Here is a 57,671-nt window from a genome sequence, read left to right on the forward strand (position 1 = left end):
CATCGGCGAAGTGGCGTTTGTGCATGACTACCCGGCGGACAATGCCACGCTGGCAGAACGATTGGGCCAGTACCAGGTGATCTGCGTGATGCGCGAGCGCACGCGTTTCGATCAGGACCTGTTGCAGCGCCTGCCCAATCTCAAGCTGCTGGTCACCGGTGGCATGCGTAACGCGGCGCTGGACATGCAGGCGGCCGCTGGCCTCGGGATCAAGGTCTGCGGCACCGACAGCTACAAACACGCGGCGCCGGAACTGACCTGGGCGCTGATCATGGCCGCCACGCGCAATCTGCTGAACGAAGCCAACTCCCTGCGCGCCGGTGGCTGGCAGCAAGGGCTGGGCGGTGATTTGCACGGCAAGACCCTGGGCATTCTCGGTCTGGGCAGCATCGGCCAGAAGGTCGCGCAATTCGGTCAGGTGTTTGGCATGCGCGTGATTGCCTGGAGCGAAAACCTCACCGCTGAACGCGCTGAAGCAGCCGGCGTGACCTGGGTCAGCAAGCAGCAACTGTTCGAACAGGCCGATGTGCTGTCAGTGCATCTGGTGCTCAGCGAACGCAGTCGCGGGCTGGTCGATGAGCAGGCACTGGACTGGATGAAACCCACCGCACTGCTGGTCAACACCGCCCGCGGTCCGATCGTCGATGAAGCGGCGCTGATCAAGGCGTTGCAGAAACAGAAGATCGCCGGCGCGGCGCTGGATGTGTTCGATCAGGAGCCGCTGCCTGCACTGCACCCGTTTCGTACATTGGACAATGTGCTGGCCACGCCGCACGTGGGATATGTCAGCCGCAAGAACTACGAACAGTTCTTTTCGCAGATGATCGACGATATTCAGGGTTGGGCGGCCGGCAACCCACTCCGTTTATTAAATTAACCCCTCACCCTGTAGGAGCTGCCGAAGGCTGCGATCTTTTGATCTTGTTTTTGAAAATCAAGATCAAAAGATCGCAGCCTTCGGCAGCTCCTACAGGTGCATCAGTGTTCAGCAAAGCAACAAATTGCCCGCACCACAACAGTGCACCCGCTCTCCCCGCTAGCACAGAATCGTGACCGCTCAGTCACCGTTTTAGCCCCTCCAAACAAAAAAACCTGCACTTCGTCGGTGCGTTCCGCCCTGCACACCACGTCTTTCGCCGCCTGCAAACCGATTGTCGAACAATTTACCCATTTGCCCTCGCCCGCTCTAGGATCTGGCCTAGACTGATTTTCGCGGGGTCAGACCAGTCGGTCACCGCACGCAAAAAAAGTCGAAACTTTTGCGTGAAGCGACGGGTCATCAGAAAGGCAGGGGCAACGCGACTGGTGTAATCCTTGCAACGGCCATTTCACCCATTCTGCTTGCGTGTTGGGTAGCGTTTGCTCACCGATGCGTGGCGCGTTTGCGCCCGGCCACAGGATTTGGCCATGGATATGGCTTGTTCCAGACAAGAAACAGATCAACGACACGGGAGATTCACATGATCAGTGCGGCATTGGATATTCAGGGAGAGCGTGCTCAGCAGTCAGTTGGCGAAGCGAGCACATTGAGTCTTCCCGGCAGCCGGTCGATCAACGTCCCGGGCACCAAAACGCTGACGCCGGTCGCCAGCCAGAATCCCAACAAGAAGAAAGTGTTGTTCGTGACTTCGGAAATCGCCGATCTGGTGAAGACCGGTGGTCTGGGCGACGTCTCCGCCGCCCTGCCCCGCGCCATGGCGCACCTGCACGATGTGCGCGTGTTGATCCCCGGTTACCCGCAGGTGATGCACAGCGAAAACCCGATCCACATCATCGGAGAACTTGGCGGCCATGCCGCATTGCCTCCGTGCAAGATCGGGCGCATGGACATGCCGGACGGGCTGGTGATCTACGTGCTGATCTGCCCCGAGCTGTATGAGCGTGAAGGCTCGCCGTACGGTGCCAACAACGGTCGCGACTGGCCGGACAACCATATTCGTTTCGCCCGCCTGGGCCTGGCCGCTGCCGACATCGCCGCCAACCTCGCACAAATTCACTGGTGCCCGGATCTGGTGCACGCCCATGACTGGCCGGCCGGTCTGGCCCCTGCTTATATGCACTGGCGCGGGCAGCGCACGCCGACCCTGTTCACCATTCACAACCTCGCCTATCAAGGCGTGACCAGCCTCGGCTCGTGCCCGGAACTCGGCATCCCGACCCATGCCCTGCAACAGGAAGGCATGGAGTTCTACGGCAAGATGTCGTTCCTCAAGGCCGGCATGGCCTATTCGAGCCACATCACCACGGTCAGCGCGACGTATGCACAGGAAATCACCACCCCGGATTTCGGCTGCGGTCTCGACGGCTTTCTCGCCGCCAAGACCCAGCAAGGCTTGCTCAGCGGCATCCCCAACGGCATCGACGAGAGCTGGGACGCCGCCACTGATCCGCATCTGTTCGCGCCATTCGCCATCGGCGACTGGGAAGGCAAAGCGGTCAACGCCGCCCATGTGCGTGAACTGTTTGGCTTGAAAGACTCCAGCGGCCCGCTGTTCGCCGTGGTCTCGCGTCTGGTTTATCAGAAAGGTCTGGATCTGACCGAAGCTGTCTCCGAATACATCGTGCAGAACGGCGGCCAGATCGCAATCATCGGCCGTGGCGAGCCGGAAGAAGAACAGGCCATGCGTGAACTGGCGCTGCGCTTTCCTGGGCAGATCGGCGTGCGCATCGGCTTCAATGAAACCGATGCCCGGCGCATGTTTGCCGGCAGCGATTTCCTGTTGATGCCGTCGCGTTATGAACCCTGCGGCCTGAGCCAGATGTACGCCCAGCGCTTCGGCTCGTTGCCGGTGGCGCGCAATACCGGCGGTCTGGCCGACACCATCGAGAACGGCGTCACCGGGTTTCTCTTCGACGAATCCACTGTCGAGAGTTACCGCGAAGCCCTGAGCCGCGCGTTCAAGGTATTCGCTTTCCCCGAACTGCTCAACGCCATGCGCTGCCGAGCGATGGCCGCGCCGTTCAACTGGTGCAAAGCGGTCGAACCGTATGCCGAACTCTACGAACAACTGGTCGCCAAGGCGCTGGGTAAAGCCGGCCACAAATAACTCAGGGAGCTTTTCACAATGCCGTTACGGACCCAAGAAAACTGGCCCCACGGCGCGATCATGCAGGACGCCGAACATACTCAGTTTGCGCTGTGGGCACCGGATGCGTTTTACGTCAGTGTCGAACTTGAAGACGGTCAGTCCTTGCCGATGTTACCGCAGGCCGATGGCTGGTTCGTGATCAAGACCCGGTGCCCGGCGGGCACCCGCTACCGCTTCAACATCGATGGTGAACTGGAGGTGCCCGATCCGGCCTCCCGCGCTCAGGATGGCGACCTTGACCGCCACAGCGTGGTGGTCGATCCGCTGGCCTACCAGTGGCGAAACACCACCTGGCATGGCCGGCCGTGGAGCGAAGCGGTGATTTACGAGTTGCACGTCGGCGCACTCGGCGGCTTTGCCGAAGTCGAGCAGCACTTGGCGCGCCTCGCCGAACTGGGCATCACCGCGATCGAACTGATGCCGCTCGCGCAGTTCCCCGGCACGCGCAACTGGGGCTACGACGGCGTGCTGCCCTACGCCCCGCAAGCCTCCTATGGCACCCCGGAACAACTCAAGCACCTGATCGACAGCGCCCACGGCCATGGTCTGGCGGTGATTCTCGACGTGGTCTACAACCACTTCGGCCCCGACGGCAATTACCTCGGACGCTACGCCAAAGGCTTTTTCCGCGAAGACAAGCACACGCCTTGGGGCGCGGCGATCGACTTCCGTCGGCGTGAAGTGCGGGACTTTTTCATCGAAAACGCGCTGATGTGGCTGTTCGAATACCGCTTCGACGGTCTGCGCCTGGACGCGGTGCACGCGATCGAAAGCCCGGATTTCCTGCCCGAACTGGCGCAGCGTATTCGGCAGCAGGTCGATCCGACGCGCCATGTCTGGCTGACCGTGGAAAACGAGCTCAACCAGTCGAGCCTGCTTGAAGAGGATTACGACGCGCAGTGGAACGACGACGGCCATAACGCGCTGCATGTGCTGCTGACCGGCGAAACTGACGCCTATTACGCTGACTATGCGCTGCAACCCACCGAACAACTGACCCGTTGTCTGAGTCAGGGCTTCGTGTTTCAGGGCCACATCACTCGCCACGGCGAACCGCGCGGTGAGCCCAGCGAACACCTGCCCTCGACCGCTTTCGTGCTGTTCCTGCAGAACCACGACCAGATCGGCAACCGGGCCTTCGGCGAGCGTTTGCACCACCTGGCCGATCCACGGGCACTGCAGGCCGCCACCGTGCTGTTGCTGTTGTCGCCGATGATTCCGCTGATGTTCATGGGCGACGAATTCGCCGCCGAGCAACCGTTTCTGTTCTTCACCAGCCACCACGGTGAACTGGCAGACCTGGTACGCGAAGGTCGGCGCAATGAATTCGCCGGGTTCAGCGCCTTCACCGATCCGCACAAACGCGAAAAAATTCCTGATCCGAATGCCGAGCAGACCTTCCACGCCTCGCAGCCTCGCCTGATTGGCAGCGGCACTGAGAAACAGCAGGAAACCCTCGCGCTGTACCGGCAACTGCTGCAATTGCGCCACCAATACATCATTCCCAATCTGTCCGGCACCCAGGCCCTCGGCGCGCACATGCTCGGCCGTGGCGCGGTCAGCGCGCGCTGGCGCCTGGGCGATGGCAGTGAGCTGCGAATTGACCTGAACCTCAGCGATACGCCAGTGGTCAACCCTCCACAGACCGACGCCGTGTGGCTGTTTCAACAGCCGCCCGCCGTTGCCCTGTCGGAACCGGGCCAACTGCCCGCGTATTGCGCGCTTGTCAGCCTCACGGCCGCAACCCCCTTGCAACCTCTGGATGGAGAGCGCCTATGAGCGATGCGCAACTGGAAATACTCGCAAGCCGCGCCGGCCTCGCCGTCGACTGGATCGACGCCAATGGCCGCCCGCAGAAAGTCGCCCCGGCGGTGCTGCGCAATGTCCTCACCGGGCTGGGTCATCCGGCCAATACCGCGCAGGAAATCGACGCCAGCCTGCTGCAACTGCAACAGGTGCAACAGGATCGCCACCTGCCGCCGCTGTTGACCGCAGATGTCGGGGTCAGCGTTGATCTGGCCCGCTATTTCGAACCGGAAACCCCGTGCGAAATCCAGCTTGAAGACGGTTCACGGCTTAACCTCAAGCTCGATGCCGAAGCGAAACTGCCAGGGTTGATTCCGGTCGGCTATCAGCAAGTACACATCGCCGATCAGTATTTCACCCTCGCCGTGGCGCCGGAGCGCTGCTTCAGCGTCGGCGATGCGGTGGACAATCCGATCCCGCGCGTGTGGGGCCTGAGCGCGCAACTGTACAGTCTGCGCCGCCCCGGCGATGGCGGTTTTGGTGACACCCAGGCGCTGGAAGAGCTGGCCCGAGTGGCCGGCGAACGCGGCGCCGAGGCGCTGGCGATCAGTCCGTTGCATGCGATGTTCAGCGCCGACACCGGGCGCTACAGCCCGTACTCACCGTCCAGCCGGCTGTTCCTCAACTCCCTGTATGCCGCTCCAGGCGCGATCCTTGGCGAACGGGCGTTGCGTGATGCGATCGACGCCAGCGGTCTGGCCGAGCAATTCAAGCAACTGGAAGACCTCAAACTGATCGATTGGCCCAGCGCCGCCGAGGCCAAGTACAAACTGCTGCAAGCCCTGTACGACGGTTTCGTCGCCGGCGAACATCCGTTGCACGCCGACTTCGCCAGTTTCCGCCACGCCGGTGGCGAAGCCCTGGAAAATCACTGCCGCTTCGAAGCCATTCAGGAAATGCGCGCCGCCCGTGGTGAAAGCCTCGACTGGCGGCACTGGCCGGAACACTGGCACGAGCCGCGCGGCGCCGCCCTCGAAGCGTTTGCCGAGGAATACGCCGAGCGCATCGGCTACTTCGCCTTTTGCCAATGGCTGATCCACCGTTGCCTGGAGCGCGCGCAAGCGGCTGCACGCGGCGCCGGCATGGGCATCGGCCTGATCGCTGATCTTGCGGTCGGTGCCGATGGCGCCGGCAGCCAGGCCTGGAGTTTTCAGGACGAGTTGCTCGCCTCGCTCACCGTGGGTGCGCCACCAGACATTCTCAACCGCACCGGGCAGGGCTGGGGGATTTCCGCGTTTTCCCCCGAAGGCCTGATCCGCAACGGCTTTCGCGCTTTCATCGACATGCTGCGCGCCAACTTCGCGCATGCCGGCGGGCTGCGTATCGACCATGTAATGGGCCTGCAACGTCTGTGGGTGATCCCCAACGGCGCGGCTCCGGCGGACGGTGCGTACCTGTATTACCCGGTGGATGATCTGCTGCGCCTGCTGACCCTCGAATCCCATCGACACCAGGCCATCGTCCTCGGCGAAGACCTCGGTACCGTGCCCGACGGGCTGCGGGAAAAACTCAGTGCGCGGGCGATCCTCGGCATGCGCGTGCTGCTGTTCGAACAGGACAACAGCCGTTTCAAACCGATACTCGACTGGCCGGACAATGCGCTGGCGACCACCACCACCCACGACCTGCCCACGCTCAACGGCTGGTGGCATGGCCGCGACATCGACTGGAATGCGCGCCTGGACTTTGTCGATGCCAACGGTGAAATCGAATGGCGCCGGCATCGCCAGCGTGAGCGCCAAGGCCTGCGCGATGCGCTGAGTCAGGACCCGCAAAACTTCCGCGAAGAGTCCCACGAGGCCGATCAAGTGGTCGATGCCAGTGTGCGTTTCCTCGGCCACACCCGCGCACCGCTGGTGCTGTTGCCACTGGAAGACGCGCTGGGTATCGATGAGCAGGCCAACCTGCCGGGTACCATCGACAGCCATCCGAACTGGTCGCGGCGCCTGCCCGGCAACAGCGAGGCCTTGCTCGATGGCGCCGATGCCGCGCGCCGCCTGGAACTACTGGCCTGTGCCCGCCTGCAAGCTGCCGAGCGTGACCAATGAATTCATCGTTCAACCAACCGTTGCGCGCCACTCTGCGCCTGCAATTTCACAAGGGTTTCACTCTGGAACAGGCGGTGCCGCTGGTGCCGTACTTCGCCCGCCTCGGCATCAGCCACATTTATGCCTCACCGCTGCTCGCGGCCCGCGCCGGTTCGATGCACGGCTACGACGTGGTCGATCCGACGCAAGTCAATCCGGAACTCGGTGGCGAACCGGCGCTGCGGCGTCTGGTCAGCACCCTGCGCGAACACGGCATGGGCCTGATCCTCGACATCGTCTCCAACCACATGGCCGTCGGTGGCGGTGACAATCCGTGGTGGCTCGACCTGCTGGAATGGGGCCGCCTGAGTCCGTACGGCGAGTTCTTCGACATCCAGTGGCACTCCCCCGACCCGCTGATGGAAGGCCAATTGTTGCTGCCGTTTCTTGGCAGCGATTACGGTGTCGCGCTGCAGGAAGGCACGCTGAAACTGCATTTCGATGCGCAGCAGGGACGCTTCCATGTCGAGCATTACGAGCACCACTTCCCGATCTGCCCGAACGACTATGGCGAGCTGCTCAAACCGGTCGAAGCGCTGAAATCCCTGGCCGATCGTTTCAGTACCCTCAGCTACCAGACCGACGCGCATGCGCTGGCGATGCCGCTCAAGGCTGAACTGAAAGAGCTGGCCAGCGATCCGCAGATTCTCGCCGCCATCGAGGAAAGTCTCGCGCATTACGACTCCACGACTGCAGAAGGCTTCGACAAGCTGCACCAATTGCTCGAACGCCAGAGCTACCGCCTGGCCAGTTGGCGCACCGCCGCCGACGACATCAACTGGCGGCGCTTTTTCGACATCAACGAACTCGGTGGCCTGCGCGTCGAACGCCCGGCCGTGTTTGAAGCGACCCATGGCAAGATTTTCCAGTTGATCGCCGAAGGACTGGTCGACGGGCTGCGTATCGACCACATCGACGGCCTCGCCGACCCGCGTGGCTATTGCCGCAAGCTGCGGCGGCGCCTCGACTTGCTTGCGCCGGATCGGCACTTGCCGATCTATGTCGAAAAGATTCTCGGTGCCGGCGAAACCCTGCGCACCGACTGGGCGGTGGATGGCAGCACCGGTTACGAGTTCATGAATCAACTGTCGTTGCTGCAACACGACCCGGATGGCGAACACGTTCTCGGCGACCTGTGGCAACGGCGTACCGAGCGTCCGGCGGCGTTCATCGAAGAAGCGCAACTGGCGCGCCAACAGATCCTCAACGGCTCGCTGGCCAGCGATTTTGAAAGCGTCGCCCAGGCGCTGCTGCAAGTGGCGCGCGACGACCTGATGACCCGCGACCTGACCCTCGGCGCGATTCGCCGGGTGTTGCAGGCGCTGATCGTGCATTTCCCGGTGTATCGCACTTACATCAATGCACTGGGTCGCGCGGCGCAGGATGAACAATTCTTCCAGCAGGCCATGGACGGCGCCCGCCAGACCTTGGGCGAAGGCGACTGGCCGGTGCTCGACTGCGTCGCGGCCTGGCTTGGTGGCACGCCATGGCGGCACAAGCCGCGCGGGCGCTCGCGCAAGATCCTCAAGCACGCTTGCGTACGTTTCCAGCAACTGACTTCGCCGGCAGCGGCCAAAGCCGTCGAAGACACCGCGTTGTATCGCTCGGCGGTGCTGCTGTCGCGCAATGACGTCGGCTACAACACCGAGCAGTTCAGCGCACCGGTCAGCGACTTCCATGCGGTCAATCAGCAACGTCTGGGCGCGTTCCCCGACAACTTGCTGGCCACCGCCACCCACGACCACAAACGCGGCGAAGACACCCGCGCGCGACTGGCGGTGCTCAGCGAACGCAGCCACTGGTACGCCGAGCAGGTCGAGTTGTGGCGCGCCCTCGCCCGGCCGCTGCGCGACGATGATCAAGTGCCGTCGTCCGGTGATGAACTGATCCTTTATCAGGCGCTGCTCGGCAGTTGGCCGCTGCAATTGCGTGATGACGATCAGGCAGGTTTCAGCGACTACGCCGAACGCATCTGGCAGTGGCAACAGAAAGCCCTGCGTGAAGCCAAGCTGCAAAGCAGCTGGAGCGCGCCGAATGAAACCTACGAAAACGCTGCACAGACGTTTACCCAGCGCCTGCTCACCGGTGATGAAGGCGAGCTGCTGCGTGCCGCGCTGAGCAAGACCGTCAACAGCATCGCGGCAGCCGGCGCCCTCAACAGTCTGGCGCAAACCTTGCTGCGCATGACCGTGCCGGGGGTGCCGGATCTGTATCAGGGCAACGAGTTCTGGGACTTCAGCCTGGTTGATCCGGACAACCGCCGGCCGGTGGATTACGCCGCGCGCGCGCAGGCCCTGGACGGACACGCGCCGCTGCCGGAGCTGCTGGCGGACTGGCGTGACGGGCGCATCAAGCAAGCGTTGATCGCGCAGGTGTTGAACCTGCGCGCCGGACACGCCGAGCTGTTTCGCCGGGGCACGTATCAGGCTCTGGAGGTGCTGGGCGAGCAGGCGCACAACGTGCTCGCATTCGCCCGTGAGCACGAGGGCCGCTACGCCATCGTGATCGTGCCGATCCGCTGTGCGACGTTGCTGGAAAACAGTGCCGTGCCACAAGTGGATGCGCTGCGCTGGGGCGACACTCGGGTGGTTTTACCGTTCGCCGCCTCTGACACAAACCTGAAGGGACTTTTTCACAGCAGCGCAGTCACAAAAAACAGGGAGCTGAACGTCAGCGCCGCGCTGGGGGATTTCCCGGTCAATCTGTTTATCCAACTCTTTACGTAACGACGAGTTCAGTTCAGGAGCATTGCGATGAGTACCGACGATAAACGCATCCGCGAGTTCGCCTATCAGATCTGGGAATCGGAGGGCAAACCTGAAGGGCATGAAGCACGTCATTGGGAAATGGCGCGCAAACTGGCCGAAGCCGAGGCCCTGGCGCCGAAGAAGTCGCCGAAGGCCGCTGGCAGCAAAACTGCCGGCAAGACTGCGAACGGCAAAGCCAGCGATAGCAAGACGCCGGCAACCAAGCCCAAGGCGCCAGCGGACGCCAAAGCCAAGCCCTCCAGCGCCGCCAAAGTGATTCCACCGGGCGAAAAGGCCGCCGAGAAAAAGCCGCGCGCCCCGCGCAAGCCCCCGGCCAACTGATACACCCGCATTTATTGAACTGAATGACCGTGTGGCGAGTTCGCTCGCCACTGAGGACTCACTCGTCCTCAAAAAACATACAACCTTCCTGTAGGAGTGAGCCTGCTCGCGATAGCGATGTATCAGGCGAAATCGCGATTGAATGTCAGACCGCTATCGCGAGCAGGCTCACTCCTACAAGGTTTTGTATCAGCCGAGAATTTCCCCGTTTTGCAGGAGCAATCATGTCCAGTCCAAAAAAAGCCGAGCCCGCACCGCACGCCGAGCCGTCCAGAATCCGTGAAGGGCTGCCCTTCCCGCTCGGCGCCACCTGGGATGGTCTGGGGGTGAACTTTGCGCTGTTTTCCGCCAACGCCACCAAGGTCGAGCTGTGCATCTTCGACGATGCCGGCGAAGTCGAACTCGAACGCATCGAACTGCCGGAATACACCGACGAGATTTTCCACGGCTATCTGCCCGACGCCCATCCGGGGCTGATCTACGGCTACCGTGTGTATGGCCCGTATGACCCGGAGAACGGCCATCGCTTCAACCACAACAAACTGTTGATCGACCCCTACGCCAAACAGCTGGTCGGCGAGTTGAAATGGTCCGAAGCGCTGTTCGGCTACACCATCGGCCACCCCGACGCCGACCTCAGTTTCGATGAACGCGACAGCGCGCCGTTCGTGCCCAAGTGCAAGGTCATCGACCCAGCGCACACCTGGGGCAACGACCACCGCGTCAGCGTGCCGTGGGACAAGACGATCATTTATGAGACCCACGTACGCGGCATCAGCATGCGTCACCCGTCGGTGCCGGAGAACGTGCGCGGTACCTTTGCCGGTCTGATGGTCGACGACGTGCTCGAGCACATCCGCAAACTCGGCGTCTCGAGCGTGGAATTGCTGCCGATCCACGCCTTCGTCAACGACCAGCACCTGCTGCACAAGGGCATGACCAACTACTGGGGCTACAACAGCATCGCCTTCTTCGCCCCGGACCCGCGCTACCTGGCCAGCGGCAAGATCGCCGAGTTCAAGGAGATGGTCGCGCACCTGCACGAAGCCAATCTGGAAGTGATCCTCGACGTGGTCTACAACCACACCGCCGAGGGCAACGAACAAGGCCCGACCCTGTCGATGCGCGGCATCGACAACGCCTCCTACTATCGCCTGATGCCGGACGACAAGCGCTACTACATCAACGACTCCGGTACCGGCAACACCCTCGACCTCAGTCACCCGTGCGTGCTGCAAATGGTCACCGACTCGCTGCGCTACTGGGCCAGCGAGATGCATGTCGACGGTTTCCGCTTCGACCTGGCGACCATTCTCGGGCGCTATCACGACGGTTTCGACGAGCGTCACAGCTTCCTCGTCGCCTGCCGTCAGGACCCGGTGCTGCGCCAGGTGAAAATGATCGCCGAGCCTTGGGACTGCGGCCCCGGTGGCTATCAGGTCGGCAACTTTCCGCCGGGTTGGGTCGAGTGGAACGACAAATTCCGCGACACCGTGCGCGCGTTCTGGAAAGGCGACGACGGCCAGGTTGCCGACTTCGCCAGCCGCATGACCGCGTCCGGCGAGATGTTCAACCAGCGCGGGCGGCGGCCGTACTCGTCGGTGAACTTCATCACCGCCCACGACGGTTTTACCCTCAACGATCTGGTGTCGTACAACGACAAGCACAACGAGGCCAACGACGAGAACAACCAGGACGGCAGCAACAACAACCTGTCGTGGAACCACGGGGTCGAAGGCCCGACCGATGATCCGGAGATCAATGCACTGCGCCATCGGCAGATGCGCAATTTCTTCGCCACGCTGCTGCTGTCGCAAGGCACGCCGATGATCGTTGCCGGCGACGAATTCGCCCGCACCCAGGACGGCAACAACAACGCCTATTGTCAGGACAGCGAGATCGGCTGGGTCAACTGGGACCTGAGCGAAGACGGCAAGGCGCTGCTCAAGTTCGTCAAACGCTTGATCAAGTTGCGTATGGCTTACCCGATCCTGCGTCGCGGGCGTTTCCTGGTCGGCGAGTACAACGAGGACATCGGCGTCAAGGACGTCACCTGGCTGGCGCCGGACGGCACCGAGATGACCACCGAACATTGGCATGACGCGCACAACCGCTGCCTGGGCATGCTGCTCGACGGCCGCGCGCAGGAAACCGGGATTCGCCGCAAAGGTGCCGACGCGACCCTGCTGCTGGTGGTCAACGCCCACCACGACATCGTCAACTTCAGCCTGCCGGAAGTGCCGGAAGGCAGTTTCTGGACCTGCATGATCGACACCAATCAGCCATCGATTCGCGGTCAGGAACGCTTCGAGTTCGGCCATGAGTATTCCGTCACCGGCCGTTCGCTGCTGCTGTTCGAACTGCAACGCGAAGAAGAAGACTGATATGGACCTGCACAGTTATCTGGCGCGCCGCCCGCCGGACTATCGCGACACTGCGGCACTCGGCCATTGCCTGCGGGCGCTGGTCGAGGCCGGTCTGGATCAGTTGCCGTTACCGGGCAGCGGCCGCACGCTGGAGCGTTTTCAGCGCCTGGCTGAAGTCGGCGGGCACGATCTGGGCTTGTGCAAACTCTACGAGGGCCATACCGACGCCCTGGCGATCATCGAGCAGCTCGGTGGTTCGCCCACGCCGGGCAGCACCTGGGGCATGTGGGCCGCTGAACCGCCGCAGGCTCGGGTGCAGGTGCGCCCGGCCGGGCACATGGTGCGCCTTGACGGGCGCAAGGCCTGGTGCTCGGGGGCAGCGGTGCTCAGCCATGCGCTGCTCACCGCGTGGGACGCCGACGACCGCCAACAACTGGTCGCGGTGGCGCTGGATCAACCGGGCGTGACCATCACCGATCAGGGCTGGCAAGCGGTCGGCATGGGCGCCACCGGCAGCGTCGAAGTGTTGTTCGACGGCGCTGAAGCCCAGGCCATCGGCGAACCCGGCGACTACCTGAATCGTCCGGGGTTCTGGCAAGGCGGGATCGGCATCGCGGCGTGCTGGTACGGCGCGGCGCGGCAGATCGCCGAGGCGCTACGGCAACACTGCGCACAACGCGAGGAGCCGCACGCCCTCGCCCACCTCGGTGCGGTCGACTCAGCGCTGTACGCGGCAGCCAATGTGCTGCGATTCAGTGCCCTGCATATTGATGCGCACCCCGAAGCCGATGCCGCACTGTTGGCCCGGCGTGCCCGTGCAGTGGTCGAGCAATCGGCTGAGCAGGTGATGCGCGACGTCGGGCGCGCGCTGGGTGCCGGGCCGTTCTGCAAGGATCGGCACTTCGCCCGGTTGAGCGCCGATCTGCCGGTGTTCCTGCGCCAGAGCCATGCCGAGCGTGATCTGGCGGCCCTTGGCCAAGCGCTGGCTGAACACTCCGAGGAGGTCTGGACGCTATGAATGCCGTGAACAAACCTGATCCGATCATCGGCCATCAGGGCACTTCGCTGCTGCAATGGCAACATTCCCGGCACCTGGCGGCACTGGACAGCGTCGATGTCCTCAGTCTGGTGCCACCGGGCGCGCGGGCGGTGATAGTCGCTCCACACCCGGACGACGAAGTGCTCGGTTGCGGCGGGATGTTGCAGTTGCTGGCCGCCGCCGGGCGTCAGTTGCAACTGATCTCGGTCACCGATGGCAGCGCCAGTCACCCCGGCTCCGAACGCTGGCCGGTGGAACGCCTGAGCGTGGTGCGGCCGCAGGAATCGGCCGAAGCCCTGCGCCGCCTCGGCGTGCCGTTGCACCGGATGAAATGGCTGCGCGGCGGTTTCAGCGATAGCCAGGTCGCCGCGGATGAGCCGTCGCTGGTCGCGTTCATCGAGCGTCACCTGCGCCCCGGCGATGTGGTGTTCAGCACCTGGTGCGAAGACGGCCACTGCGATCACGAAGCTGCCGGCCGCGCCAGTATCGAAGCTGCGCGGCGGGTCGGCGCCACCTGCCACGAATTGCCGGTCTGGACCTGGCACTGGGCCTCTCCGGAAGACGCCGCGGTGCCGTGGCAGCGCGCGCGCAAGATTCTGTTGTCCCCCGAGCAAGTGGCGCGCAAACGCCACGCGGTGCATGCCTTTGCCAGCCAGCTGGAAGGCGACCCGCAAGCCGGGCTGCAACCGGTATTGGCGCCGTATGTGCTGGATCGTCTGCTGCAACCGTTCGAAGTGGTGTTCCTATGAGTGTCGATGATCGTTACTTCGACGGATTATTCAGCGCCAACGATGATCCCTGGGCCTTCCGCGAGCGCTGGTACGAACAGCGCAAACGCGCGATCACCCTCGCCGCCCTGCCCCGCGCACATTATCGGGCGATCTTCGAACCCGGTTGCGCCAATGGCGAACTCAGTGCCGAGCTCGCCGAGCGCTGCGATCGCCTGCTGTGTTGCGACACCGCCAGTGCGGCGGTGAACCTGGCGCGTACCCGTTTGAGCCTTTTCGACCACGCCGAGGTGCGCCAAAGTCGCCTGCCCGGCGACTGGCCGGAAGAAAAATTCGACCTGATTGTATTTAGCGAAATCGGCTACTACCTCGATGCCCAAGATCTGACAGAAGTGATCCGCCGCATCAGTGAATCCCTGACCGCGGACGGGCAATTGCTCGCTTGCCACTGGCGCCCGCCCATCGACGGCTGCCCGCTGAACGCGCGGCAGGTGCATGACCTGATCCACGAGCAACTGCCGCTGCCGCGTCTGGCATTGCATCAGGAAGCGGACTTCCTTCTTGAAGTCTGGAGCCGCGAGCCGCGCTCGGTAGCCGCACTGGAGGGCCTGCGATGATCGGCATTCTGATTCCGGCGCATAACGAGGAAGACCTGCTCGAGCAATGCCTCAGCGCGGCACTGCGCGCCAGTAAACACGGGCTGTTGGCCGGCGAGCCGGTCGAAGTGCTGGTGGTGCTCGACAGTTGCACCGACCGCTCGGCGCAGATCGTCAAGCGCTTTCCGGTGCAGAGCCTGCACATCGACGCGCGTAATGTCGGCCAGGCCCGGGCCGCCGGCGCGCAGGTCCTGCTGGAGCGCGGCGCACGCTGGATTTCCTGCTCCGACGCCGACAGCCGCGTAGCCGATGACTGGCTGGTGGCGCAACTGGGGCTGGGTGCCGACGCGGTATGCGGCACGGTGACCGTCGAACATTGGGATCAGTCGTTCGATGAAGCCGCGCAGATTCGCTATCACAGTCACTATCAGGCCCGTGACGGGCATCGCCACATCCACGGCGCCAACCTCGGGGTCAGTGCCGACGCCTATCGCTGGGCCGGTGGTTTTCCGCCGCTGGCCTGTGACGAAGATGTGCAACTGGTGCGGCGACTGGAACAGTGCGGTGCCGACATCGCCTGGAGTCATCGCCCGCAGGTACGCACCAGTGCCCGACTGGACAGCCGGGCACGAGGCGGATTCGGTGACTATCTGCGAAATCTGGCACAGCTTGGTTAAAAAAAAGCGGATCAGATTGATCTGTGACGCGACGAATCAAGTTTCATGAGCAATACTCTGCTGCGCGGCAATCCAGGGTTCGGAGCGTCGCACGGCAATCCATTCGCCTTCACGGGTCGCGCGCGCCTGATTTTTCACGGTGTCTGCACGACTGAGGGCCAGAGACAACAAGGACGTAATACCATGAAACCGTTAACCCTCAGCGACAATCCGCTGCCGGCGCAGATATGGAACAGCGCCCGGCAACTCGACAACATCCCCGTCATCAATACCCACAGTCTGGTGCCACCCGGTGCCCGAGCCGTCGTCGTCGCCCCGCATCCGGGTGATGAGGTGGTGACCTGTGGCGGCCTCCTGCAATTGCTCGCCAGCCTCGGCCATCCGTTGCAACTGCTGTCGATCACTGACGGCAGCGCCAGCCATCCCGGCTCGCGGCAATGGTCGGAAAAACGCCTGAGCGTGTTCCGGCCCCAGGAAAGTGTCGAAGCGCTGCGCCGTCTCGGCTTGCCGATGCACAGCCTGAAATGGGTGCGTGGCGGGTTCACTGACAACGCCCTGCTCGATCGCGAGGCCGACCTCACCGAGTTCATCGCCCGTTATCTGCGCCCCGGCGACGTGGTGTTCAGCACCTGGCGCGAGGATCGTAATGACGATCACGAGGCGGTTGGCCGGGCGAGTGCCAAAGCGGCAGCGCAAGTCGGCGCGACCTTCCATGACGTGCCGGTCTGGGCCTGGCACTGGCCGGAACGCGACCAGAACCTGATCCCCTGGGAACGCGCACGCAAACTGCGCCTCGACACCTGGACTGTGGCGCGCAAAAGCCACGCCACCCACGCCTACGCCAGCCAGCTCAAAGGCGAACCGGCGATCGGCATCGCACCGATGCTGCCGCCGGTGATTCTGGAGCGGATGCGCCTGCCGTACGAAATTGTCTTTATCTAAACACACTCACTTCTGCCCACTCTATGTGGGAGCTGCCGAAGGACGCGATCTTTTAATCTTCACGTTCTCCCTAATGGCCACTCGTCGGAAACCCTAGCGCACCTGTCAGATCTGACAGGTGCGCAAACTCTCATTTAGTGCGCTCATTACTCCTGAGTATCGCCTTTGCGCAGGAGCTTATCCATGACCACGTCAACAACGCCCGTCAACAGCATCCTCGACAATCCCCATCAATTTTCCGCACCCTCCTGGGATGAAGTACAAAAAATCGCCAGAAGCACAACCAGTACGAAGACTCAATATTTTTCCTTTGTAGTGCATGAAGTTTTTCATGGAGTTAACGCTATTTCGATTTCAGGGTTCGAAGTAAGAGAGATTAACGGAAAGTTTATTGACAAGTCTGCATGGCGCATACATTCGGTATCCAATGAGCTTCAATCACACCCCGCCAGCAACTTGCTGGATGGAAATCCAGAAACAGTATGGCATACGGAAGAAATAGCTCCTGCCGGGCACTATGTCGTCATAGACATGGGAAAAATTTATGAAATCGGTTCAATTTGCTATATTCCTCGACAAGCGCTAAAAAGCAGCGTAAACGGTCGAGTTAAAAAATACTCATTATCAATTTACACTGAAACATCAGAATGGGTATCTGTAAAGTCCGGCACATTTAATCCGGGCAGATCGCCCCAAGACATAGTACTAAGCGAAGGTAATGAGCGACGCGACTTCATATTCATATCAAGAAAACACTCACACATCGACGACATGTCTGACAAAGGATTTTCAATGGCACGTGCGGACTTCGAGTGCACAGGCTTATATTGTATTTCAGGTCAGCAGTTTTACATTTATCTTGAAAATGACGTTCCTGCCGGGGTTACCCTCGAGCTGTTAGTAGGTGCTATGCACTTAGGTGAGAACCCTGCTCCTTCAAGATTCCCAATAAAACAGGGCGAAAACACGATAATTCCGGATCGCGACGGATTACTATTTCTTTATGTGATTCATCCAGAAAAAAAATACATTATTCCAGTTTCCTTCAGAAACGTATTAACCGCGCCCTACTACGTTTTGGGCAACACAACAAAGGACCAATGGGCGTCGATGCTCAAGAATGCAGCGATGATTACCTCAGCTCAATTATTCAGCGGCAAAGCGATGATCGCCGTTAGTGTTTCAAAGGCAATGGAATATATGGAGGAAGATATTGACCAACTGCTCAACGAATACAATAGAATCATCGACAAGGCAGATGAAGCTTGCGGAATAAATGAGTCAAACTATTCCGATGGAGGGATACATTTACCAAGCGACTCTTACTATCAATTCAACCAAAGCAGTTCAGATCGCGTGTATATGGCGGCTGCAAGTTACAGCCTGCTATTTCATAGAGATGTTGTTCAAGTGCTCTTATCGCCAAAAGTACTGACAGCAGAAGGTGGCTGGGGGGCGTGGCACGAACTGGGTCATGCTTATCAATTGCCGAAAATGAATGGATATCATACGGTAGAATCTACATGCAATATAATCTCGCTCGCCGTTGAGAAAATGTATGGAATTACACCGAGCTGGATTGATCGTTATGATGGCAGGACGCAGGCTAAAGAATGGTTAAAGGGGACGAACAAAAATTTCGAAACAGCTGGAAACATGGTCTCACTGGTCATGTATAACGAACTGACGGAACTTTTTGGCGCTAATTTTTACCCTTCGGTCTATCAAGAATATAGGCGTTTATTGAAAGACCCATCGTTCATTGAGGATACGGCATTACCTGAATCGCGAAATGACATATTCGCTTTCATGGCATCTAAATGTGCCAAAAAAAACTTGATCAGCCATTTCGATTCCTGGGGCTTCATGTTGCAGGAAAAAACAAAAGTCAAGATTCGCGCCCTTGGCTATCCGTAATTTTTTAATTCGACAAGTTCAGTACAGAATCCACGTATTACCGGTCTCAACCGCAGCGCTGCTGGATGTGATGCCCACTGCCAGTGACTTCGCCAAACTCCTGCCAGCGTCGCAGCGCCGGACGCTGTCGGGGCTTGCGCAACTGATCATGCCTGGGGAGTTGGCGGTGAGTCGGGTGCTGCCGAGGGTATTTAGCGAAACGTCGCCCCGCCCTGATCGGCTGCGCAGCAGTCTTAAATACTGAATACGCGATAATTCCGAACATTCGCGGTGGCTGGTTTTGGGGCTGCTGCGCAGCCCATCGCGGATAAATCCCCTCACCACACATACGCAGGAATAAGGGGACAGACTTATTTAATGACAATCGCCAGCAGGCTCACAACTACAAGAGATCTTTGCCGAGCGCATAACCTGTGTGCCACCGCAGAACCTATGCAGGAGCGAGCCTGCTCGCGATGAGGCCAGAACTATCAGCGCCTATTCCCTGGGCACAACATTATCCAGCGCCTGATTCACCGCCAACTCTCCCAGCATCACCACCTGCGCGATACCCAACACCGTATTGCGACTCGGCCCCTCCAGCGTCCCGGCGAAATCGCCGAGCATTACCGTGGCCGAGGCCAGGGATTCGCAGGCGTTGGCCAGCAGGGATTCGGTGTCGGTTTGCGGGTTGACCAGGAACATGCTGCTGGGGGTGTAGGGGGTTGCCATGATTTGCGGGTCTGTGACCGGCGGATTGGGTGGGGTTTCGGGCATCGGCTGGAACTCCGATCGAGGCACTTTGAAAGGATTACTCACTGTAGGAGCTGCCGCAGGCTGCGATCTTTTGATCTTGATCTTGATCTTGATCTTGATCTTGAAAAACAAGATCAAAAGATCGCAGCCTGCGGCAGCTCCTACACGGGAACCGAGCAGTTAGTTCGGGACGCGGCGGCCGTCCAGTACCCGGTTGACCATCAGTTCACTGAGCATGATCACCTGATGCAGCATCAGCATCGCTCGGCGCTGTGAGTGCTCGACGGTGTCGCCGATATCGCGGGCCATGTCACTGGCGGCGGCCAGCGATTCGCAGGCTTCGACGAGCAACGTTTCTTCGTCCACGGTGGGGTCGATGAGGAAGATTCTGTTCGACTTGCATGACGAGGCTGTAGGGATCGAGATCTTCAGTGCGCTAGGGTTGAGGTAGAAGTTGATGGCGCGGTCGGTTGCCGCTTTTATCTTCTGCGGGTCAAGGGCTGGGTCGTACGGGATCGAGGTGTCTGGGGGGTTGGGTGTGGCTTTGAACATGGATGAAACTCCGTATCGAGAAATAGGAGCCATCACCCTCGCTACCAAACGATGGGTGGCGGCCATGCGCGGGTTGGTAGACCGGTCGATACGGAACCCGGCGCTCACGAATGAGCCCCACGCATGTCCACCATATAAAACTGAGCCGCAAAAAAGAGGCTGCATAAGGTGACGCCATACGACCGTACCGAAATGGGCTACCAAACCCGATCACTGTTTTCCAGTGACAGGGAAACGATAAGCCCATCGCATAGCCGTGTAAGCCGGCGGATTCTGGCGTACGCGTAGGTAACGGCGCAAGGCGTTGTAGCCGTTATGGCGTAACGGTTCGTGTACTTTAAACGTGGTTGCCGGGTTATGTTTATTTGCGGCGTTTGCGCTGTTGTTTTGATTTTGTCTGGCAGGCCGCTTTCGCGAGCAAGCTCGCTTCCACAGTTGGAATGCTTGCATTCAGTTGGGGATTGGTCGGCGGGTAGGCCGTCATCGCTGGCAAGCCAGCTCCCACAATTTGACCGAATGCATTCAGTCAGAGATTGGTCGATCGGGAGGCCGCTTTCGCGAGCAAGCCCACTCCCACAGGTTTCCTGGCGGCTCTGCTGATTTGTATTACGGCCTGATGCATCTGGAAGGAACTGCCCGCGCACAGACCAGTCGCATGAACAGGAAGCCGTTTTTTCAGAGGAGTGAACGTGTCCAGCGATCCCAAGCGTCACGCCGTCGACGCACCCGTCATCCATCGCCTGCGTGTGCTGACGGTCAACACTCACAAGGGCTTCACCGCCCTCAACCGGCGCTTCATCCTGCCGGAACTGCGTGAAGCGGTGCGCAGCACCTCGGCTGATCTGGTGTTTCTGCAGGAGGTGGTGGGCGAACACGAGCGCCATTCCAATCGCTACCACGAGTGGCCGCAAACCTCGCAATACGAATTTCTCGCCGACAGCATGTGGAGCGATTTCGCCTATGGGCGCAATGCGGTCTATCCCGATGGCCACCACGGCAATGCATTGCTGTCGAAATACCCGATCCGCGAATACCGCAACCTCGACGTGTCGATCACCGGCCCCGAGCGCAGAGGCCTGCTGCACTGCGTGCTGGACGTACCGGGCCACGCCGAGGTGCACGCAATCTGCGTGCATTTGAGTCTGCTGGAAAGCCACCGCCAATTGCAGTTGCAGTTGCTTTGCCAGTTGCTCGAATCATTGCCCGACGATGCACCGGTGATCATCGCCGGCGACTTCAATGACTGGCAGCTGCAGGGCAATGCCGCCCTCGCCCGTCGCGATTACCTGCACGAAGCCTTCGAACGCCACCACGGCCGCCCCGCCAAGACCTATCCGGCGCGTTTTCCGTTGCTGCGCCTGGACCGTATTTACCTGCGCAATGCCAGCAGCCATGACCCGCAGATACTTGGCAACAAGCCGTGGACGCACTTGTCGGATCACTTGCCGCTGGCGGTTGAGGTGCATCTTTAAGCGCAGTTCGGACATGACCGTTGGTCAGTGGCGCTTGATCGGGTAGCAAATTCTTCTACACCTAGGAAAGCTCAAGGAGTAGCGCATTCAATTCGTTAGGGCAGGGATCTCACGTGGAGCCTCAGTTATACAGGGAGGCCGGATCAAGGCTCGCTCAAGGATGAATTTCCCGAATTCAGCCGAAGGGAATTGCCATGACGCGCTACTCCAGATACCTGCGAGCCCTGCCGCAGACATTGTTCCTGCCTGCCTCACTACTGCTCGCCAGTTCACCCGCCTCTGCCGCCTGTTCACTGATCCCGGGCCCCGGCAACGACGCGTTCACCTGTGACAGTGGCACCAGTGGTCCACTGACCGACCTTGCGGGCAACAACAGCCTGGCCTTCCCCGCCAACGGCAGCGGCCAGATCAATGGCAGCGTGACCTTCGGCGCCGGCGCTGACCGGGTGAACATGCAATCGGGCGTGATTACCGGCGCGGTCAGCCAGGGCGCCGGCATCGACGATTTCGTCATGAGCGCAGGCTCGATCGGCTCACTGGCGCAGGGTGATGGCCGCGATACCTTCCTGATGACCGGCGGCACCATCGTCGGCGCCTTTGAAGACGGCGATGTCGCGCGCATGACCGGCGGCACCATCGGCCGGGTCGACATGAAGCTCGACAACAATATTTTCGACCTGTCCGGCGGGCAGATCCTCGGCAACCTGGTCACCGGTTTCGGCACCGATACCATTATCGTTTCCGGCGGGCGCATCGGCGGTAACATCAGTGTCAGCGGCGGCAACGACAACATCACCGTAACCGGCGGCGAGATCTTCGGCGAGATCCGCGCCAGTGTCGGCAACGACACGCTGCTGTGGGACGGCGGCGGCATCATCCGTTCGGCGATCCTGATGGGCGACGGCAACGACAGCGCAACGCTGCGTAACCTCGATGACAGCGTGCTGGCACTGACCCCCAACGTGGATGGCGGCGCGGGCAACGACGTCCTGACGTTCGACAACACCCGCACCGCGCTGCCAGCGCGATTCAGCAATTGGGAAACGGTGAACCTCAACAACGCCTCGCAACTGGACCTGGGGTCGAGCAGCCTGGTGCTTGGCGATGCCGTCAGCGGCAGCGGCGTGCTCAATGTCGATGCCAGCAGCAGCGTGTTCTCCACTCAAGGCGCGGTGTCACCCGCCGTGGCCGGACAGGCCGTGACCGTCAACAACGCCGGGGTCATCGACCTGACTCGCAACAACAGTCGTACCGATGACAGCCTGACCATCAACGGCAACTACATCGGCAACGGCGGCCAGTTGTTGCTGCAAAGCGAGCTCGGTGCCGATGGCGCGCCCAGCGACAAACTGGTGGTCAACAACGGCAGCCTCAGCGGTGCCACGGTCATCAGCGTGACCAACATCGGCGGGATCGGTGGCCTGACCCAGGAAAACGGCATTCAGGTGGTGCAGGCCCAAGGCTCCACCGTCAGTACCAACAATGCCTTCAGCTTCAGCGGTCCGGTGTCGGTCGGCGCTTACGATTACTACCTGTTCAAGGGCGGCGTCACCGCCGGCAGCGAAAACAGCTGGTACCTGCGCTCCGCCGTCGTCGCACCGCAGGTAGCCAGCGTGCCCAACCCCGATCCGAGTCAGCCGCCGATTCTGGTACCGGTGGTGGCGACTCCGGTTGTCGCGCAGATCACTCCTGTAGCACCCGCCCCCGGCGAACCCGCGCCGCCCATCGCCAGCCCTGAGCTGCCCGTACTCCCCGTGCTGCCCGCCGCCGTGGCGGGCGCTGCGCCGATCCCGATCTATCGTCCGGAAGTGCCCAACTGGTCAGTGCTGCCGCCTGCCGCCGCGCAATTGACTCTCAGCGCACTCGGCACGTTTCACGATCGTCAGGGCGATCAACGCCTGCTCAGCGAAACCGGTGCCTTCGGGGCCGGTTGGGGCCGGGTCTACGGCAAGAACATCGACCAGAGCTGGGCCGGCACCGTCACCCCACGCCTGAACGGTTCACTCAATGGCTTTCAAGTCGGCAATGACCTGTACAGCACGCAGACGTCGGGCGGGCAAACGCAACGCATTGGCCTGTTCGTTGGCCATAGCCGGATTCAGGGCGATGTTGACGGTTTCAACGAAGGCTTCGAGAACAACAGCGCGGGCAAGATCAAACTCGAGGGTGACAGTTACGGCCTGTACTGGACGCTGACCGATCCCTACGGCTGGTACCTCGATACCGTGGTGATGGGCACGCGTTTCGACGGCGACAACCGTTCCGACCGTGGACTGAAACTGGACAATCGCGGGCATGCCCTGACGCTCTCGGCCGAGGCAGGCTACCCGTTCGCTCTCGACGACACCTGGGTGGTCGAGCCGCAAGTGCAGGTGATCCACCAGAAAATCTCCCTCGACAGCCAGGACGACGGCATCTCGCGGGTGTCATTCGATTCCGACGCTGCCTGGACCGGTCGCCTCGGCGCCCGGCTCAAGGGCCGTTATCAGGTCAACGGCTTGCCGCTGGAGCCATACCTGCGGGCCAACCTCTGGCACACCTTTTCCGGCACCGATTCGGTGACCTTCGATGGCACCGATACCATCGACAGCCAGCAGAAATCCTCCTCCGCAGACGTTGGCCTCGGCTTCGTACTGACGCTTGACCGTGCAGTGAGTGTTTACGCCAGCACCGATTACAGCCGCAATATTGACAGCAATGACCTGCGTGGGCTGGCGGGAAATCTTGGGGTTCGCATCAGTTGGTGAATCGATATCAGGCTGCTTGAACCCTCTACAGCCCGATCTCCGCACTGTTTTGCCCTGCAAACAACGACTTGGATATGTGCAGAAAAACAAACGCTTGCAGCACCTGATTTAGCTTTACCGCTCATCGTGCAGTTTCTTGACGCATGGGCATCGCTCTTCTTATCTCTAACTTACTACCCCCGGAATCACTATCCGGGGCGACCCTTACGGCACTCGCGAAATCGAGCGCCGCGGTTCGCCCCGCTCCATTCGGTCGCCCCTCGTTCGGGGTAGGAGAGACGCCAGAAAAGAGATCCCGCATGCGCTTGCAAGGTAGACCTCCATGAAAAGCTCATTCACCCCACAAGAGATCAAAGTGACGTTTTGCACAGTGTCGAGTTCGATTCTGCTGTGCTCATCCATGGAGGCGCAGGCCGGACCTGCGGCGGATGAAACCACGCCCTGGTATCGCCAGGACATGCCCGTTCTGACCCTGCCGGCGACCGTTGTCACCCCCGAGCCACAACGCCTGAGCCCGCGTCCCGATTTGCAAGGCGCCGACCTGATCACCGAGGATCTGGCGCCGGCAGCCTGGGACCGGTTGTACGGGCAAAGCGCCCGGCAAGCGCAAACCGACGTGCTTGCGGCAGGTTTGACGACGCCCGGCAACGGCGACTTCAAAGGCCCGCCAGTAATGACCATACAAAGCCCCGGCGGACACACCCAGACCATCGGCCTGATCGGCGGGCAAAAGCAGATCATGGCCAACAGTGACGGCCTGATCAACAGCCGCGCCCTCACCGACCCGAACGCCGATACACTGAACCTGCAAGGCCACAGCCTCGGCGCGTATTACCGCCTGACTGGCGCACAGGGCTGGCATGTCGACCTGTCGGCCAGTGGCGGTCGGGTCAGTGGTTTCAGTCGCAATGAACAGGGCGCGCGCCAGGCCACCGAAGGCAGTGCGATGACCTTCTCGGTCGAAGGCGGCTACCCCATCGGGCTGAGTGAAAACTGGGTGGTCGAACCCCAGGCGCAATTGATCAACCAGCGCATTACTCTCGACACGCCATACGCGAGTTCCGGCAATGCCTCATCAACGGATCTGTCGGCGTGGAGCGGCCGCGTCGGCGCCCGCCTCAAAGGCAGTTACGATGTGAACGGTCTGCCCGTGGAGCCCTATGTGCGCACCAACCTCTGGCACACGGTTTATTCCGGCAACACGGTGACCCTCGATCAGGTCGACAAGATCAGCAGCAGCCGCAAGTCATCGACAGTCGAATTAGGGCTGGGATTGGTGGCGCGGGTGACGCCGGCGGTCAGCCTGTATGTCAGCGCCGATTACAGCAGTGACGTGGATGACAATGATCTGAACGGGTTGATTGGCAGTCTGGGGGTGCGGATGCGGTGGTGATTTTCGGCTCGAGGGGCGATGGCGTTTGAACTGACGCCATCGCGAGCAGGCTCACTCCTACAGGGAGACGCATTCCAAATGTAGGAGTGAGCCTGCTCGCGATGGCAGCAACGCGGTCGCGGATCAGCCCTCCGGCTTGAGAATCAACACCGCCAGCGGTGGCAGATTCAGTTCAAGCGACAGCGCCTGCCCATGGCTCGCCACCTCTTCGGTAAACGCCCCGCCGCCATTGCCATAGTTGGACCCGGCGTAAGTGTCGGCATCGCTGTTGAGCAACTCCGCCCAGCGCCCGGCAAACGGCACGCCGACCCGATACGACTGACGCGGCACCGGAGTAAAGTTGGCCACCACCAGCACCGGTTTGCCGTCCTTGCTCCAGCGCAGCCACGCGTACACGCTGTTGATCGCGTCATCGCCAATCAACCACTGGAAGCCCTGCGGCGCATCGTCCTGATCGTGCAGCGCCGGTTCCTCGCGGTACAGGCGGTTGAGGTCGCCGACCAGTTTCTGCACGCCTTTGTGTTCCGAGTATTGCAGCAGGTACCAGTCCAGTTGCTGATCGTGATTCCACTCACGCCACTGGCCGAATTCGCAGCCCATGAACAACAGCTTCTTGCCCGGATGGGTCCACATGAAGCTCAGATAGGCCCGCAGGTTGGCGAATTTCTGCCAGCGGTCACCGGGCATCTTGTCGATCAGCGAGTGCTTGCCGTGCACCACTTCGTCGTGGGAGATCGGCAGGATGAAGCGTTCCGACCAGGCGTACACCAGACCGAAACTCAATTCGTTGTGATGATGCGCGCGGTACACCGGATCCTGCTGAATGTAGTGCAGCGAATCGTGCATCCAGCCCATGTTCCATTTGTAGGCGAAACCGAGACCGCCCTGCTGGGTGCTCTGGCTGACGCCCGGCCATGCGGTGGACTCCTCGGCGATCACCAGCGCGCCCGGCGCTTCCAGCTCGACCACGTCATTCAAGTGCCGGAGAAAATCGATCGCCTCCAGATTCTCGCGCCCGCCGTGACGGTTCGGCACCCATTCGCCGGCCTTGCGCGAATAGTCGCGATACAGCATCGAGGCCACCGCATCGACGCGCAGACCATCGATGTGGAAATGCTTCAACCAGTGCAGCGCCGACGCCAACATGTAGCCGTGAACTTCGGTGCGCCCGAGGTTGTAAATCAGCGTGTCCCAGTCCTGATGGAAGCCTTCCAGCGGGTTGCCGTATTCGTACAGCGCGGTGCCGTCGAACTGCGCCAGGCCGTGGGTATCGGTAGGAAAATGCGCCGGCACCCAGTCGAGAATCACGCCGATGTCGGCGCGGTGGCAGGCGTCAACGAACTCACCGAATTGCTCCGGCGTGCCGTATCGGGCGCTCGGGGCGAATTGCGAGAGCAACTGATACCCCCACGAACCGCCGAACGGGTGTTCCATGATCGGCATCAGTTCGATGTGGGTGAAACCCAGTTCCTTGACGTAAGGAATCAGCCGCTCGGCCAGTTCCGGCCAAGTGTACTGACGGGCGACTTCGCCCAAATCGTCCAGTTCGCACTGCCACGAGCCGGCATGCAATTCGTAGATCGATAGCGGCGCTGAATGCTTCTGCCGTTCGCGACGGCCGTTCATCCAGTCCTGATCCTGCCAGTTGATCTGCAGCGGTGCGGCGACTTTTGACGCGGTGTCCGGCGGCAGGCTGGTGGCCAGTGCCATCGGGTCGGCCTTGAGCGGCAGAATGCCGTGGGCGCCGAGGATCTCGTACTTGTACAACTCGCCCGCCTGCAGGCGCGGAATGAACAACTCCCAAACCCCGGATGGATGGCGCAGGCGCATCGGATGCCGGCGACCGTCCCAGACGTTGAAATCGCCGACCACCGACACTCGGCGAGCATTCGGTGCCCACACGGCAAAACGCACACCGTCGACGCCATCGACCGTGGTCAGTTGCGCGCCGAGGCAACTGCTGAGGTCGCGGTGATTGCCTTCGGCGAACAGATACAAATCCATCTCGCCGAGCAACTGGCCGAAGCTGTAAGGGTCCTCCGCTATCTGCTCGCCACCGGCCCAGCGGGTGCGCAGCAAATAGGGGCGCGCCTGATCGAAGTGCCCCACAAACAGCCCCGGCGTTTCGGCGGCTTGCAATTCGCCGCGTTCTTCACCGCTGTCCTTGTCCAGCACTTCGACTTTCAATGCACCCGGCAGATAAGCGCGGATGAACTGCCCACCGGCACCATCACCGTGCGGGCCGAGAATGGAAAACGGGTCGTGGTGTTCAGCGCGCACCAGGGCGTCGATGTCCTGCGCCGCCGGTAATAACGCTTCTTTAGCGTGACCCTGTTCCTTGTTCGAGAAACTCATGACTACTCTCCACCAAGATCGGAAAAGGGTTTAAGCCCCGTCAATAACCCATACAAACCGTGCAACGGCACGGGCAGCCACGTGGGGCGATTTTCGGCTTCATAGGCCACTTCATAGGCCGCCTTCTCCAGGCCGAACAGCGCAAGCGCAGCGTCGGCACCCGCAGGATCCTGCCAGGCATGATCAAGACTAGCTGCCGCTTGGCGATACGCCTGAACAAATGCTTCGCGCGCCTCACGCAGGTAGCGCTCGGCAACCCGATGCCGCGCCGCTTCCGACTCTGGACTGTGATCGACGTTGTGCACGTTGATGGTCATCGCCGCCGCGTAATCGAAGGAGCGCAGCACGCCGCTAACGTCCTTGTACGGACTGTGTTTGCCGCGCCGTTCGTGCAGTGGCCGCGCCGGTTCACCCTCGAAATCGATCAGATAAGCATCGCCCTTGATCACCAGCACCTGACCCAAATGCAAGTCGCCGTGGACGCGAATCCGCAAGCCGCCCACAGCTTTCTGCGCCAGCTCCTGCACATGGCCGAGGATGACTTTTTTGTTGTCCAGCAGCCGCGCGACCATTTTCTGATCCGCCGCGCTCAGATGACTCTGATGCTGCTTGAGCAGCTTCAAGGCATGCTCGACCTGCGCCGCAACGTCCTTGCCAGTGGCTTGCGCCTCCTTGGCGCTGGTGGTCTGCGGAGCGAAGTCGGGGTTGTCGCTCGGCGCCGCCAGCACTTTGTGCATTTCCCCCAGACGCTGACCAAGCATGCCGGCAAAGTCCTTCAGTTCGCCGAGCGCGTTGTAATGCTGTTCCTGCTCGGACATCGCGTCCGCCAGCTCGTCACGCAACGCCCGTTCGAGGTTGTTCTGCGTCCATTCCCAGGCATCGCCCTGATTGCTCAGATAGCCTTGGGCGATCATCAGCAGATTGTCTTCGCCCGCGCCATCGCGGCGGATCACCGAGCCGAGCAGCGGCGAGATGTTGGCGAAACCGGCCTCGGTCAGGTACGCGCTCATTTCCAGTTCCGGGTGAACACCCGAGGCGACCTTGCGGATCAGCTTCAGCACCAGACTGTTGCCGATCACCACCGAACTGTTCGATTGCTCGGCGGACAGATAGCGCACCTCGGATTCAGCGCCGAGGCCGAGTTTTTCCAGTTGCGCGGTCGGCGCGAAACGAATCTCGCCCTGTTCGGAGTTGAGCACGGTGTTGCTCTGCATGCCTTGCAGTACCGCGTGCACAAACGATTCGAGGCTGAAGGCATCCGTGATCAGACCGACCTGCCGCCCGCGACGAACACGGGACAACGCCAGTTGCTGCGGTAACGCCGGGCCGACCTGATCTTCGGCGATGAAGCCGAACGGCAATTGATAGCGGCTGGTCTGCCCGGCGCTGGTGACTTCGATCTCGCTGAGCAGCACTGGATGCTGCGCATCGCCGAAGCGCACGCCGTAGGCCAGATTGACCTGTTCGATGGCTGCGTCCTTGCCGGCGAACCAGCGGCGGTTCTGCAGCCAGCTCGGCAGGATGCTCTGCTCCAGCGTATTGCGGGTCGGTGCTTCGAGCAGTTCTTCCATGCGTTTTTTCAGCACCAGGGTGGTGAAGTCCGGCAGGCTCTGCGCCGGTTCCACGTGCCAGCTCGGCATCTGGTTTTCCGCCGCAAGGGCGAACCAATAGAAGCCGTATGGCGCCAGGGTCAGGAGGAAATTCAACTGGCCGATCGGCGGGAACGCGTTACCGCCGAGCATCTCCACCGGGACCATGCCGACGTAGGCCGACAGATCGAGTTCCGCCGCCTGCGCGCTGCGCGACACGTTGGCCACGCAAAGGATGATTTCGTGCTTGCCGTCGGCGTCGGTGAATTCCCGGGTGTAGGCCAGAATCCGTCGGTTGCTCGGCGAAAGCATTTTCAACGTGCCACGACCGAACGCCTTGGATTGCTTGCGCACGGCGAGCATGCGCCGGGTCCAGTTGAGCAGCGAATGCGGGTCGCCGGCCTGGGTCTCGACGTTGACCGACAGATAACCGTATTGCGGGTCCATGATCGGCGGCAACACCAGGCTGGCCGGATCGGCGCGGGAGAAGCCGCCGTTGCGGTCGATCGACCATTGCATCGGCGTGCGCACGCCGTCGCGGTCGCCGAGGTAGATGTTGTCGCCCATGCCGATTTCGTCGCCGTAATACAACGTCGGCGTGCCGGGCATCGACAGCAGCAGGCTGTTGAGCAGCTCGACGCGGCGGCGGTCACGCTCCATCAACGGCGCCAGACGCCGGCGAATGCCGAGGTTGATCCGCGCGCGGCGGTCAGCGGCGTAGTAGTTCCACAGGTAATCGCGCTCCTTGTCGGTGACCATCTCCAGCGTCAACTCATCGTGGTTGCGCAGGAAGATTGCCCATTGGCAGTTGGCCGGAATCTCGGGGGTTTGCCGCAGAATGTCGGTGATCGGGAAGCGATCTTCCTGGGCCAGCGCCATGTACATGCGTGGCATCAGCGGGAAGTGAAAGGCCATGTGGCATTCGTCGCCGTTGACGCCCTCGGCATCGGTGTCGCCGAAGTACAGCTGGGTGTCTTCCGGCCATTGGTTGGCCTCGGCCAGCAGCATGCGGTCGGGGTAATTCGCATCGATTTCGGCGCGGATCTGCTTGAGGACGTCGTGGGTCTCGGGCAGGTTTTCGTTGTTGGTGCCGTCGCGCTCGATCAGGTACGGAATGGCGTCGAGGCGTAGTCCATCGATGCCCATGTCCAGCCAGTAACGCATCACCGACAGCACGGCTTTCATCACTTGCGGATTGTCGAAATTCAGGTCGGGCTGGTGCGAGTAGAAACGGTGCCAGAAGTACTGACCGGCAACCGGGTCCCAGGTCCAGTTGGACTTCTCGGTGTCGAGGAAGATGATCCGCGTGCCGTCGTATTTCTGGTCGTCATCCGACCACACGTAGAAGTCGCGCGCCGCCGAACCGGGCTTGGCCTTGCGCGCACGCTGGAACCACGGGTGCTGGTCGGAAGTGTGGTTAATGACCAGCTCGGTGATCACCCGCAAGCCGCGTTTGTGCGCCTCGGCGATGAAGCGCTTGGCGTCGGCCATGGTCCCGTAGTCGCTGTGTACGCCACGGTATTCGGCAATGTCGTAACCGTCATCGCGACGTGGCGACGGGTAGAACGGCAGCAGCCAGATAGTGTTGACGCCGAGTTCGGCGATGTAATCGAGTTTGGCGATCAGGCCGGGAAAGTCGCCGATCCCGTCATTGTTGGAGTCGAAAAACGATTTGACGTGTACTTGATAGATCACCGCATCCTTGTACCAGAGCGGGTCTTTGATAAAGGTGGCTGCCTTGGGTTTCTTCGCCATGTGAAACTCCTGTTCAATTCTGGAAAGCCACACGGCTAATACCTGTGGCGAGGGAGCTTGCTCCCGCTGGGTTGCGAAGCAGCCCCATTGCATTTGTTCTGATGCACCGCGTTCGCTTGGGTTACGACTGCTACGCAGCCGAGCGGGAGCAAGCTCCCTCGCCACAAGGTTCTGTGCACGACCTTACGCGGCAGTAATCCGCCAGATCCCGAACGGCTGGTAAGCCGGGTCAATGCGCATGAACTGGTATTTGCCATGCCAGTCCCAGCGATGCCCGTTCATCAAGTCTTCGCCATGGGTGGTCGCATCGTCCGGCAGGCCCATCTCCCACAGCGGCAGCTCGAAATTGGCTTCCTGCACGTTGTGCGGATCGAGGCTCACCGCCACCAGAATGAAATTGCTGCCATCGAAACTGCGCTTGCCGAAGTACAGAATGTTGTCGTTCCAGGCGTTGTAGACCTTCAGCCCCAGGTGCGTGTGCAGCGCCGGGTTCTGCCGGCGGATGCGGTTGAGCTGGGCGATTTCGGCAATGATGTTGCCCGGCGCATTGAAGTCGCGAACGCGGATCTCGTACTTCTCCGAATCGAGGTATTCCTCCTTGCCCGGCACCGGCGCCGATTCGCACAGTTCATAACCGGAATACATGCCCCACAGGCCCGAGCCCATGGTCGCCAACGCCGCACGGATCAAAAACCCCGGCCGCCCCGACTCATGCAGGAACGCCGGGTTGATGTCCGGCGTGTTGACGAAGAAGTTCGGCCGGTAGCATTCGCGCCACGGCGACTCGTTGAGCTCGGTGAAGTAGGTCGCCAACTCGGACTTGGTATTACGCCAGGTGAAATAGGTGTAGCTCTGGGAATAACCGACCTTGCCCAGACGCGCCATCATCGCCGGCGTGGTGAACGCCTCGGCGAGGAAAATCACTTCCGGGTGCAGCGCGCGCACATCGGCGATCAGCCACTGCCAGAACGGCAGCGGCTTGGTGTGCGGATTGTCGACGCGGAAGATCTTCACGCCTTCATTGACCCAACCAACGACGATATCGCGCAGCTCGACCCACAGGCTGGGAATCGCGTCCGGCGCATAGAAATCGACGTTGACGATGTCCTGGTATTTCTTCGGCGGGTTTTCCGCGTATTTGATCGTGCCGTCCGGGCGCCAGTTGAACCAGCCCGGATGCTGTTTGAGCCACGGGTGATCCTGGGAACACTGAATGGCGAAATCGAGGGCGATTTCCAGCCCATGCTCAGCGGCGGCGGCGACCAGCCGGCGGAAGTCTTCGCGAGTACCGAGCTGCGAGTGAATCGCCTCGTGCCCGCCCTCCTCGCTGCCGATCGCATAAGGACTGCCCGGATCATCCGGGCCGGCCGTCAGGGAATTATTGCGGCCCTTGCGGTGGGCGCGGCCGATCGGGTGGATCGGCGTGAAGTACAGCACGTCAAAACCCATGTCCTGAATCATCGGCAGACGCGAGTGCACGTCGTTGAAAGTGCCGTGTCGGTTGGGATCGTCGGTGATCGAGCGCGGAAACAATTCGTACCAACTGGCAAACTCGGCCAGTTCCCGTTCGACATCCACCGGGAATTCGGCGCTAAGGCTGAGATAGGCGCGGTGATCGGCCTGCGCCATCAATTGCGCACTGCGCGAGTGCAGAAACAGCGCCACCTGCTCGGTTTCGAGCAACCCGGACAGCTCATGATGCAGCGCCGCAAGCTGTTCGCTGAGCTGGCCTTCGCTGCGCTCGGCGGCCTGCTGCACCATGCTGCGGCCTTCCTGCAATTCCAGTGAAACCGGAACGGCAGCGTTGTGTTTTTTCTCCAGTTCGTACTGGAAACTGGCGAAGTGATCGATCCACGCTTCGACACAAAAGACAAAACGCCCCTGATGCTCGGGCCGAAAGCGGCCCTCCCAGCTGTTGTTGCCGAGGTCATTCATGACTTCGCTTTGCCAGGTCTCAGTGCCCTCTTCGTGCCAGCGCACGCGCACCGCGAGCTTGTCGTGGCCATCGGCAAACACTTTGCTGGTGACGACGACGTCACGCCCGGCAATTGACTTCACGGCAAACTGCCCGCCATCGAGGGTCGGCATGGTGTTTTCGATCACGATGCGCGGCAGCAGCAACGCCTGCGACAGCGGCATGTGTGGGTTGTAGCTCTGCTCTGAAGGTTTTTCAGCAGACATCGAGCATCTCTCCTTTACGCCCCAAGGACGCTCTTGTGCCGGATCCGTGTTCACAATGAGGCACCGGCCACGACTTGAACTGACTTAGGTTCCGAGCGACCGGCGCGGGGAAAAGTTCACAGGGATTTGCCTGAACAAAACAAGCGGATCGAAATCGCCAACAGGTGGTCAATCCACTTAAGCACTTCTCACGCCATGTGCCACACGGAGGTCTACAGATGAACATCCCGATCCCGGCCGAAACCCCTGATCCGAACATCGACAAACCCACCCTGCCCGAGACCGAGCCGCAACCGGTTCCCGAGCAGGAACCCCCAGGCACCACGCCACCGCCGAAGGAAGAACCACCCACCACGATGCCCCCCGTCATCGTCTGAAAAACGCCTCCCTTGTAGGAGCTGTCGAAGGCTGCGATCTTTTGATCTTGTTTTTAAAAGATCGCAGCCTTCGGCAGCTCCTACAGGGGGGTTACAGGGTGATTGCGGGTTGTTACAGATGCCGGTTTTTCTCGTCGTCTTTCTCGAACAACCTGACCACCCGCGGCATCACGCTGAAAATCCCCAGGGCCAGCAGCGTACTGAGTAACGCCGTCGCCTCTTTGCCCAACCCGGCCGCCACGCCGATTGCCGCAGTCATCCACAAGCCGGCTGCCGTGGTCAGGCCTTTGACATGGCCTTCATCGCCCTCCTGATTCTTCAGAATCGTCCCGGCACCGAGAAAACCGATCCCGGCGATCACCCCTTGCAACACCCGGCTCATCGCATCCGATTCAGCCCCGGAGGTCTGCGGCACCAGCACGAACAGCGCCGCGCCGAGCGCCACCAGCATGTGCGTTCGCACCCCGGCGGCCTTGCCTTTGTGTTCGCGCTCAAAGCCCAGAATTCCGCCCAGCACCGCCGCCATCACCAGTCGCACGGTGATGCGTGTCAGTTGTGAGGCATCGCCGATGTCAGCGAACTCCGCTTGCAGGGTTTCCCACACTTCATGCCACCAGGCATTCATCGTTTGATCCTTGTTATTGGTTGGATAAGGGATGGACAGCAGCGACCATTAATCAGTTGCGCAGAACGATCGGCCAATGCGGCGCCCTAACCTTGCAGATCTCCCTGAAAAAGGACTGCCCCCATGCCCGTTCGAATCGATGAATCCAATCCTGAGCAGAAAGTGTGTTTTTTCACGGTCGAGAATGGCGAGGAAATTCGCATTTGCGACACGCTGGAAGTCAAAACGGACAGTGAAAAAGCCATGTCATTCGTGGAAATAGAAGGCCGGCGCGTTTACATCACCGAAGCCGAGGCAGATGCATTGACCGTCGCCGGCGCCAGAGACGGTCGCAAGCACCTGAAGGCTGACGAGAGTGATTCGGTGATTTGACTGACCCGGATCAACACCCGGCGCAAACGCCTGCGTTAGGCATTTGCGCCTTTGTCGGCGGGCTGCTTCAAGTTGTCGCAGGGCCGGCGCGAAAAGCTATCTGATCCGCTTTTTATTCAAATAGCTGAGTCTGTTATGCAAACAGATCGGCGCTCATAGTTCATCCGCCTGATGGAGGCTGATGAGCGAATGACCATGAGCGAACAAATCCCCGTCCGAACCGTAGAAGCAGCGCCAACCATAAAAAATGTGCCTGGTCGCCCGATGAAGGCGAAGGCCGGCTCCACCGACAAGCAGATCCACACCCGCAGTTTCACTGGCCTGTTCCGAACCCTGCGCATGAGCGGCGCGGGGTTTCTTTTTTTGCTGTTCTTCGGCACCGTGTGGCTGAACTGGGGCGGGCGTCAGGCGGTGTTGTGGGACTTGGCCGAAAGCAAATTCCACATCTTCGGCGCGACCTTCTGGCCGCAGGATTTCATCCTGCTTTCGGCGCTGCTGATCATTGCCGCGTTCGGCCTGTTCGCCATCACCGTGTTCGCTGGCCGGGTCTGGTGTGGTTACACCTGCCCACAGAGTTCGTGGACGTGGATCTTCATGTGGTGCGAGAAAGTCACCGAAGGTGAACGCAACCAGCGGATCAAACTGCAAGCGGCACCCTGGGGCCTGAACAAACTGACCCGGCGCGCAGCCAAGCACACCTTGTGGCTGGCGATCAGCGTGCTGACCGGGCTGACCTTCGTCGGTTACTTCACGCCGATCCGTCCGCTCGCAGAAGAGCTGTTCACCCTGCAGATCGGCGGGGTCAGTCTGTTCTGGGTGTTGTTCTTCACCGCCGCCACTTACATCAACGCAGGTTGGCTGCGCGAAGCGGTGTGCATGCACATGTGCCCGTATGCGCGATTCCAGAGCGTAATGTTCGACAAGGACACCCTGGCGATCTCCTACGACGTCGCCCGTGGCGAAAACCGTGGCCCGCGCAAGCGTGACGTGAAACCCGCCGAAGCCGGTCTGGGTGATTGCATCGATTGCCAGTTGTGCGTGCAGGTGTGCCCGACCGGCATCGACATCCGCGATGGCTTGCAGATGGAATGCATCGGCTGCGCGGCGTGCATCGACGCCTGCGATTCGATCATGGACAAGATGAACTACCCGCGCGGCCTGATCCGCTACAGTTCCGAGCGCGAATTGCAGGGCGGCAAGACGCATCTGCTGCGGCCTCGGCTGATCGGTTATGTCGCGGTGCTGCTGGTGATGATTGGCGCCCTGGCGCTAGCCTTGGTCGAACGGCCGATGGTCTCGCTGGACGTGACCAAGGATCGCGGGCTGTTCCGTGAAAACGGTCAGGGCCAGATCGAGAACATCTACACCCTCAAGGTAATCAACAAGACCCAGCAGCGCCAGGACTACCACCTGAGCCTGGTGGACGGCGACGGCTTCCAGTTGCAGGGCAAGACCGAACTGAGCCTGGCGCCGGGGGAGATTGTCGATGTGCCGGTGTCGGTGGCGATGACCACCGAGCGCCCGGCCAGCAGCTCGCAGACCTTGAGCTTCAAGATTGCCGACAGCGACGAGCCGCAGATTTACAGCGTGGCGAAAAGCAGGTTTGTGGCGCCGATGAATCGCTGATCCCTTAAGATGCAGCCCTCTTTTTCACAATGCGATCCCTGTGGCGAGGGAGCTTGCTCCCGCTGGGCTGCGTAGCAGCCCCAATAGCTTGTGAGTGCTGCGCACTCAAGCGGGAGCAAGCTCCCTCGCCACAAAAAGCAATCCAAATTCAGTCCATCGCGGGATACCGATGAAACGCTACGAAAAATTCGCCGACGACATCGCTGAACTGATCCGCTCCGGCGTGCTCGGCCCCGGGCAACGGGTGCCGTCGGTGCGCTACGCCAGCCAGACTTACGGGGTCAGCCCGTCCACGGTGTTTCAGGCCTATTACCTGCTGGAGCGTCGCGGCCTGATCCGTGCGCGGCCGCGCTCCGGCTACTTCGTCAACACCCACGCGCCGAGCCCGTTCTCGGAGCCGGTGATCAGCAGCCACGTCAACGACTCCACCGAAGTCGACGTCAGCGAACTGGTGTTCTCGGTGCTGGAGTCGATCAAGGACCCAAGCACCGTGCCGTTCGGTTCGGCGTTCCCCAGCCCGACCCTGTTCCCGTTGCAACGGCTGTCGCGTTCGCTGGCCAGCGCCGCACGGGAGATGGACCCGCGCATGGTGGTCACCGACATGTCGCCGGGCAACCCGCAACTGCGCCGGCAGATCGCGCTGCGTTACATGGTCGGCGGGTTGATGCTGCCGATGGAAGAACTGCTGATCACCAATGGCGCCCTCGAAGCGCTGAACCTGTGCCTGCAAGCGGTGACCGAGCCGGGCGATCTGGTGGCCATCGAAGCCCCGGCGTTCTACGCCAGCCTGCAAGTGCTGGAGCGCTTGAAACTCAAAGCCGTGGAAATCCCCGTGCACCCGCGCGACGGTATCGACCTCGGCGTGCTCGCCCAGACCCTGGAGCGCCATCCGATCAAGGCCTGCTGGTGCATGACCAGTTTCCAGAACCCGATGGGCGCGACCATGCCCGAGGCGAAGAAACAGGAACTGGTGGAACTGCTGCGCCGGCATCAGGTGCCGCTGATCGAGGACGACGTCTACGCCGAACTCTATTACGGCCAGCAAGCGCCGAAACCGGCCAAGGCGTTCGACACCGAGGGGCTGGTGATGCACTGCGGTTCGTTCGCCAAAAGCCTGGCCCCCGGCTATCGCATCGGCTGGGTTGCCGCCGGGCGCTACGCGCAGAAAATCGAACGGCTGAAACTGATGACCTCGCTGTGTGCCTCGATGCCGGCACAAGCGGCCATCGCCGACTACCTGCAGCACGGCGGCTACGACCGCCACCTGCGCAAATTGCGCTACGCCCTGGAAGAACAGCAAAGCGCGATGCTCGCAGCAATTGCCCGCTACTTCCCGGCGCAGACCCGCGTCAGCCAGCCGGCCGGTGGCTACTTCCTGTGGCTGGAACTGCCACCGCAGATGGATTCGCTGAAGTTGTTTCAGATGGCGTTGGCGCAAGGCATCAGCATCGCGCCGGGTCCGATCTTCTCGCCGACCCAGCGCTTCAGGAATTGCATCCGCTTGAATTACGGCAGCCCGTGGACTGAAAGTTCGGAGAAGGCGATGGAGACGTTGGGGCGGATTGTGCGGTCGTTCTAGCTCAAAATCAGACCGACGGCAGGTAAAACAGGAAAAACCTAGTATTTCTGACAGTAGATAAAACGCTCAGGTCAAAATAGGCTAAAGATGAAGTTAAGTTAACTGGCTATTACCAATGCCCCGTACAGAACAATTAACTTAATCTTATCCAAAGCAATTTATGCCAAGGAGCTTTCAATGAGCACAAAGAGTTACATTGACGATTACACGAACTTTCACTACACCTGGCTTAGTACCAGCGGCGACAATAGCAGAGTGATTGACGACAAAAGAGAAATCGCCTTAGGGGTTAAGTTAACACGAACAGGTGATGGACAAAATTCCTGTCTCGATCTAAGGAAAAAATTTCCTGTCCATTTCGAACAGAAAGATATAAAGATCACATTCAGAATGTCTGTTCCAGAAGGTATCGAAATACAGACATTAGGCTGAAAACCTTTGGAGGCAAGGATTACATTGATATTTCCGCTCCTGCTGCGGATGGGAAATGGCATTCAGTGGAGGCAGAGTTGACAATCACCGAGAGCGATAGGAATGAACTTTGGATCTCGATGTTTACAGCCCCTACTGAACAGGTACTCGTCGGATTTAATGACATCCATATAGTTCAGCATTAAAAACTTCAGTTCAGAGTGAGCACGGCACACAACTTTGATTTTCCGTGCCTCACTCCACCCGGCTCAACAACCGGACTTTTCCTCCACCTCCATCTCGCTTTTCCAGGCTCTAACGCCCGCCACCCAGATCAACAAATGTCCCGGTCGCATAAGAAGCCTTGTCCGACAACAACCAGACAATCGCTTCCGCCACTTCATCCGGCCGCCCGCCCCGGGCCATCGGAATCGCCGACTCCAGTTTGCTGACTCGATCCGGATCACCGCTCAATGCGTGGAAATCGGTGTAGATATAACCCGGACGCACCGCGTTGACGCGAATCCCCTCGCCCGCCACTTCCTTGGACAGACCGATGGTGAAGGTGTCGAGCGCGCCTTTGGACGCGGCGTAGTCGACGTACTCGTTGGGCGACCCCAGACGAGCGGCGACCGAGGAGACGTTGACGATGCTGCCGCCCTGCCCGCCGTGTTTGGGCGACATGCGCAGAATCGCGTGCTTGGCGCAGAGGATCGGCGCCAGGACGTTGGTTTTCATGATTTTGAGAATGCGGAATTCGGACATTTCATCGACCCGCGACTTGTGCCCGACGGTGCCGGCGTTGTTCACCAGCGCAGTGACCCGTCCCAGTTCGGTATCGACCCGCTGAAACAGCGCGATCACCTCGTCTTCGATGCTGACATCGGCGCGTACCGCAATGGCTTGCGCCCCCAGCGCCCGCACTTGCTCCAGCACGCTTTGCGCGGCCTGTTCATCCGACTGATAGTTGATGCAGATCCGATAGCCCTGCCCGGCAGCCAACAACGCCGTAGCGGCGCCAATTCCGCGCCCGCCACCGGTGATAACCATGACTTTATCCATGCTGGCCCTTCCCCCCAATGCACACGTAACAGTCGGGTGGAAGAATAACCGCCATTGGGCGGTTTTGCATGGGGTCTGTCAAAGACAAAACCCTGCATGACACTGAGATTTTTTTTGTGGCGAGGAAGCTTGCTCCCGCTCGGCTGCGAAGCAGTCGTGAATCCGGCCAACACGGTACAAACCGAGTAAAGACAGGGCCGCTTCGCGCCCCAGCGGGAGCAAGCTCCCTCGCCACAGATTGCAGTCAGACAGCCGCCTGAGTCTCTCCACGGGCAATGTTCTGCATGAAACGATCCGCCGGCAGCGGATGCCCCAACAGATAGCCCTGCAAAGAATCACAGCCCAACTGCGTGAGGAAATCCTGCTGCACGCCGGTCTCCACTCCCTCGGCAACAATTCGCAAGCCCAGGGCCTGCCCCAGCGCCACAATGGCCGAAACGATGGCCGCGTCATCGCTGTCGTGCTCCAGATCGCGGACAAAACCGCGATCGATCTTCAGCTCGTTGGCCGGCAGGCGCTTGAGATACATCAGGCTCGAATACCCGGTGCCGAAGTCGTCGATCGACAGGTCGACGCCCATGTCCGACAACTCCTGCAACACCGTCATGCTCGCATCGGCGTCGCTCATGGCGGTGGTTTCGGTGATCTCCAGGGTCAGGCTGTTGGCCGGCAGATGATGGGTCGCCAGTGCCTTGGCCACGCTCTGCACCAGCCCGGCGTGGCAGAACTGCAACGCCGAGAGGTTCACCGCGATGCGCCAGTCGGTGTAGCCGAGCACGTACCATTCGCGCATCTGCCGGCAAGCTTCGTTGAGCACCCATTCACCGATGGCGATGATCAGGCCGGTCTTCTCCGCCAGATCGATGAACTTGTCCGGCAGCAGCATGCCCTGGGTCGGATGCTGCCAGCGCAGCAGGGCTTCGGCACCGACCGGACGGCCACTGGCGGCGTCGAATTTGGGTTGGAAGTACAAGCTGAACTGACTGTGCTCCAGCGCGGCGCGCAAATCTTGCAACAACTGCAACTGCTTGCGCGCGTTGCTGTTCATCGAGGCATCGAAGAAGCTGTAACCGTTTTTGCCGCCGCCCTTGGCGTGATACATCGCCGCGTCGGCGTTCATCAGCAGTTCCTGCGCGTTTTGGCCATTGCCCGGGTACACGGCGATGCCGACGCTGGCGGAAATCTGCAAGTCGTGCTCGGCCACGCGGAACGCCTGGCCGAGCAACCCGACCTGACGCGCGGCCAGGCCCAGCGCATCGTCGGGTTCGCTCAGGCGTACCAGCAGCACGAATTCATCGCCGCCGATCCGCGCCAATGTGTCCTGGCTGCGCAGGTCTTCACGCAGACGCCCCCCGACTTCACGCAGTAACTGGTCGCCCATGTGATGGCCAAAGGCATCGTTGACCGGTTTGAAACCATCCAGGTCGATGAACATCAGCGCAAAACAGCCACCCTGTTCCTCGACTTTTTTCATCGCCTGATTGATCCGGTCATCCAGCAGCATGCGGTTCGGCAGGCCGGTCAGGGTGTCGTGCAACGCCAGTTGCGTCAGTTCGCGATTGGCCAGGGTCAGCGAATGCGCCAGATCGGCAGTACGCGCTTCAAGGCGGGCATCGAGAATCGAAGTGAGCAAGGCGATCGACAGCACCGCCAGCGTGGTGATCAACACCAGATTGTCGAGGCCGTTGCCCTTGAGGCCGTCGAGCGTTGCACCGCAGAAACTGCCATCAGGAAACTGCGCGGCGGCCATGCCGGTGTAGTGCATGCCGACAATCGCGATGCCCATGATCACTGCCGCACCACCACGAATCAGACGCACATAAGGCGAGTGCTGGCGCAGGCGGAAGGCGATCCATAACGCCGCCGCCGAGGCCCCGACCGCGATCAGCAATGAGGCGCCGAACAGCGTCGGCTCGTAATCGATGCCCGGCGTCATGCGCAACGCGGCCATGCCGGTGTAATGCATGGCGCTGATGCCGGCGCCCATGATCAAAGCACCAAAGGCTAATTGCAGAATCGGCAGTTTCGGCTGGCTGACCAGCCACAGGGCAAATCCGCAGGACAGCACTGCGATCAACAGCGACAGCGCGGTAATCGCAATGTCGTAGCCCAGGTCGATCGGCAGCTTGAAGGCCAGCATGCCGATGAAGTGCATCGACCAGACGCCAACCCCCATCGCCAGCGCGCCGCCCGCCGTCCAGAAATGCACCGCTCGCCCACGGGCGCTGGCGATGCGTCCGGTCAGGTCGAGCGCGGTGTAGGACGCGAGGATCGCCACACACAAAGAAATGAAAACCAGGGTGAAAGAATAATTACCGATGAGCATGAAGATTCTCGCGACCACCCGCGCCGTACTGCGTCCATTCTCGGCCGGGCAAATGCGGCGATTGTACTGATTGCGCGGAAGAACGCACTGACAAAGTAATCATTTTGCCATCAACCCGATGAAACGCTTGTTTGATCACTGCGCAAGGCTCTGGAACAACCATCACAACCTGTAGGAGCTGCGGCACGCTGCGATCCTTTGACCTTGTTTTTTAAGATCAAAAGATCGCAGCGTGCCGCAGCCCCTACGGGTTTATTCGGTGGCCAGTTGTCCGTCCCAACCGCCGCCCAGTGCCGCGATCAATTGCACGCTGGCAATCAGGCGATTCTGCAGGATATTCAGCACAGTGCGCTCGTTGCTCAGCGCCGTGGCCTGCACCACAACCACATCGATGTAGGCAATCAACCCGGCCTTGTACTGGTTCTGGGTCAGGCGCAGCGAGTCGCGCGCGGCATCCAGTGCTTCCTGACGCACACCCGCCTCGTCCTCATACACCTTCAGTTGCACCAGATAGTTTTCCACTTCACGGAAACCGTCGAGCACGGTCTGGCGGTACTTGGCGACGGTCTGGTCATACACCGCTTCGGTGCGATCAACTTCGGCCGAACGGATCCCGCCATCGAAAATCGGCAAATCCAGTTTCGGCCCGACCGACCAGAAACGGTTCGGCAGCGTTAGAAGATTTTTCGAGGTACTGCTGCTGTAACCGCCGCTCATGCTCAGGGTCAGATCCGGGTAATACGCAGCTTTGGCTACGCCGATATTGGCATTGGCGGCGATTACCGAGCGTTCCGCCGAGGCGATGTCCGGACGTCGCTCCAGCAACTGCGAAGGCAGGCTCAGGGGAATCTGCGGCAGGTTCGGAATGTTCTGGCTTTCAGCGATGCTGAACTCGGCCGGCGCCTGCCCGGTGAGCACGGCGATAGCGTTTTCGAACTGCGCGCGTTGCCAGATCAGGTCCACCAGATCGGCCTGAGTGGTTTTCAGCTGGGTCTGCGCCTGCGCCACCGCATCGCGTCCGGAAATCCCGGCGCGGTACTGGTTCTGGGTCATTTGCAGCGACTTTTCGTAAGCCGCGACGGTGGCCTCGAGCAAGCGTTTCTGCTGATCGATCACTCGCAGTTGCAAGTAATTCTGCACCAGCTCCGACTGCTGGCTCAGGCGCATCGCAGCCAGATCGGCGAAGCTCGCCTGGGCGCTGGCTTCGTTGGCTTCCAGACCGCGACGCAACTTGCCCCAGATGTCGGCTTCCCAACTCACACCCAACTGCGCGTTGTAGGTGTCGCGTATACCGCTGGCCGAACTGCTCAGGCTCGAGCTGCTGCTGCCGGTGCCCTGGCTGGAACGGGTCTTGCCCACGCTCAGGTCCACGTTCGGGTAAAACGCCCCACGGGCACTACGTACCAAGGCCTGGGCTTGACGGAACTGGGCTTCGGATTGCGCGACAGTCTGGTTGGAACTGTTGAGTTTCTCGATCAGGCCGTTGAGCTGCTGATCGCCATACAACTCCCACCAGGCGCCACGGGCCAGCGAGTCGCTCGGATTGGCCTGACGCCAGCCCTTGGCTTCCTTGTATTGCGCGACCTCGGCGGTCTGCGGGCGCTGATAGTCCGGGCCGACGGCGCAGGCACTGAGCATCGCCACGCACAGCGACAGGCTCAGCAGACGCGAGCCGCGCGCAGTGGCCAGATTGAGAAGCGAACGATCGGTCATAGCGGAGTTTCCAGAGCGGCGTCAGTACGCACGCCACGCCACTTGTTGAAGCGGTGGCGCAGCTTGTCGAGATAGAGGTAAACCACAGGCGTGGTGTAAAGGGTCAGGACCTGGCTGAAGATCAGGCCGCCGATGATGGTCAGGCCCAGTGGCTGGCGCATCTCCGCACCTTCGGCGCGGCTGAGCAACAGCGGCAAGGCGCCGAGGATCGCCGCCAGCGTGGTCATCAGAATCGGCCGCAGCCGTTGCAGGCAGGCGCTACGGATCGACTCCAGCGGCGACAGGCCCTGATGGCGCTCCAATTGCAGCGCCAGGTCGATCATCAGGATCGCGTTTTTCTTCACCACACCGATCAGCAGGAACAGTCCGAGCAGCGAAATCAGACTGAACTCGCCGCCCAGCGCATAGATCGACAGCAACGCGCCGACCCCGGCCGAGGGCAAGGTCGAGAGAATGGTCAGCGGGTGAATATAGCTTTCATACAACACACCGAGCACCAGATACACCGCCAGCAAAGCGCCGAGAATCATGAACGGCTGGCTTTTCTGGGTCGCGGCAAAGGCGTCGGCGGTGCCGGCCATTTTCGCGATCACGTCTTCCGGCAGGCCGACCTTGGCAATCGCCCGCTCGATCGCGGCACTGCCCTGCTCCACGGTCACGCCTTCAGCCATGTCGAACGCGATGCTTTCGGAGGCGAACTGGCCTTCGTGGCTGACGCGGTCGTCTTCCAGGCTGTTTTCATAATGGGCGATAGTCGACAACGGAATCCGTGCGCCGTCGGCGGTGATTACGTGCACTTGATTGAGCGTCACCGGATCCTGCGCGTATTTCGGATTGACCTCCATCACCACCTGATACTGGTTGAGGCTGTCGTAGATCGTCGAAATCTGCCGCTGGCTGTAGGCGTTGTTCAACACTGCGGTGACCATGTTCATGTCGACACCCAGGCGCTTGGCCTGATCGCGGTCGACAATCAGCGTCACCTGCTGCGCGCCACGGCCCTCGCGGGCATCGATGGCGGTCAGCTCGGGCAGTGCGCGCAGCGCGGTGACCACTTTCGGATACCACTCGCGCAACGCGCCCAGATCACCGCTTTGCAGGATGTAGCTGTATTGCGAGGTGGTCTGCTCGCGGCCACCACCGAACTGCAGATCCTGGTCCGCCATCAGCATCAACTGGGCGCCGGGTACCTTGGGCATTTCCTTGCGCAGGCGTTCGATGACTTTCTGCGCCGACAGATTGCGCTCCTTGATCGGCTTCAGGCGCACCAGCATGAACGCGTTGTTGGTGCCGTTGGTACCACCGATGAACCCGGCCACACTCTCCACCGCTTCGTCCTTGAGCACGGCGCGGCGGAAGGTTTCCATTTTCGGCTGCATCACGCTGAACGACAGGCCGTCGTCGCCACGCACGAAACCGATCAACTGGCCGGTGTCCTGCTGCGGCATGAACGTCTTCGGTACTACTACGTACAGCGCGACGTTGACCCCGACCGTGATGATCAGGCTGAGCAAGGTCAGGCGGCGATGGCGCAGGACCCAGTCGAGACTGGTGGCGTACTTGCCGACCATCCAGTCGTTGGCGCGGCGGCTCCAGCGTTGCAGACGGTTTTCCTGGCCCGGCGTGTGTGGCTTGAGCCAGCGCGCACAGAGCATCGGCGTCAGGGTCAGCGAGACCACCAGCGACACCACGATCGCCGCCGCCAGGGTGATGGAGAACTCGCGGAACAGACTCTCGACAATCCCGCCCATGAACAGGATCGACAGGAACACCGCCACCAGCGACACGTTCATCGACAGCAAGGTGAAACCGACTTCCTTGGCCCCGAGGTAGGCGGCTTTCATCGGTTTGACGCCTTCGTCGATGTGTCGGGAAATGTTCTCCAGCACCACGATGGCATCGTCCACCACCAGCCCGGTGGCCAGAATCAACGCCATCAGCGACAGGTTGTTCAGCGAAAAACCATAGAGGTACATCACCGCGAAGGTGCCGACCAGCGACACCGGCACCGCCAGCGTCGGAATCAGCGAGGCGCGGAAATTCCCGAGAAACAGGAACACCACCAGAATCACCAGCGCCACGGCGATCAGCAGGGTCATTTCCGCTTCGTGCAGGGTGGCCTTGATCACCGGCGAGCGATCCATCGCCAGATTCAGTTTGACGCTGGCCGGCAGTACCGCTTGCAACGCCGGCAACTGCGCCTTGATCTCGTTGACCGTCTCGATGATGTTGGCGCCGGCCTGGCGGTTGATCACCAGCAGCACCGCTGCGTCATCGTTGAAGAAACCGCTGTTGTAACGGTCTTCGACGCCGTCGCTGACCTTGGCTACATCCTTCAGGCGCAGGGCCGCGCCGTTGTTGTAATGGATGATCAGTGATTCGTAATCCTTGGCCTTCTCCAACTGGTCGTTGGCCTGGATCTGCCACAGGCGTTCGCCGTCTTCGACCGAACCCTTGGGCCGGCGCACATTGGCCCCGGCAATGGTCTTGCGCACGTCATCGAGCGCCACGCCGTACTGGTTCAGCGCCTGCGGCTCGAGTTCGATGCGCACCGCCGGCAGCGAACTGCCGCCGATCTGCACTTCACCGACACCCTGCACCTGCGACAGGCTCTGCGACAGAATGGTCGAGGCCAGGTCATAGAGCTGGCCTTTTTCCAGCACATCCGAAGTCAGCGACAGCACCATGATCGGTGCCTGCGACGGGTTGACCTTCTTGTAGGTCGGCATGCTGCGCATCCCGCTCGGCAACAGGTTGCGCGAAGCATTGATCGCCGCCTGCACCTCGCGCGCCGCGCCGTTGATGTCGCGGTCGAGGTCAAATTGCAGAATGACCCGGGTCGAACCCTGGCTGGAGCGGCTGCTCATGGTGTTGACGCCGGCAATCGCGCCGAACGAACGCTCCAGCGGCGTCGCCACCGTTGACGCCATGACCTCGGGGCTGGCGCCGGGCAGACTGGCCTGGACCACAATCACCGGGAAATCCATTTGCGGCAGCGGCGATACCGGCAGCAGGCCGAAGCTGACGCCGCCCAGCAACATGATTGCCAGGCTCAGGAGCATGGTCGCGACCGGGCGCTTGATGAAAGGACCGGACAAGTTCATTGACCAAGATCCTTACTTTCACCGCACTCCCCTGTAGGAGTGAGCCTGCTCGCGATGAGGTCGGCACATTCAATATCGGTAGGGACAGACACACTGCTATCGCGAGCAGGCTCACTCCTACAAGGGATATGTGTACGGACAGTCATACCGATACCTCTTCGGCATCGGTCTTGCCAAAGCGCCGACCGAGACGGTCGAAGTACAGATAGATCACCGGCGTAGTGAACAGAGTCAGTACCTGGCTCACCAGCAAGCCGCCGACCATCACCAGACCCAACGGCTGCCGCAACTCAGCCCCGGAACCGGTGGCGAGCATCAGCGGCACGGCGCCGAACAGCGCGGCCAGGGTGGTCATCAGAATCGGCCGGAAACGCAGCAGCGCCGCCTGATAGATTGCCTGCTCCGGCGCCATGCCCTGGGTGCGTTCGGCGTCGAGGGCGAAGTCGATCATCATGATCGCGTTCTTCTTGACGATACCGATCAGCAGGATGATGCCGATGATTGCGATCATCCCCAGGTCATTGCCGCTGAGCAGCAACGCGAGCAAGGCCCCCACCGCCGCCGACGGCAGGGTCGACAGGATGGTGATCGGGTGGATGTAACTCTCGTAGAGCACGCCGAGCACGATGTACATGGTCACCACCGCCGCCAGAATCAGCAGCAAGGTGCTCGACAGCGATGCCTGGAATGCTTCGGCCGCGCCCTGGAACTGGGTCTGCACGCCAATCGGCATGCCGATGTCCTTCTGCACCTGATCGATGATGTCCACCGCATGCCCCAGCGCCACACCGGGTGCGAGGTTGAACGACATCATCACCGCCGGGAACTGACCGATGTGGGTGATCGCCAATTGCGCCTGACGCTCCTCGACATGGGCCAGGCTCGACAGGCGCACCTGCGCACCATCGGTGGTCTTGACGTGAATCTGGTCCAGCGCCGCCGGCCCGATCTTCTCCCCGGCCTGCGCCTGCAGCACCACGCGGTACTGGCTGGCCTGGGTGTAAATGGTCGAGATCTGCCGCTGGCCGAAGGCGTCGTACAGCGCATCGGTGATGTTCTGCACCGAAACACCGAGGCGCGACGCCGCATCGCGGTCGATCACCAGATAGACCTGCAGACCCTTGTCCTGCAAGTCGCTGGCAACGTCGGTCAGTTCCGGGCGCTGGGCCAGCGCCTCGACCAGACGCCCGCTCCACTGGCTGAGCAGTTCGGCATCCGGTGAGGACATGCTGAATTGATACTGGGTGCGGCTGACCCGATCCTCGATGGTCAGATCCTGCACCGGCTGCATGAACAGGCGAATGCCGACCAGTTTGTCCAGTTGCGGTTGCAGGCGCGCGATCACCTCGGTGGCACTCAGGTCACGCTGGCCGTGGGGCTTGAGGTTGATCAGCAGGCGACCGCTGTTGAGCGTGGCGTTGTCGCCGTCGACACCGATGTAGGACGACAGGCTTTCAACCGCCGGATCTTCAAGAATCACCTTGGCCAGCGCCTGCTGACGCTCGCCCATGGCGGCGAAGGAAATCGACTGCGGCGCCTCGGAAATGCCCTGGATCACCCCGGTGTCCTGCACCGGGAAGAAGCCCTTGGGCACCACCATATAAAGGAACACGGTCAGCGCGAGCGTACCGATGGCCACCAACAGGGTCAGCGGCTGGTGTTTGAGCACCCACTGCAACTTGCGCCCGTAGGCGGCGATCATCCAGTCGATGAAGCCGCCGCTGGCCCGGTAGAAGCGGCCCTGCTCGTGGGCTTCCGGCTCACGTTTGAGCAAACGCGCGCACATCATCGGCGTCAGGGTCAGCGAGACCACCAGCGAAATCAGGATCGCCACCGCCAGAGTGATGGCGAACTCGCGGAACAGTCGCCCGACCACGTCAGCCATGAACAGCAGCGGAATCAGTACCGCGATCAGCGACAGGGTCAGGGAGATCAGGGTGAAGCCGATCTGCTTCGCGCCTTTGAGCGCCGCCTGCATCGGGCTGTCACCCTCCTCGATGAAGCGCGCGATGTTTTCCAGCATCACAATCGCATCGTCGACCACAAAACCGGTGGCGATGGTCAGCGCCATCAAGGTCAGATTGTTGACCGAGAACCCGGCGAGATACATCACGCCAAACGTGCCGATCAGCGACAGCGGCACCGCCACCGACGGGATGATCGTCGCGCTGGCACGCCGCAAAAACAGGAAAGTCACCATCACCACCAGCGCAATGGCGATCAGCAGTTCGTGCTGCACGTCAGTCACCGAGGCGCGGATGGTCTGGGTGCGGTCGGTGAGCACGGTAACGTCGAGGCCGGCCGGCAGGTTGTCGGTGATGCTCGGCAGCAGTGCCTTGATCCGGTCGACTACCTCGATCACGTTGGCACCCGGCTGACGCTGGATATTGAGCAGCACTGCCTGATTCTGGTTGGCCCACGCCGCCAGGCGTTCGTTCTCGGCGCCGTCGACGATTTCCGCGACATCCTTCAGGCGCAGCGGCGCGCCGTTCTTGTAGGCGAGGATCAGGTTGGCGTAGTCCTTGGGCGACGTCAGCTGATCGTTGGCGTCGAGCATCGAGACCCGGGTCGGGCCGTCGAAGTTGCCCTTGGGCTGATTGACGTTGGACGCGCCGATCAGGGTGCGCACGTCTTCCAGGTTCAGGCTGTTCGCCGCCAGTGCTTCCGGGTTGACCTTGATCCGCACCGCCTGCCGCTGACCGCCGGCAATGCTGACCATGCCGACGCCGCTGATCTGGGCGATCTTCTGCGCCATGCGCGTATCGACCAGATCATTGAGTTTTGGCAGGAGCATGGTTTTCGAGGTGATCGCCAGGGTCAGCACCGGGGTGTCCGCCGGGTTGACCTTGTTGTACACCGGCGGCGCCGGCAAGTCGGTCGGCAGCAGATTGGTCGCGGCGTTGATCGCGGCCTGCACCTGCTGTTCGGCGACGTCCATGTTGATGTCGAGGCTGAAACGCAGGGTCAGCACCGAAGCACCGCCGGAGCTGGTCGAGGCCATTTGCGTCAGGCCCGGCATCTGCCCGAACTGACGTTCGAGCGGCGCGGTGACGGCACTGGTCATCACGTCCGGACTGGCGCCGGGGTACAGGGTCATGACGCGGATGGTCGGATAATCGACCTGCGGCAATGCCGAAACCGGCAGCAGGCGATAGGCAATCAGGCCGGCCAGCACAATGGCCAGCATGCTCAGGGTGGTGGCAACCGGACGGAGGATGAACAGCCGCGAAATGTTCATGCGCCCTTCTTGGCCTTGTCAGCTGCGGCGGCGTCCGGCGCGCTGGCCGCGGGTTTGCCCTGCAGGTGCCCGGTCGGGGTGGTCGGCACGTCATTGCTGTCGTTGACGACTTCCACTTCGCTGCCTTCTTTGAGGCGATCGGTGCCTTCGAGCACGACGCGGTCGCCTGCCGCCAGACCTTCGGTGATCACCGTGTTGGTGCCGTCACTGGCGCCGATTTTCAGTTGGCGGATGGTGACTTTCTTGTCGCCGTCCAACGCATAAACGAAGGTACCGTTGGTGCCGAACTGAATCGCCGCCGACGGTGCCAGTACCACGCTTTTCAGGGTGTCGGCCAGCAGGTGCACATTAACGAACTGATTGGGGAACAGCGACTGGTCACGGTTATCGTAACGGGCCTTGAATTTCAGGGTGCCGGTGGCGACGTCGATCTGGTTGTCGAGGCTTTGCAGCACGCCGCTGGCCTGGATTTTCGTGTCGCCGCGATCCCACGCTTCGGCCGGCAGTTTCGCGCCACTGTGGTAGCGGGCAAGCACGGTTTCGAGGCTGTTTTCCGGCAAAGTGAAGACCACGCTGATCGGCTGGGTCTGGGTGATCACCGCGAGGAACGTGGTGTCATTGGCCGCGACGAGGTTGCCGACGTCGACCTGACGCAGGCCGACGCGACCGGCAATCGGTGCGCGGATCTTGGTGAATTCGAGATTGAGTTTGGCGTCGTTGACCGCCGCCTGATTGGTCTTGACCGTGCCCAGATACTGCCCGACCAGCGCTTCGGCGGTGTCCAGCGTCTGCTTGGCGATGCTGTCTTCCTTGTACAGGCCGCGATAACGCTCGACGTCGACCTGAGCGTTTTTCAGCTGCGCCTGATTCTGCAGCAAGGTGCCTTCAGCCTGGAGCAAGGCGTTCTGGTACGGGCGCGGATCGATCTCTGCCAGCAGGTCGCCGGCCTTGACCATCTGCCCTTCCTCGAAGTTGATCTTCACCAGTTCGCCGCCGACCCGGCTGCGCACGTTGATGGTGTTGAGCGCGGTCACCGTACCCAGAGCCTTGTAATACAGCGGGAAGTCGCCCGTGACCGCCGGAGCCACACGCACCGGAATCGGCCCGGCCGCGCCACCGAAGCCCGGCCGCATCATCCCCGAACGTCCGGCATGGCCGCTCGCCGCCTTGTCGGCGCCCTCCTTGTGGGCCGAACCGGCGGGCCAGAATTTCCAGCACAGGACGGCGATGACCAACAGGACGAGCAGGCTGATCAGCCAGCGACGGGAGTTGCGAGGGGACGATTGCATGGATTGATTAACCATTGGGCGCGTGGGCTTCTTTTACGGGAGGCTGAACGATAAGCACTGATCGGATTTAAGCAAAGCAGCTTTACCGGCAATTTACCTTCAACTTACGTTTCAAGGTGTGAGGCAAAACACTGATACACAAATGAAAACGGCCTGGACAGGGCCAGGCCGTTAACAATTGTAAAAGCGCTTATTTCAGAACGGCGAGTGCTGCGTCGTAGTTCGGCTCTTCAGCGATTTCCTTGACCAGTTCGCTGTGCAGCACGTTGTCGTTCTCGTCCAGCACCACCACGGCACGGGCGGTCAGGCCTTTGAGCGGGCCGTCAGCGATGGCTACGCCGTAGTTTTCGATGAATTCGGCGCCGCGCAGGGTCGACAGGTTCTGCACGTTTTCCAGGCCTTCGGCGCCGCAGAAGCGGGCCTGGGCGAATGGCAGGTCAGCCGAGATGCACAGCACCACGGTGTTGGCCAGTTCGTTGGCCTGAGCGTTGAACTTGCGGACCGAAGTGGCGCAGGTCGGGGTATCAACGCTTGGGAAGATGTTCAGTACTTTGCGCTTGCCGGCAAAGTCTTTCAGGGTAACGTCGGACAGATTGCCGGCAACCAGGGAAAAGGCTGGCGCCTTGGAACCGGCTTGTGGCAACTGGCCGTTGACTTGAACCGGGTTGCCTTTGAGGGTGACTTGAGCCATGACTTTAGTCCTTCTTAACGTGGTTATTGAGCATGCAAGAGGCCGAAGTTAACCACGAAATTGTCCGACGACCTATGCCCTCACAGAAAATTGTCAGGGGCCTGCGCAAAAAACTGTATACAACCCTCCTGTAGGAGCTGCCGCAGGCTGCGATCTTTTCATCAAGATCAAAAGATCACAGCTTCGTTTCACCGACAGCTAAAAGAATTGGTCAGTCGGGCATGGATCGGATGATGTCGGCAAGATCATCCTTGGTTATTTTATTGGCCTTGATAGCAGCGGCAATATCGGTTTTGGAGAGCGGAAACCGTTTGAAAATTTCTTTCAAGGTTTCCTCATCAACATTGGTCAGCCACAGCGGATCTATAAATGAACCGCCATACTCAGGCTTCATGGGTACTTCTTCGTGTGCAATTGCACCTTTATGATTGAGATACACCACATAACGGTCATGCCCTTCAGGAAAGCTTTTATCGTGATAAAGAGTAGTACCCAAAGGCAGGACATAGTAATTCTCGTCGCCATTTGGCCCTTCAATCAGCAACGGTTCTTTAGTTTTGAGCATTTTCATATTGTGTCCCTTCGCAATATCGCCAAAAATCAGAAAAGCCAAAAAAATCGCATTGACGGATAAAACTGCCAGCAGCCATAGGCCAAGACGTCTATTTGTAAACATTTTTCTTATCATAGGGGGCCTCGGTATTCGCTTCGAGCATGGCTTGTAAATCCGCAGGCATGAAAATACCGTCCTTCGGACTACTTTGCGTACGCGCTGCCTGTCTTTCGATGAAAGAAAGACCTCGCATCTCATTGAATTTCGCCGGGTTCTGCACAATTGACTTTCCCGAAACCTTTGCTCCTGCGATTGTCACGGTTGTGCAGTTATTCGTAGTCGGATGATAGGTGTAACTCCACTGAATAGTCGGAGCTGCCCCCTTCGGTTTCCGGACGAAGAGGTGGCAGCTGTACGCAGGTTGGAAACCCGGGCAGCGGCGACCCGGACGACCCGAAGGTCCCCCGCGCACAGCCGCCATAACGGAGTGCACACATTCGAAGTGCGCAAGGATACGTTATGAAAGGCGTGTACGCGCCACTAATACCCGTCGGGGTTTCCAGTCCCGGTCGCTGAATTGGCAGCGACGAACACAGGCTAGAGACCCGACGTCCGACGGACAACCTGAAAACCTTGTGGGAACGTTCCGCAAAATCGAAACAACTTTTAAACATCCTGAATTGAAATACGCACTGGGAGCTGCCGAAGGCTGTAATTTTTTGATGTTGGTTTTTAACGACAGGAGCAAAGATCGCAGCTTGCGGCAGCTCTTACATTGGCAGTTGCAGTGTGTCGGATTGCGATTGTTAAAACGCCGGACTGCATCTTTTATTCAGAGACCTGTCGATTCACGCCCCGCCCGTTCGACTAAGCAGTGAATCAACCCCATTCCCTGGAGAAACCACCATGCGATTCATGATCCTTGTCAAAGCCAGCGCCGATTCCGAAGCCGGCATCATGCCCAGTGAAGAGCTGATCACCGCCATGGGCAACTTCAACGAAGAACTGGTCAAGGCCGGCATCCTCATCGACGCCGATGGCCTGCACCCGAGCAGCAAAGGCGCCCGCGTGCATTTCTCCGGCGACAAACGCACGGTCATCGACGGCCCGTTCATCGAGACCAAGGAGCTGGTGGCCGGGTACTGGATCTGGGAAGTGAAGTCGAAAGAAGAAGCCATCGAATGGGTCAAGCGCTGCCCGAACCCGATGCCGGGCGACTCTGATATCGAAATCCGCCAGATTTTCTCTGCCGAGGATTTTGGCGCCGAGTTCACCCCCGAAGCCCGGGCGCAGGAAGAGCGTGTTCGCGAGCAAGCGAAGAAAAATGCCTGATCCCATGCCGGGTTGAATTTGAAATTGCCATCGCGGGCAAGCCACGCTCCCACAGGTATCGAGTCGGTCACAGGATTTGTGAACGCTTCAATACCTGTGGGAGCGTGGCTTGCCCGCGAAAGCGTCAGCACTGACAACACACATTTGATTGACCAGTTCACCACTCGACTGCGAAGCCGTACACAAAACCAAAGAATTAATCCATTCGACTGGCTAACTCCCGATTAGCTGCTAGCGTGAATCAGACGTGTCCTACAGGCTTGATTAAGAAAGGAATTACGGCCAACGGTCGAGAAGTGCCGGGTCGTCCATGCAGTAGCCACCAGGGAAACGGGGATCATGTCGAAAAAATTGGGGATTCACGCCTTGCTGCTGGCGAGTTCGCTGGCGCCTGTGTTCTGTGCTCTGGCGAATAACGCCGAAGAGGCCAACAAAAGCAACAACCCGCTGAACCTGGCGCCCGGCGCCAACCTGCAGGATTACTACACGCCGAAGCTGTTCGACAGCAACCTGCACACCAACGATGCCTTGCTGCGCGGTACTTTGCCGATTGCGCCCAACGATTTCATCGGCGTGCCGCAGTTGTTGCGCGCAACCATGCCAATCAGCACCCGCCCCGATCCGCACGGCGGCTACAGCACCGGCATCGGCGATCTCAATCTGTTCGACATTTTCCTGCTCAAGACCGACGGCGTGCAGTTGGGCATCGGCCCGCAGATCACCGCGCCGACCGCTGCCGAGGATGAATTGGGCACCGGTAAATGGCAGGCCGGCCTCGCTGCGGTAGCGATCGATTCGTCACCACGCGGCCTGCTCGGTGCGCTGGTGCAATACCAGAGCTCGTTCGCCGGCGACCACGACCGTGCCCACGTCGAAACGGCAACCATGCAGCCCTTCATCATTCATAACCTCGACAAGGGCTGGTACCTGCGCTCCACCGGCACCTGGACCTTCGACCTGAAAAACAACACCCACTACATCCCGATCGGCCTGGGTGCGGGCAAGGTCTGGAAGTCCGGCAGCAACATTCTCAACGCCTTCCTCGAACCGCAATGGACCGTCGAACGCAAAGGCGATGGTGTGCCGCAGTTCACCCTGTTCGCCGGGATCAACGTGACATTCGGAAAATAAGGACATCGCCATGCACATCGCTTTACGCGCCGCCGGTTTCAGCCTGATGACCCTGTTCGCCAGCTGCGGCGTCGGTGCGCAGGAGCTCGACACGCGTATCGGCAAGATCGCCATGGAAGGCGAACTGCCGGCCCATGAGTCGATTGCCAGACTCTACGCCGAGCTGGATTTCCAGCAGGCGACCCAGAGTTACCTGTGGGCCTTGCCGCTGGTGTCCTACGCGCAGTGGCAGGAAGAGTTTCGCGACAAGCTCGGCGCGCGCAGCGGCGATCTGATGGTGCTCAACAGCTACGAAGACAAGCTCGGCGTGATCACCGCCAACGCCACCACGCCGTACATTCTCGGCTTCGTCGACCTCAGCGAAACCGGGCCGCTGGTGATTGAACTGCCACCGGGACCGACCGCCGGCGGCATTGGCGATTTCTGGCAGCGGGCGATCATCGACATGGGCCAGACCGGCCCGGACAAAGGCCAGGGCGGCAAATACCTGGTGCTGCCACCGGGCGCGGAGCCACCGGCGGATGCCGACAAGTATTACCTGGCCAAATCGGAAACCATGAACGTGCTGGTGGGCTTCCGGGTGCTGGATCCGGATCCGGCCAAAGGCAAGGCGCTGGTCGAGAAATTCAAGATGTACCCGTACGCCAAACGTGCCGAGCCGAGCAAGACCCGCCTGCTGTCGCCTGACGGTAAAAAGTGGTCGGGCACCCAGCCGCGCGGCATCGCTTACTGGCAGCGGCTGCACCAGATCATCCAGAAAGAACCGGTGAATGAACGTGACCGCTTCTACATGGCGATGCTCGCCAGTCTCGGCATCGAGAAGGACAAACCCTTCAACCCCAACACCCGACAGCGTCAGGCGCTGGAGTCCGGCGCGCAGGTCGGTGAACTGATCGCCAAGGCCAACACCTTTGCCAAGCGCTTTCCTGACGCGCAGTACTGGCCCGACCGGCATTGGGACACGGTGCTGAACATCGCCGAACCATCGCAACGCGTGGCCTATTACGACCAGTTGTGGGAACGCAGCGCCTGGTTCTATGAAGCGGTGACCAACACCAAAGGCATGGTTTCCAGGACCCCTGGCCTCGGCCAGACTTACCTCGGTGCCTACACCGATGCCAAGGGCGACTGGCTCGACGGCGGCAAGACCTATCGCCTGCACGTCGGCGCCAACCCGCCGGCCAAACAATTCTGGTCGATGACCGTGTACGACATCGACAGCCGTTGCCTGATCGACAATCCGCAACGCAAGGCCGACCTGTCCTCGCGCCAGGATCTGAAGAAAAACGCCGACGGCTCGGTGGATCTGTACTTCGGCCCGAGCGCGCCCAAAGGCTTCGAAAACAACTGGGTGCAAACGGTGCCCGGCAAGCACTGGTTCAGCTATTTCCGCCTGTACGCGCCGACCGAAGCCTATTTCGACAAGAGCTGGAAACTCGACGACATCACGGTCGTGCAATGAATAAGGACGCCGCATGAACGCACGCAATCTATGGCTGACCGGCCTGACCCTCGCCTTGAGCAGCAGCGCCTGGGCCGATTTCAGCGCCAGCCCCGAAGAAGCCCGAGGCATCGCCAGGGACGCCTACCTCTATGGCTTCCCGATAGTGGAAATGTACAAGACTCTGTACACCCAGGCCGTGGACAGCAAGAGCCCAAACTTCAAGGCACCGTTCAACCAGATCGGCAACACCGCCAAGGCCTTCACCGCCAAGGACACCGCGTTCGTCACGCCGAACGCCGACACGCCCTACTCGTTCGTCTGGATGGATCTGCGCAGCGAGCCGTTGATCCTGACCTTGCCGCCGATCGAAGAACACCGTTACTACTCGGTGCAACTGATCGACGCCTACACGCAGAACTTCGCTTACCTGGGCACCCGCAGCACCGGTAATAACGGTGGCCACTTCATGATCGCCGGGCCTGACTGGCAGGGTCAGCAACCGATCAACATCGACCGGCTGGTGCGCAGCGAAAGCAACATCGCCTACGCGCTGTACCGCACGCAGCTGTTCGACGAAAAAGATCTGGGCAAGGTCAAGCAGATCCAGAAAGGCTACAAGGTCGAGCCGCTGAGCCACTACGTAAAACAGAAGGCCCCGGCGCCGGCACCGAAAGTCAGTTGGCCGAAACCGACGCCGACCATGAGCGAAACCCCGGAGCTGTTCCGCTACCTGAACTTCATGCTCGCCTTCACCCCGCCGCAGGATGTCGAAAAAGACCTGCTCGCACGCTTCGCCAAAATCGGCATCGGCGCCGGTCAGCCATTCGACCTGAAAACGCTCAGCACCGAGCAACGCAAGGCCCTCGAAGACGGCATCAGTGACGCCAAGGCCGAATTCGCCGCGTTCAAGAAAGACAAGGTCGACACGCACGAAATCAGCAGCGGTGACCTGTTCGGCACCCGCGATCACCTCAAGGGCAATTACCTGTATCGCTACGCCGGCGCCAACATGGGCATCTTCGGCAACTCTGCCGAAGAGGCGAACTACATCGGCTATTTCGTCGATAAGGACGGCCAGCCGGCCGACGCAGCGAAACACGACTACACCCTGCATTTCGACAAAGGCGCCCTGCCCCCGGCCGACGCTTTCTGGTCGCTGACCATGTACGACGGCAAAAGCAAGTTGCTGGTGGCCAACTCGCTCAATCGCTACCTGATCAACTCGCGGATGCTGCCGGATCTCAAGCTCGATGCCGACGGCGGACTGACCCTCTACGTGCAGCACGACAATCCCGGCAAGGACAAGCAGGCCAACTGGCTGCCGGCACCGAACGGGCCATTCTACGGCGTGTTGCGCCTGTACCTGCCGAAACCGGAAGTGGCCAGCGGCGAGTGGAAGATGCCCTTGCTCAACCCGGTCAACTCAAAACAATAAACGGAGCCATTGATGGTCAAGCCTTACGTTGTGCGTCCGCTGCTGGCGCTGTGCATGATCGGCAGTACTCAACTCTATGCAGCCGAGGGTGGCGTGGGCCGGCCGATCACCGGGCAACAGGTGTATTCCAACGCCGGGATCATCCCGCCCGAACCGGGCTGGGTCGTCTCGGTGACCAGCATCTGGTACGACGGATCGCTCAAGGGCAGTCGCGGCGCGCCGATTTCCGGTGAGGTCAGTGCCGGGAT

At 60.6% G+C, this 57,671-nt stretch carries 40 protein-coding genes (2 of these 40 only partly in view); 26 read left to right on the forward strand and 14 right to left on the reverse strand.

What is annotated here, in order from left to right; genetic code table 11:
• From ABV589_RS01795 to ABV589_RS01855, 13 genes are all read left to right on the forward strand, one after another.
• Positions 1 to 877: the 3' portion of a D-2-hydroxyacid dehydrogenase family protein gene (locus ABV589_RS01795; protein WP_367084622.1), read on the forward strand. 77 nt of this gene lie to the left of the window's left edge; only the last 877 of its 954 coding nucleotides appear in the window; its start codon lies off the left edge, out of view; its stop codon occupies positions 875 to 877.
• 583 nt (positions 878 to 1,460) lie between these two features.
• A complete protein-coding gene (glgA, locus tag ABV589_RS01800) occupies positions 1,461 to 3,047 on the forward strand; it encodes a glycogen synthase GlgA (RefSeq protein ID WP_367084623.1) in 1,587 nt (528 codons plus the stop codon).
• Positions 3,048 to 3,065: 18 nt separating this feature from the next.
• Complete coding sequence (treZ, locus tag ABV589_RS01805; protein ID WP_367084624.1) at positions 3,066 to 4,868, forward strand: malto-oligosyltrehalose trehalohydrolase; 1,803 nt, start codon at positions 3,066 to 3,068, stop codon at positions 4,866 to 4,868.
• Positions 4,865 to 6,943: a 4-alpha-glucanotransferase gene (malQ, locus tag ABV589_RS01810; RefSeq protein ID WP_367084625.1), complete on the forward strand. Its 2,079-nt coding sequence runs from the start codon at positions 4,865 to 4,867 to the stop codon at positions 6,941 to 6,943. The genes treZ and malQ overlap by 4 nt, the downstream gene beginning before the upstream one ends.
• Entirely contained in the window at positions 6,940 to 9,708 is a 2,769-nt protein-coding gene (locus tag ABV589_RS01815) for a malto-oligosyltrehalose synthase (RefSeq protein WP_367084626.1), read from the forward strand. Before malQ ends, ABV589_RS01815 begins: the two co-directional genes overlap by 4 nt.
• A 27-nt stretch (positions 9,709 to 9,735) precedes the next feature.
• Positions 9,736 to 10,071 (forward strand): DUF2934 domain-containing protein, encoded by a 336-nt coding sequence (locus ABV589_RS01820; RefSeq protein WP_367084627.1) that lies wholly within the window; start codon positions 9,736 to 9,738, stop codon positions 10,069 to 10,071.
• Positions 10,072 to 10,295: 224 nt separating this feature from the next.
• A complete protein-coding gene (glgX, locus tag ABV589_RS01825) occupies positions 10,296 to 12,455 on the forward strand; it encodes a glycogen debranching protein GlgX (RefSeq protein ID WP_367084628.1) in 2,160 nt (719 codons plus the stop codon).
• A gap of 1 nt (position 12,456) precedes the next feature.
• Positions 12,457 to 13,455 (forward strand): acyl-CoA dehydrogenase family protein, encoded by a 999-nt coding sequence (locus tag ABV589_RS01830; protein WP_367084629.1) that lies wholly within the window; start codon positions 12,457 to 12,459, stop codon positions 13,453 to 13,455.
• A complete protein-coding gene (locus tag ABV589_RS01835) occupies positions 13,452 to 14,225 on the forward strand; it encodes a PIG-L deacetylase family protein (protein ID WP_007966271.1) in 774 nt (257 codons plus the stop codon). The genes ABV589_RS01830 and ABV589_RS01835 overlap by 4 nt, the downstream gene beginning before the upstream one ends.
• The gene (locus ABV589_RS01840) at positions 14,222 to 14,821 is read left to right on the forward strand and encodes an SAM-dependent methyltransferase (protein ID WP_367084630.1); all 600 of its coding nucleotides are present in this window, start codon (positions 14,222 to 14,224) and stop codon (positions 14,819 to 14,821) included. The genes ABV589_RS01835 and ABV589_RS01840 overlap by 4 nt, the downstream gene beginning before the upstream one ends.
• Positions 14,818 to 15,477, forward strand: coding sequence for a glycosyltransferase (locus ABV589_RS01845; protein ID WP_367084631.1), 660 nt, complete (start codon positions 14,818 to 14,820; stop codon positions 15,475 to 15,477). The genes ABV589_RS01840 and ABV589_RS01845 overlap by 4 nt, the downstream gene beginning before the upstream one ends.
• 183 nt (positions 15,478 to 15,660) lie before the next feature.
• A complete protein-coding gene (locus tag ABV589_RS01850; RefSeq protein ID WP_367084632.1) occupies positions 15,661 to 16,419 on the forward strand; it encodes a PIG-L family deacetylase in 759 nt (252 codons plus the stop codon).
• A 183-nt stretch (positions 16,420 to 16,602) separates the two neighbouring features.
• The gene (locus ABV589_RS01855; protein WP_367084633.1) at positions 16,603 to 18,336 is read left to right on the forward strand and encodes a M60 family metallopeptidase; all 1,734 of its coding nucleotides are present in this window, start codon (positions 16,603 to 16,605) and stop codon (positions 18,334 to 18,336) included.
• A gap of 477 nt (positions 18,337 to 18,813) precedes the next feature.
• Here the strand turns inward: ABV589_RS01855 and ABV589_RS01860 are convergent, their stop codons facing one another.
• Positions 18,814 to 19,092, reverse strand: coding sequence for a DUF6124 family protein (locus ABV589_RS01860; protein WP_367084634.1), 279 nt, complete (start codon positions 19,090 to 19,092; stop codon positions 18,814 to 18,816).
• Positions 19,093 to 19,251: 159 nt separating this feature from the next.
• Positions 19,252 to 19,623: a hypothetical protein gene (locus ABV589_RS01865; protein ID WP_367084635.1), complete on the reverse strand. Its 372-nt coding sequence runs from the start codon at positions 19,621 to 19,623 to the stop codon at positions 19,252 to 19,254.
• Between the two features lie 689 nt (positions 19,624 to 20,312).
• On the opposite strand from ABV589_RS01865, the gene ABV589_RS01870 reads away from it, so the two are divergent.
• The 3 genes from ABV589_RS01870 to ABV589_RS01880 all read left to right on the forward strand — a co-directional run bounded on the left by ABV589_RS01870 (position 20,313) and on the right by ABV589_RS01880 (position 25,235).
• Positions 20,313 to 21,095, forward strand: coding sequence for an endonuclease/exonuclease/phosphatase family protein (locus ABV589_RS01870; protein ID WP_098963919.1), 783 nt, complete (start codon positions 20,313 to 20,315; stop codon positions 21,093 to 21,095).
• A 194-nt stretch (positions 21,096 to 21,289) separates the two neighbouring features.
• Complete coding sequence (locus ABV589_RS01875; RefSeq protein ID WP_367084636.1) at positions 21,290 to 23,842, forward strand: autotransporter outer membrane beta-barrel domain-containing protein; 2,553 nt, start codon at positions 21,290 to 21,292, stop codon at positions 23,840 to 23,842.
• Between the two features lie 322 nt (positions 23,843 to 24,164).
• Positions 24,165 to 25,235 carry an autotransporter outer membrane beta-barrel domain-containing protein gene (locus ABV589_RS01880; protein WP_367084637.1) on the forward strand — a complete coding sequence of 357 codons (1,071 nt, stop codon included), beginning with the start codon at positions 24,165 to 24,167 and terminating at the stop codon, positions 25,233 to 25,235.
• Positions 25,236 to 25,358: 123 nt separating this feature from the next.
• Here ABV589_RS01880 and glgB read toward each other — a convergent pair whose 3' ends face one another.
• From glgB to ABV589_RS01895, 3 genes are all read right to left on the reverse strand, one after another.
• Positions 25,359 to 27,590, reverse strand: a complete 2,232-nt coding sequence (gene glgB / locus ABV589_RS01885) for a 1,4-alpha-glucan branching protein GlgB (protein WP_367084638.1) — start codon at positions 27,588 to 27,590, stop codon at positions 25,359 to 25,361.
• A gap of 2 nt (positions 27,591 to 27,592) precedes the next feature.
• Positions 27,593 to 30,934: a maltose alpha-D-glucosyltransferase gene (gene treS / locus ABV589_RS01890; RefSeq protein ID WP_367084639.1), complete on the reverse strand. Its 3,342-nt coding sequence runs from the start codon at positions 30,932 to 30,934 to the stop codon at positions 27,593 to 27,595.
• A gap of 183 nt (positions 30,935 to 31,117) precedes the next feature.
• Positions 31,118 to 33,115 carry an alpha-1,4-glucan--maltose-1-phosphate maltosyltransferase gene (locus ABV589_RS01895; RefSeq protein ID WP_367084640.1) on the reverse strand — a complete coding sequence of 666 codons (1,998 nt, stop codon included), beginning with the start codon at positions 33,113 to 33,115 and terminating at the stop codon, positions 31,118 to 31,120.
• A gap of 218 nt (positions 33,116 to 33,333) precedes the next feature.
• Between ABV589_RS01895 and ABV589_RS01900 the strand changes: the two genes are divergently transcribed.
• On the forward strand, positions 33,334 to 33,492 hold the full coding sequence (locus ABV589_RS01900) for a hypothetical protein (protein ID WP_007966757.1): 159 nt from the start codon (positions 33,334 to 33,336) through the stop codon (positions 33,490 to 33,492).
• 112 nt (positions 33,493 to 33,604) lie between these two features.
• On the opposite strand, the gene ABV589_RS01905 is transcribed toward ABV589_RS01900, so the two are convergent.
• Entirely contained in the window at positions 33,605 to 34,117 is a 513-nt protein-coding gene (locus ABV589_RS01905) for an MgtC/SapB family protein (protein ID WP_007968522.1), read from the reverse strand.
• A gap of 123 nt (positions 34,118 to 34,240) precedes the next feature.
• Here ABV589_RS01905 and ABV589_RS01910 point away from each other — a divergent pair, with 123 nt between their 5' ends.
• The 4 genes from ABV589_RS01910 to ABV589_RS01925 all read left to right on the forward strand — a co-directional run bounded on the left by ABV589_RS01910 (position 34,241) and on the right by ABV589_RS01925 (position 38,126).
• A complete protein-coding gene (locus ABV589_RS01910) occupies positions 34,241 to 34,489 on the forward strand; it encodes a DUF3203 family protein (RefSeq protein WP_007968520.1) in 249 nt (82 codons plus the stop codon).
• A 195-nt stretch (positions 34,490 to 34,684) separates the two neighbouring features.
• Positions 34,685 to 36,115: a cytochrome c oxidase accessory protein CcoG gene (ccoG, locus tag ABV589_RS01915; protein ID WP_367084641.1), complete on the forward strand. Its 1,431-nt coding sequence runs from the start codon at positions 34,685 to 34,687 to the stop codon at positions 36,113 to 36,115.
• Positions 36,116 to 36,284: 169 nt separating this feature from the next.
• Positions 36,285 to 37,694: a GntR family transcriptional regulator MpaR gene (gene mapR, locus ABV589_RS01920; protein WP_329697883.1), complete on the forward strand. Its 1,410-nt coding sequence runs from the start codon at positions 36,285 to 36,287 to the stop codon at positions 37,692 to 37,694.
• Between the two features lie 177 nt (positions 37,695 to 37,871).
• The gene (locus ABV589_RS01925) at positions 37,872 to 38,126 is read left to right on the forward strand and encodes a hypothetical protein (RefSeq protein ID WP_367084642.1); all 255 of its coding nucleotides are present in this window, start codon (positions 37,872 to 37,874) and stop codon (positions 38,124 to 38,126) included.
• A gap of 294 nt (positions 38,127 to 38,420) precedes the next feature.
• Here the strand turns inward: ABV589_RS01925 and ABV589_RS01930 are convergent, their stop codons facing one another.
• From ABV589_RS01930 to ABV589_RS01965, 8 genes are all read right to left on the reverse strand, one after another.
• On the reverse strand, positions 38,421 to 39,167 hold the full coding sequence (locus tag ABV589_RS01930) for an SDR family oxidoreductase (protein WP_007968514.1): 747 nt from the start codon (positions 39,165 to 39,167) through the stop codon (positions 38,421 to 38,423).
• Between the two features lie 244 nt (positions 39,168 to 39,411).
• On the reverse strand, positions 39,412 to 41,493 hold the full coding sequence (locus tag ABV589_RS01935) for an EAL domain-containing protein (RefSeq protein WP_367084643.1): 2,082 nt from the start codon (positions 41,491 to 41,493) through the stop codon (positions 39,412 to 39,414).
• Positions 41,494 to 41,745: 252 nt separating this feature from the next.
• The gene (locus ABV589_RS01940) at positions 41,746 to 43,206 is read right to left on the reverse strand and encodes an efflux transporter outer membrane subunit (protein WP_367084644.1); all 1,461 of its coding nucleotides are present in this window, start codon (positions 43,204 to 43,206) and stop codon (positions 41,746 to 41,748) included.
• Positions 43,203 to 46,310, reverse strand: coding sequence for an efflux RND transporter permease subunit (locus ABV589_RS01945; protein ID WP_367084645.1), 3,108 nt, complete (start codon positions 46,308 to 46,310; stop codon positions 43,203 to 43,205). Before ABV589_RS01945 ends, ABV589_RS01940 begins: the two co-directional genes overlap by 4 nt.
• A gap of 142 nt (positions 46,311 to 46,452) precedes the next feature.
• A complete protein-coding gene (locus ABV589_RS01950) occupies positions 46,453 to 49,548 on the reverse strand; it encodes an MdtB/MuxB family multidrug efflux RND transporter permease subunit (protein ID WP_367084646.1) in 3,096 nt (1,031 codons plus the stop codon).
• Positions 49,545 to 50,852 (reverse strand): MdtA/MuxA family multidrug efflux RND transporter periplasmic adaptor subunit, encoded by a 1,308-nt coding sequence (locus ABV589_RS01955; RefSeq protein ID WP_367084647.1) that lies wholly within the window; start codon positions 50,850 to 50,852, stop codon positions 49,545 to 49,547. The genes ABV589_RS01950 and ABV589_RS01955 overlap by 4 nt, the downstream gene beginning before the upstream one ends.
• Positions 50,853 to 51,027: 175 nt before the next feature.
• Positions 51,028 to 51,528, reverse strand: coding sequence for a thiol peroxidase (gene tpx / locus ABV589_RS01960; RefSeq protein WP_007968505.1), 501 nt, complete (start codon positions 51,526 to 51,528; stop codon positions 51,028 to 51,030).
• 211 nt (positions 51,529 to 51,739) lie between these two features.
• Complete coding sequence (locus tag ABV589_RS01965; RefSeq protein ID WP_367084648.1) at positions 51,740 to 52,216, reverse strand: hypothetical protein; 477 nt, start codon at positions 52,214 to 52,216, stop codon at positions 51,740 to 51,742.
• Between the two features lie 771 nt (positions 52,217 to 52,987).
• Here ABV589_RS01965 and ABV589_RS01970 point away from each other — a divergent pair.
• The 5 genes from ABV589_RS01970 to ABV589_RS01990 all read left to right on the forward strand — a co-directional run.
• Positions 52,988 to 53,413, forward strand: coding sequence for a YciI family protein (locus ABV589_RS01970; protein ID WP_096797339.1), 426 nt, complete (start codon positions 52,988 to 52,990; stop codon positions 53,411 to 53,413).
• Positions 53,414 to 53,752: 339 nt separating this feature from the next.
• Positions 53,753 to 54,544: a hypothetical protein gene (locus tag ABV589_RS01975; protein ID WP_367084649.1), complete on the forward strand. Its 792-nt coding sequence runs from the start codon at positions 53,753 to 53,755 to the stop codon at positions 54,542 to 54,544.
• A gap of 10 nt (positions 54,545 to 54,554) precedes the next feature.
• Complete coding sequence (locus ABV589_RS01980; protein WP_367084650.1) at positions 54,555 to 56,006, forward strand: DUF1254 domain-containing protein; 1,452 nt, start codon at positions 54,555 to 54,557, stop codon at positions 56,004 to 56,006.
• A 13-nt stretch (positions 56,007 to 56,019) separates the two neighbouring features.
• On the forward strand, positions 56,020 to 57,423 hold the full coding sequence (locus ABV589_RS01985; protein ID WP_367084651.1) for a DUF1254 domain-containing protein: 1,404 nt from the start codon (positions 56,020 to 56,022) through the stop codon (positions 57,421 to 57,423).
• A 12-nt stretch (positions 57,424 to 57,435) separates the two neighbouring features.
• Positions 57,436 to 57,671, forward strand: the beginning of a protein-coding gene (locus tag ABV589_RS01990) for a transporter (protein WP_047602192.1). It continues 715 nt past the right edge of the window; 236 of the gene's 951 nt are visible here — the first part of the coding sequence; the start codon lies at positions 57,436 to 57,438; the stop codon falls past the right edge of the window.

The sequence above is a fragment of the Pseudomonas sp. HOU2 genome (assembly GCF_040729435.1).
Classification (GTDB): Bacteria; Pseudomonadota; Gammaproteobacteria; order Pseudomonadales; family Pseudomonadaceae; genus Aquipseudomonas.

Bases quoted from the DNA above. Each gene is read 5' to 3' on its own strand.
- glgA (WP_367084623.1), top strand. From the start codon at position 1,461: ATGATCAGTGCGGCATTGGATATTCAGGGAGAGCGTGCTCAGCAGTCA.
- treZ (WP_367084624.1), top strand. From the start codon at position 3,066: ATGCCGTTACGGACCCAAGAAAACTGGCCCCACGGCGCGATCATGCAG.
- malQ (WP_367084625.1), top strand. From the start codon at position 4,865: ATGAGCGATGCGCAACTGGAAATACTCGCAAGCCGCGCCGGCCTCGCC.
- ABV589_RS01815 (WP_367084626.1), top strand. From the start codon at position 6,940: ATGAATTCATCGTTCAACCAACCGTTGCGCGCCACTCTGCGCCTGCAA.
- ABV589_RS01820 (WP_367084627.1), top strand. From the start codon at position 9,736: ATGAGTACCGACGATAAACGCATCCGCGAGTTCGCCTATCAGATCTGG.
- glgX (WP_367084628.1), top strand. From the start codon at position 10,296: ATGTCCAGTCCAAAAAAAGCCGAGCCCGCACCGCACGCCGAGCCGTCC.
- ABV589_RS01830 (WP_367084629.1), top strand. From the start codon at position 12,457: ATGGACCTGCACAGTTATCTGGCGCGCCGCCCGCCGGACTATCGCGAC.
- ABV589_RS01835 (WP_007966271.1), top strand. From the start codon at position 13,452: ATGAATGCCGTGAACAAACCTGATCCGATCATCGGCCATCAGGGCACT.
- ABV589_RS01840 (WP_367084630.1), top strand. From the start codon at position 14,222: ATGAGTGTCGATGATCGTTACTTCGACGGATTATTCAGCGCCAACGAT.
- ABV589_RS01845 (WP_367084631.1), top strand. From the start codon at position 14,818: ATGATCGGCATTCTGATTCCGGCGCATAACGAGGAAGACCTGCTCGAG.
- ABV589_RS01850 (WP_367084632.1), top strand. From the start codon at position 15,661: ATGAAACCGTTAACCCTCAGCGACAATCCGCTGCCGGCGCAGATATGG.
- ABV589_RS01855 (WP_367084633.1), top strand. From the start codon at position 16,603: ATGACCACGTCAACAACGCCCGTCAACAGCATCCTCGACAATCCCCAT.
- ABV589_RS01860 (WP_367084634.1), bottom strand. From the start codon at position 19,092: ATGCCCGAAACCCCACCCAATCCGCCGGTCACAGACCCGCAAATCATG.
- ABV589_RS01865 (WP_367084635.1), bottom strand. From the start codon at position 19,623: ATGTTCAAAGCCACACCCAACCCCCCAGACACCTCGATCCCGTACGAC.
- ABV589_RS01875 (WP_367084636.1), top strand. From the start codon at position 21,290: ATGACGCGCTACTCCAGATACCTGCGAGCCCTGCCGCAGACATTGTTC.
- ABV589_RS01880 (WP_367084637.1), top strand. From the start codon at position 24,165: ATGAAAAGCTCATTCACCCCACAAGAGATCAAAGTGACGTTTTGCACA.
- glgB (WP_367084638.1), bottom strand. From the start codon at position 27,590: ATGAGTTTCTCGAACAAGGAACAGGGTCACGCTAAAGAAGCGTTATTA.
- treS (WP_367084639.1), bottom strand. From the start codon at position 30,934: ATGGCGAAGAAACCCAAGGCAGCCACCTTTATCAAAGACCCGCTCTGG.
- ABV589_RS01895 (WP_367084640.1), bottom strand. From the start codon at position 33,115: ATGTCTGCTGAAAAACCTTCAGAGCAGAGCTACAACCCACACATGCCG.
- ABV589_RS01900 (WP_007966757.1), top strand. From the start codon at position 33,334: ATGAACATCCCGATCCCGGCCGAAACCCCTGATCCGAACATCGACAAA.
- ABV589_RS01905 (WP_007968522.1), bottom strand. From the start codon at position 34,117: ATGAATGCCTGGTGGCATGAAGTGTGGGAAACCCTGCAAGCGGAGTTC.
- ABV589_RS01910 (WP_007968520.1), top strand. From the start codon at position 34,241: ATGCCCGTTCGAATCGATGAATCCAATCCTGAGCAGAAAGTGTGTTTT.
- ccoG (WP_367084641.1), top strand. From the start codon at position 34,685: ATGAGCGAACAAATCCCCGTCCGAACCGTAGAAGCAGCGCCAACCATA.
- mapR (WP_329697883.1), top strand. From the start codon at position 36,285: ATGAAACGCTACGAAAAATTCGCCGACGACATCGCTGAACTGATCCGC.
- ABV589_RS01925 (WP_367084642.1), top strand. From the start codon at position 37,872: ATGAGCACAAAGAGTTACATTGACGATTACACGAACTTTCACTACACC.
- ABV589_RS01930 (WP_007968514.1), bottom strand. From the start codon at position 39,167: ATGGATAAAGTCATGGTTATCACCGGTGGCGGGCGCGGAATTGGCGCC.
- ABV589_RS01935 (WP_367084643.1), bottom strand. From the start codon at position 41,493: ATGCTCATCGGTAATTATTCTTTCACCCTGGTTTTCATTTCTTTGTGT.
- ABV589_RS01940 (WP_367084644.1), bottom strand. From the start codon at position 43,206: ATGACCGATCGTTCGCTTCTCAATCTGGCCACTGCGCGCGGCTCGCGT.
- ABV589_RS01945 (WP_367084645.1), bottom strand. From the start codon at position 46,310: ATGAACTTGTCCGGTCCTTTCATCAAGCGCCCGGTCGCGACCATGCTC.
- ABV589_RS01950 (WP_367084646.1), bottom strand. From the start codon at position 49,548: ATGAACATTTCGCGGCTGTTCATCCTCCGTCCGGTTGCCACCACCCTG.
- ABV589_RS01955 (WP_367084647.1), bottom strand. From the start codon at position 50,852: ATGGTTAATCAATCCATGCAATCGTCCCCTCGCAACTCCCGTCGCTGG.
- tpx (WP_007968505.1), bottom strand. From the start codon at position 51,528: ATGGCTCAAGTCACCCTCAAAGGCAACCCGGTTCAAGTCAACGGCCAG.
- ABV589_RS01965 (WP_367084648.1), bottom strand. From the start codon at position 52,216: ATGATAAGAAAAATGTTTACAAATAGACGTCTTGGCCTATGGCTGCTG.
- ABV589_RS01970 (WP_096797339.1), top strand. From the start codon at position 52,988: ATGCGATTCATGATCCTTGTCAAAGCCAGCGCCGATTCCGAAGCCGGC.
- ABV589_RS01975 (WP_367084649.1), top strand. From the start codon at position 53,753: ATGTCGAAAAAATTGGGGATTCACGCCTTGCTGCTGGCGAGTTCGCTG.
- ABV589_RS01980 (WP_367084650.1), top strand. From the start codon at position 54,555: ATGCACATCGCTTTACGCGCCGCCGGTTTCAGCCTGATGACCCTGTTC.
- ABV589_RS01985 (WP_367084651.1), top strand. From the start codon at position 56,020: ATGAACGCACGCAATCTATGGCTGACCGGCCTGACCCTCGCCTTGAGC.